Raw genomic sequence first — 57671 nt, 5'->3', positions numbered from 1 at the left:
ACTTACAAGGGTGGTAACGATTTTTGAAAAACGAAACAGCGCAAAACTCCCACAAAAATGGCAAAACTGAAACTATTTTAATATAAAACTAGGAGATATTGATATTATTAAAAATATGCAAATATGGTTTCCTTGTGCTGTTCTTGATACCTTTTCCTTTAGGTAACTTGTCCAGGTATTTCGAGAGGGTGAGGTTAATCTAGATTGATTTTTTTTATAAAAAAGCGAAAAACTTTTATGCACCTTATTCTACTCATTACAATTTAAAATTGTCAATTATCAATTAAATTTATGCCGGGTATAAAAGATTGGGCGGAGGACGACCGCCCGAGGGAAAAATTAATTGCAAAAGGGGCTGATGCACTAAGCAACTCTGAGTTATTGGCCATTTTGATAAACAATGGCACAATAGATAGCAGTGCAGTGGACTTGGCAAAAGAATTATTAGCAAAGTGCAACAACGACTTAAAGCACCTCTCGTTACTTAGCTATAAAGAAATGGTACAATTGAAAGTGAAAGGATTGGGCGAGGCAAAAGCAATTTCCATAGCTGCTGCATTGGAGCTGGGCTTGCGCAGGAACGTAGCAGAAAACCAAGTTGACACGATAAAAAAAAGCAAGGACATAGCCTTGTTCATGCAGGCACAACTGGCTTATAAAAGCCATGAAGTGTTTGTGGTAATATACCTAAACACTGCATGTAAAATATTACACCATTGCATTATTAGCGAAGGTGGGATAAAAGGGATACATGTTGACACGAAAATTATCCTAAAGAAAGCCTTGGCATACAATGCCACACAACTCATCCTGTGCCATAACCACCCTAGCGGCGCTGTGAAACCAAGCCAACAAGACAAGGAGCTAACACAAAAAATACAGCAAGCGGCTATGCTACTGGACATACAAGTCATAGACCACATTATTGTAAGCAGTGAAACCTATTTTAGCTTTGCAGACAAAGGAATGATGTAATGGATAATTGATAGTTAAAAAAAATCGCATAAATAATTATCAATTATTTACGCTTGTGCAGTCGGCCCACCAAAGTGCATGGGTATTTCTACTTGTTCAAGGTCTTGTATATGCCCATTAGCTGCCTCGTAGCGTTCTATGTTTTCTATCAGGGCTTTCATAAAACGCTTTGCGTGCATAGGTGTGAAAATAATCCTGCTTTTTACCCTGCTTTTGGGAGTGCCTGGCATCACGTTCACAAAATCTAGCACAAACTCGGCATGGCTATGGGTAATAATAGCCAAGTTGGCATAACTACCTTCTGCTATCTCTTCTGAAATTTCTATGTTTAACTGGTTTTGTGCTTGCTGTTCTGCCATAAAATAATACTTGAAAATATATTCCACAAAAATAAAGTACGAATCTAACAATAACTCGCTGTGTTCCTAAAAAAGAAAATAAATAGCAAAGGCTTGTTTTTGAAAAACAAGCCTTTGCTATTTAAGAATAAAAAACTTTTAAATTAGAGTTTTAATTTTTACGTTTAATGATTTCCTCAGTTACCCTATAACCTGTACCGCCTTTATAGCCATAACGAACATAAAAAGTTTGGGTAGCAGGATCATAAGTATTATTACATAATGAAGAACCACTCCATGCTGGGGTATAACCTGGCGCAGTGGTTGGCAATCCTGAAGTGAACATATAATATGGAGCTCCTGCAGCACCGGTTTCGGCTACAATTGTTAAAGAATTATCCGGGTTAACAGTTACAGCTGCTAAATAGCCTGACCCACCTAAATCTCCTAAAGGCATTTCTACGGTAGTTGCATCTATTGTACCTAAATGTTTTACTTGCTTAATAGCCCTTGGTGAACTCGGATGATATAAATACCCTTTAGCATTATAGTCTGCATCATACTTATTCTTAATAAGAATTTCAACTACCCCAGTACTTAAATTTCCGCTCTTTTGATAAGCAGGTTTATCAATAGCAGTAATTGCAAATGGTATTGACAAGAATGTATCAAGAAAATATTTAATTGGCGTAAATTTAATTGACAAATATCCAGTCCTCGAACCCTTGGGGATTGTTACAATTCCACCAGGGTTTATTATTGTATACATACTTTTTGGCGCTAAATTCGTAACTAAGGTAGTATCTACATACTTCTGATAATTATACAGTACAGAATCTACTACCGATACTGTAACATTAATATCCTCTGTAGCTACACCCGCATTATTTAAGGTAACAGGAACCAATTGTACAGTGGTATCATAGTTTATTAAAGGAAAAGCTGGGCTATAAAAATTAGAATTATTTTGAGTTGTCAATCCAAGCTCAATAATATTTTTATCTCCAGTAGTCCTATCCGATTGAATTTGATAGTCCTTATAATCACTAGTATTCTTAAGGCAGCCACCTAAGATATTTGCCAAAAAAATACTAAATATAATTTTTGAAATTGTTTTCATATTAAATTAATTTAAACATTAAATATAAAGGTTGAATTAAGGTTGCCAAAAAAGTTTCTTCGAAAATGCATCGGAAAGGACTTCAAGAGGAACGCTTTTCGCATTTGCTGTATACTCCGTCTGAGGATACAATAGCCTAACTGGAAGAGAATTCGAAACCTTTGCAGGATTTATAGAAATATATCCTTTATCTGGTATCATATTTAGTCTTCTTAAATCGCTCCAAGCTTCCATAGGATCAGTCCCGCATAAAGCCATATACTTTTGATAGGCGATAAATTGTGCCTTAGATGAAAAATAAGCAGGTGGTGCATCATACTGTGCTATTGCAGATGTAGCTAAGTAATTTGAAGCAGAAGCCTTAGCTTTAGAAATACTTCCACCTACATGTAGCCATTCGAAAGATTCTGTAACAGCTGCCTCATAAGCCTTTTTAGCATCTCCGGGCATCCAACCTCGAGCTATTGCCTCTGCTTCTAAAAACATACTTTCAAAAGAAGTAATCATCCATTGATCTTGTCCTGGATCATAAATTAAGCCATCACCAAATTTAGAACTATGTGTGCCATCGGGATTTGAATTTGGGTCATTAGGGCTAAAAACAGGGCCACCTAAAACACATCCTACTACACTTGTTCCAATGGGTGAATAAAAACTCGAAACCCTATCATCACCATTATTACTCAGCAAATCAACAAAATAACTATTGGCACGCGCAGAAGTATTGGCATCAGCCCCCTTTACATCATATCCATAAGAACCATAGAATGGAGATTGCTTATTTACAGAGTTTGTATATCCTGGATTTGAACTAATGGTTTCGCCTGCATGTAAAACACCACCGTGAGCTATAATTTTAGCTATTTCAGTAGTTGGATTAAACCCAGCTACTTCAGATTGGCGGATAAGCATTCTCAATTTTATTGTATTTGCATATTTTATCCATTTACCAAAATCACCTGGTAAAGTACTGTCACCTTTCTTCACTATATCAACACCAGTGAATAAATTGCTGGCTGGTATTCCCCTTGCACTTGCAGAAGACATATAATTGATGGCAGAATCTAACTGCTTTTGTAATGATATATAAATGTTCTGGGCTTTATCATAAGCAGGAGCAGGATACTTCACATTATCAAACGCTTGAGAATAAGGCACATCACCAAAAGCGTCTACCAAATTTTGGAAAATTTGAACAGACATAATCATAGCAGCACTAGCTATACCAGAATCACCAACAGCATACGCTTTCACTTTTGTTTGATGCAAATCGAATAACGCACCGTAGTCATTAGCCCACAAATTATTATTATATGAATAACTTGTATTGTATGTAGTAATAGTTTGATCTGGTACAAAGTTTCCAGATTGTGCTTCATAACCCATCCATTGTTGTAAGAAATCTAAATTGCCAAACTGCCTTGTACCAACTTGGTTCACTGCCGAAGGGAATATTAGATAAGGCGTTACAGTCTTATCTGTTACGTTGTTAGGATCTTCGTTCACATTCAAAAAAGTATCCTTTTTGCAACTCGAGAAAAGAATTACACCAAGTAAAATCGTTGCGCCTAAAGGCTTTTTAAATATATTTCTCATTTTAATATTTTTTTTAGTTTAGAATTGAACGGCTATAGTACCACCAAAAAACCTTGAAGAAGGAGATTGGAATGAACTACTAATGCCATAAGTGTTACCAGTACTAGTATAGTTAAACTCGGGATCACCCCACTGATTAGATTTAGGAACAAGTAATAATAAATTTCTGCCAACTGCACTTACCGTTAATTTCCTAATTACCTTTCCGTTTCCTAACCAGCGTGTTGGTAAAGAATAAGAAATGTTCAATTCCCTTAATCTCCAAGCAGCAGCACTTGAGAAATAATTGGTAGCAATACCTAAATTGTAGGTATTACTAGTCCAAAAACCATAATTACCATCTGCAACCTGTATGTTAGTATTGTTTACAAATTTCCCTTTGTCATCTTTATAAACGGAGTTAGGAAATACAAACCTTTGACGGCCATATTCTGCACTACGTGCAGAAATACCTGAATTATCTGCATTTCCACCTTCACCTGCATAAAAATCATGACCACCTTTAAAATCCCAAGTCATGCTGATGGTTAAATCACCCGTTGTAAAAGTAGGCGTGAAACCAAGAATCCATGTTGGTAAAGACCTTCCTTTTGTAACCAAGCCAGCGGCAACTGAAGGATAACCCGTTTTTGAATCTACAATAACTTTTCCAGTTGCTGAATCACGTTCGTAATCGGTTAATTGGAATGCAAATGCAGGAAGCCCTACTACAGCAACATTGTTGGCTGTTGCACTTCCCCTTAACTGAGAAATAAATCCAGAATTACCTCCAATAACAACAGGTGCATTATCAAATGTTTTTGTTACCTTATTATTATTATAGGTAGCATTTACCTTAAAGTCTAAATAAGTCTTTTTGCCAAGGTTTACTAAAGGCGTTAATCCTAAATCTAATTCAACACCATAATTATTAAAATCAGCAGCATTTTTTAGTGCATTGCTATACCCTGTAGCTGCAGATTGGGTTACATTTAATATTTGATTGGTATTGTTTTGATAGAAATAAGTTCCTTCCAAGTTAATCCTGTTTTTCAATAAGCCAATTTCAATACCAACTTCTTTAGTAACATTAAACTCTGGTTTTAAATCTGTAGCAGGAATAGTATTATTAGCAGAGAACCCTACTACATTGCCATAAGGAAAGCCCGCTGGTTGAGAATATGTTGCCTGCAATTGATATGCAGCCAAATTAACGTTACCTGATTTAGCTACCCCACCACGCAATTTCAAATAAGAAATAAGGGTACTAGATTTTAACCCTTCAATAGCATCGGAAAGAATCAATGAAGCACTTACCCCAGGATAAAAGAATGATTGATTTTCTTTCAACAATTTACTGTCCCAATCATTCCGGCCAGTAAACTCTATATTAGCCCATCCTTTGTAACCAACACCTACGCTACCATAAAAAGATAAAAGACGGCTAGTAATATCAAAGTTGCCAAAAGGATAAGAAGGAACAGTAGCATCGCCACTACGCACTGAAACATTAAACAAATTTGGCACCACTAAGTTGGCTCCACCTACGCTAACGTCTTTAGCTTTATCCTGACGAATAGTACCGCCTGCCAAGTATTTAACTTTAAAATCCTTTCCTACTTCTTTATCACCACTTAAATAGTAGTCAAAATTTATTCTTGACCCAGTTGATTGTGAAGAAGAAATAGCGCCCGGCCTATTTGTATAGGTTGTGTTGTCCCTATTGGCATGTGCCCAGTCTGTAACTTCAACTGGTCCAATAGTACTTGAATTGTTTTGGAAACCAACTGTTGTACTAACCTTAGCCGTAGCTTTTAACCATGAAGCCAATTGATAGTTAAGGTTTATATTACCTTGTATGTAATTTTGCTGACCTTTATTCCTCAAATTATCAATTTCCCAATATGGATTCACACCAAATTCGTTATAATAATTAGAGAATTGAGCAAATTTATCATTGCGCCAATCTTTGTAACTTAACAAAGGAATATTATTGGCAGTCTGCAATATCTGATCTAAAATACCACCATTAAAAGCTGTGCCTGCAAGCAAGTTGGATGATCCTACATCGTTAAACACATTGTAGTTTTGCAATACATAGTTAAGTCCATAATCAGCAGAAAAATTATTGTATTTTTTAGCTCCATTAAACCTAAGACTAGTCCTTCTGTTTTGGTCATTAGGTGTCATACCATGAATATTGGCATCTTGTATGCCTAGATAAAAATCCTCTCCAGAAAAACTCAAAGAATTCTGCAAAGTATACCCTGTATTAAAGAACTTAACCTTATCTTTATAATGTGCATTTGAATAAACACCTCTTTGAATAGACCCATCCTCCAAAGTAACACCTATATCTTTAATAGTACCATCGAAAGCAGGCCCAAATTGTTGGTTTTCATAAGGTACATAACCTAAGTTACCGTATTGGTCTAATACTTCACCAGCACCACCGCCAAATTGTTTTTGCAGCTTAGGAAAGTATGCAACCCTATCAAACTGATATGTAGTGCTAAATGTAACAGATGGCCTTTTATTACCTTTTTTCGTAGTTACCACAATTACACCATTCACGCCATCTGGTCCATAAAGGGATGCAGAAACGGCACTTTTCAAAATGGTAATATCTTGAATATCGTCTGGAGGAATAGAAGAAAGGAATGATAATGGGGTCGGTGCACCATCAATAACCAAAAGCGGCTGGTTATTACCTGTTAACGACCTAATACCCCTGATATTAATTTTAGCATCTTCAAAAACACCACTATTAGTGGTAGAAATATTTACACCAGAAACTTTACCATTCAAAGCCTGTGCTACTCCCACAGCCTTACCTTGTGTCAAGGTTTTGTTACTTAATACTGTTGCTGCACCACCAAACTCTTTTGGGTTTTTCCTAACACCTAGTGCAGTAGTTACAATTACTTCAGACAAATCGCCTGATGCTTTTGAAAGAACAATCATCGGCATTCCTTGGCCAATTGAATAATCTTTGGCCTCAAACCCAACAGAAGTAACTGTAATTTTACTGCCACTTTGCGCACTAATTGTAAAAAAGCCTTCAGCGTCTGTTACCTGCGTCCCCTTTGCTCCTTTTACTTTAACTGTTGCGAATGGTACAGGATCACCTTTTTCATCGGTAACCTTCCCCTTAATGGGCTTCGTTTGGGCAATAGCTGCGGTGCATAAACCTACAGCCACCACCAGAAATAGTAGGATTCTCTTCATGTTCAAATTGTTTTAGAGTAGCAAGATAGGTAATCATGTTATAACGTTAATAAAACACTAAGAAAATGTTACCATTTTAAAGCGAAATTTAACATTTATGGCAATTTTTTACCTATTTTTTACCAGTTTCGCTAATTTTAGTTAAATTATTGTTTCTTTTTATAATTTAAAAATAATGTCGTTTTTATCGTTTTACGAAGGTTAGAAGCAAAACTTTACCTTTGTCCCCATGATATTATTAGATGGCCGCATTGCGTCAGCTGCTGTAAAAGCAACCATACAAGAACAGACAGCCCTTTTAGTAAAAAACGGCAAACGCAGGCCGCACTTGGCCGCAATTTTGGTGGGCCACAACGGTGCTAGCGAAACATACGTGGCCAGCAAAGTGAAAAATTGCGAGGAGGTTGGGTTTTTATCTACCCTGATACGCTTTGAAAACGATATTGCCGAAAAAACATTGCTTGAAAAAATTGAAGAACTAAACAATGATGCTTTGATAGATGGCATATTGGTGCAGTTGCCCCTGCCCAAGCATATCAGAGAGGCAAAAGTGATAGAAACTATCAGCCCTGCCAAGGATGTAGACGGCTTCCATCCCATCAATGCGGGCAAGCTGGTACAGGGGCTTCCTTCCTTTATACCTGCCACGCCTTATGGCATCATGCTGATGCTGGAGCACTATAATATATATACTAAAGGCAAACATGCCGTGGTGATAGGCCGCAGCAATATTGTGGGCAGACCCATGAGCATTTTATTGAGCAGCAACCTGCCTTATGGCAACTGTACCGTAACTTTATGCCATTCTCATACACCTAACCTTGCAGAAATTTGCAGGCAGGCTGATATTATTGTAGCTGCGCTAGGCAGACCTGGCTTTGTAAAAGCCGATATGGTAAAACCCGAGGCAGTGGTAATAGACGTTGGCATTACCCGGGTAGATGACCCAACAGCCAAAAAAGGCTTTAGGATAAAAGGCGATGTTGCTTTTGACGAGGTTGCCTCAATTGCATCTGCTATCACGCCTGTGCCGGGTGGGGTTGGGTTGATGACGATAGCTGGGTTGCTGAAAAATACGATGCAGGCATACATAAGTAGTAAGTGGTAAGTCATAAGTCGCAAGGAAGTTTTACGTTTTACGTTATAAGTTTACCTTTTGCTTAATAAGTAGTTTTGTTTTTTTTGGTGGTTTTTATTTTTAGCCATAGCATTTAATACATTATTCTAATAATAAAATAATTAATACAATCATTAATAATATAAATAGCATACCAACACCGTCTCCCTCCCATACCCTTCCTGTGATGGAAAGTTTTTATACCATCCAAGGCGAGGGCTATTATCAAGGCCGTGCGGCTTATTTCATCAGGCTTGGCGGCTGCGACGTGGGCTGCGTTTGGTGCGACGTGAAGGATAGCTGGGACGCAAGCAAGCACCCACAACTTTCAATAGATGCAATAGTTGATTTGGCGGTTGACGGTTCACTGTCAACGGTCAACGGTGAACGGTCAACGGTTAACCGCGTTCTTGCCGTGGTAACAGGGGGCGAGCCTTTGCTACACAACCTTGATTTGCTTACTAAAGTACTTCATGCCAAAGGTTTTGCCACGAATATTGAAACTTCTGGATCTTCACCATTGAGTGGGGATTGGGACTGGGTTTGCCTGTCGCCAAAGAAGTTCAAAGCCCCATTGCCCGAAGTGGTGCCATTTGCGAATGAATTGAAAGTAGTTGTTTTTAACAAGCACGATTTTGAATGGGCAGAAACATACGCTGGACAGGTTTCGCCAACCTGCAAACTATACCTGCAACCCGAATGGGACAAAGCAGCGTTGGTTACGCCTTTGATTATGGACTATATTAAAACCAACCCCAAATGGGAACTGAGTTTGCAGTTGCATAAGTATATAAACGTACCTTAGTAATGAGTTATGAGTTATTATTGAAGCGGATTTTTATTATTGCAACATAAAGCAATTAATAACTTATAATCCATAACTACCGCCTCGCTTTAAAAAAATCTTTTATCAGCCTAGCGCATTCACCAGCCAAGATGCCTGTAACAATTTCAGTTTTGGGGTGCAAGGGAGGCGTGGTAGTAAAATGCCTGTATCCATTTTTTTCGTCGCTGGCACCATACACTATTCGGCCAATTTTGCCCCAGTACATGGCACCGCAGCACATAAGGCAAGGCTCTACTGTAACATACAGCGTGGCATCGGGCAGGTATTTGCTGCCAAGTGCCTGATAAGCGGTGGTAAGTGCTAGTATCTCCGCATGTGCCGTGCTGTCGTTCAGCAGTTCTACTTGGTTGTGACCACGGGCTATGATGCGGTTGTTCAGCACCACTAGTGCACCCACAGGCACTTCGTCCCTGTTAAATGCCTCTTGTGCTTCCCGCAATGCCTGCCGCATGAAATACTCGTGCGAAAACATAACTGTACTTTCATCGTATTGCATTGGTCAAAAGTAAGGATAACTACCATCCTAAACATGGGTTACCCCCCCGCTGATAGCAAATTTCATGGAATCGGCGGCACTAATTTTATTCAGCGGTTTTACTTTGTCGGTAGGCACTAAAAATACATTGCCACTAATGGCGTAAGAATTGGGTATATATACTGCTACATGGCCGTCCATGTCGAAATTTTCTAGCAATTCCTGTGTCAAAAAGCCAATGCGCCATACATCCCCACCGTCAATATTGGCAAGCACCGGCTTGTCAAATTTCTTTTTGTTGCCCGCAAAAGCCTCCATCATGTCTTTTACAGAGGAATAAATAAATTTTACCCCAGGCGTTTTTTGCAATACCCTGTTTAAGAAGCTCACGGTCTTGCCAAAGAAAAAGTAAGATGAAAAAGAACCTATCAGCACCACAAAAGTAACAACCATGCAAAACCCCAGGCCTGGTATTTTTTCCAAGTTGCCTTCTGCATCTTTTGGCACAATGCCAGGCACCATGGCATGTAAAATATTGGGCAATATATTGTCCACCGTATTGAACAAAAAGAAAACAGCCCAGATGGTGATGCCAATAGGGGCCAGCACAATAATGCCCTGAAAAAAATTCTGGAGCAGGCGAGCCAATATTTGCTCTACAGTTGCCCGGCGGCGTTCTTTGTCAAATTGCATATACAGGCTTTTGGTGTAAAGTAAGCAGATTTTGGCCAGTAAAGAAAAAGTGAGCTATTTTTTTGTTACTATTTGGGTCTTTTTTCGCAATATAGGCATATAGCCACATAGTTTTAAGCAAAGAAAACAGGGGAAATTGAAGAGTTAAGCGAAGATTTGAAATGGGTTATTTTTCTTCTTTTTCCGTTATTTATTTTTTTTGCTACTTCCATTTTTTTCAATAACTCATTGATATTCAGTTGTTTATATTTTTTTAGCCTCATTTTTTATGATAATTTAAGTGAATTTTATGATACTCTATTGATAATGGAATGATAGTTTCATTATAAGAAAATGATAGTTTATTGATAAGAACCTGATAAGATTTTGATGGTGGATTATCATTTTCCTAAGCCAGCTACCATCCGATGCGGGAGGCAAGTCCAAGATGCCCTTAGTTGCTCCTTTAATGCAAAGTTGGCATATATAGTTATATAGCCCAAAATAAAAATCCTATATGGGGGAAATATTCCCCCATGGGTAACCAAAATTTCCCCCATATAGGATTCTTTTTAAACCATAAACACCAAGATGGTTACTTATATAAATAAAGTTAAAATTTACCCTGTTTCTGACAAATAGAAAACAACAAAAAACGAAATTTTGAAATGCACCCTTCCTGTTTTTTTCCTTTTTAAATTAAGCTATGTGCCTATGTGGTTATTTTTTGGCAAATGTGGGAAACCTGCATAAGGTTAGTGATTCATTTGAATTCCTTATCCCTCCTCCTCTATCTCATGCAAGGCAATAGCCAAACTATTGTTCTTTACAAAATTGCACCAGTGGCAGTCTGGCTTGCCGCAGCCCGTGTAAAAATCCCGGTTTTGAATTTTTTCCCAAACCGTTGTTATCTGTTGTGTTACGGTGGTAATATCTTCCGGCGTAACCACAACCTTGCTTTTCTGGTAATTTTTCTTTTTGTCGGGTTCTATAAAGTCAAATTCAACGGCTGTTACCTTCCAGTCTTTCAAGTCATAATTATCTAGTAGCAGCTTGTAAAATACGGCTTGCCGCCAGTAGTCGCCGCCGTTGGGTTCTTTGTCAAGGGGGGGCAGCAGCTTTGCTTTTGCCTTGTCAACATCGCCAGACTTATAGTCCACCACGGTTACTTCTTTACCATTAAATTCCAGTTTGTCCAGCTTCCCTTTCAGGGGGATACCTTTTACCAGCACATTGCGTATCATCCGCTCCACGCTTACCACTTTGGGGAAACGGTTGATGTAGGTATCGTAATAGTTGCCCAGTACTTCATAGCCATATTCCATCCTTCGGTCGTATTGCTCCTTGGTAAAAAACTCCCTGTGGCGGTGCATGTACCAGCTAAAATCCCTTACAAAAACATCTTTTATGGGGAATGTATCGTTGTTGTTTTGCATTTTTTTGAACAACTGCTCCAGTGCAAAGTGTATGGCACTGCCAAACTCCGTGGCTTCGTTTTTGGAAGAAGGAATGCGGATAAGGTTGTTATAATAAAATTTCAGTGGGCAGTTTAGGTAATTGCTCAATGCCGTTACGTTCATGGCAAAGCCATCCAAAAGCCGGGTAATGAAATCTGCCTCTGGTTGGCCTATTTCCGGTGCTAATATTTTGTCGAACACAAGGGCGTTGAATTCAAATACAACAGCCTCGCCTAGTGCAACTGTTTCCGCCTGCAATGGGTGTTCCTCCTGTATTTCTGCAATAAACATAGATGGCTCCAAGGCTTTGCCATCCATTTTGTATTTGCTGTATGAAATGGCTAATTGTTTTTCAGCACGGGTAAGTGCTACATAAAACAACCGCCTTAGCTCCTCATTGTCCTTGTCTTTTGGCTGTGAGGAAAACATGGTGTCGGGCAGGCTGTAGCCGCCGCCGGGCTTACGTTTCTTTTCCCAGTTGCTGGCGTTTGCACCTGCAAAAAATACATATTCAAATTCCAGCCCCTTGCTGCCATGGGCAGTGAGCAGGTTAATGCCTTTGTCGCTGCCGCTTACCTGTACTATGGGGAGGGCAATTTGCTCCTTGTCCATCAATTCCAGCACTTTTATCATTTCCTTCAGGGAAATAAAGGGGTTGCGGCGGGTTTCTTCCTTTATAAAATCGAAGAAGGCGGTTACTATCTGCAGCAGCCATATTTTATCTTCATGTTCCATGATATAAGGCAATACCCCTGCATCTTTTACCAGTTTGCCTACCAATTGCTGCAACGTCATGTTGGGTACATCGCTTATCAGTTGTTCTATCAAGTTGCTGGCTGCAACCAAGCTAGGGTGTATGGAAAAGCTGAATAGATCTTTCATGGGCTGTGCCTTTTTCTCGGCAATAATGCCCCGAAGCGATGTTTTGTTGGCCCCCCAAAGCCTACCGCTTACTTCTACCGACAGCTTGGCAATATCTATGGCTGGTATATGCAGCCAATCGAAATGCAGTATCTCAAAAAGCATCTCGTCCCCGCCATAGGGCGCATCATGCTCTGCGGCCAAATAACGAAGCAGCAGTATTATTTTCTGTGCAAAAGGTATGGCAAGCAGGTTTTGGCTACGCTTGCTGTAAAAAGGGATATTTTTCAGCTTGAAATAAGTAGCCAATTCCTCCCCATACTTGTTTTCTTTGTATATAACGCCTATTTTCCCGGGCAACACACCTTCATGCAGTAGTTTTTCTACCTGCAAGGTTATGTCTATCATTTCATGCCGCTGGGTATCGTATTCTTTTAGCAAAGGCAAATGGGTAATGCCTGTATACTTGGCATTGGCCGCTTTTAAATCTTTGCTTAGGCCAGGCACTTGGTTCACTAGCCGCTCATAGTTGCGCTCTATCAGTGTTTTGCTAATGTTCAGGATAGGCTGTGTGCTGCGGTAGTTGCTGGTAAGCACTACTTTCAGCAGGTCTTTTTCATACTGCTGGGCAAAAGCAAGCATGTTCTCCACGTTTGCCCCTTGGAAACGGTAAATGCTCTGGTCGTCATCGCCCACCACAAACACATTTGGCACATCCCAATAACCCATTAGCAAGGCCACTATTTTGTTTTGCGTGCCGCTCGTGTCTTGGTATTCATCCACCAGCAGGTATTGGAACTGTTCTTGGTAATTCATCAGCAAGAAAGGGTTTTCCTCAAATGCCTTTATTACCCAGTTGATCATATCGTCAAAATCGTAGCGGTTGCGCTGCCGCATTAGCTCCTGGAAATTGGCAAATTCGTTCACGGCAGCCCTTAGCTTGCCCATTTTCTCGTTTTCCTCGTCTATCTTGTTTTGCTTTAGGTCGCCCGCTTTAAACTGCTTGTAGGCTTTCTTGTAAACAAATTCGTCCCGTGTTTTTATATCGGCCAAGTATTCGTCTATGCATGCATTGATATATCCTGCCGTCCAGCCCTCTTTTTTCATGGTGCTGAACAGGCTTTTCAGGTTGTTTATTTCAAAATACACATCGCCACGGTAGCGTTTCAGGGGGTTGTCTTTCTCAAAACCATTAATCAAATCGGTAAACAGCTCAATGCTTTCCAGTTCGGAAATGGCATCGAGGGCAGTTTTTTCAAACAAGGCAAGGTTGTCCTGTATCACATCGTTGCAAAAAGCATGGAACGTGTAGATGTTTACTTTGTAGGCATCGGCCCCTATAAATTGCAGCAGGCGCTTGCGCATGGCCACAACGCCCGCATCGGTGTAGGTAAGGCAAAGTATGTTCTCGGGCTGCGCATCTGTATCATTCAATATTTTGCCTATCCGTGCGCTTAAAATCTGGGTTTTGCCTGTGCCGGGCCCGGCAATTACCATCACAGGGCCCTCGGTAGTGTCCACGGCAAGGCGTTGTTCGGGGTTAAGGGTATTGTATGCTGCGGTAAATTTTTCTTGTTGTTGCTGCTTGGTCATGAATTATGATTGGAATGATGGGATGTGAAAGTAAGGAATTGGTTTTACACTAGTCGCTTCTTGAACAAATAACCATCACTTGCTGCCTTTAGCGGGATTACGAAAACCCTTTTATCTGTATAGGCGACACTCCCTATATAACATGTGGGTCAACAGGCTACCACTAACCGATTATTTGAGGCAAACATTTGCCAAAAGGAATTAAAAAGCTTAAAAAAGTGGAGTACTAGTCTTGTCAATAACAAATTTGTTATTATTTTTGAAGTGCTAAAAAATTAGAAGATGGATGCAAAAGAAATTATCACCAAAAAAGCAACTAGAAAAAGATTTGCTTTTTTACCTGAGGTACTAAAAAAAGTGCCACCGAAAATGCAAGCCGAGTTTAACTACCAAATTCAACAGATTATTGAAAAGCTAAAAGAATTGTAAACAAAAGCCCTCGAGAGTGCGGGATAAAAAACTTTTTATGGATAAAAAAATTATAGAACTAAAAGAGAAGTTTAGGTATGCCAACAAAAAGCAGTTGGCGGAAATAGACAAAGAAATAGATGAGCTGGCAGCAAAACAACCTACCGCATTTTCTAAAGCAATGATTAAAGCATCAAAGGAAACTGTAGAAGAAATTAATGCGTTGCTATTGAAAGAGAAATTGAAAAATGTATTGCCAGCATTGTCTGTGTCGTACTTTGCAAAAACCTATTTTAAAAAAACGCCACAATGGTTTTACCAACGCCTTAATGGCAATACCGTGAATGGCAAAAATGCTAAGTTCACCCAGGAAGAATTAAAAACACTGTCCCTTGCTTTATCCGATGTTGGCAAGCGCATAAACGAATCTGCATCTTTTATTTTTTGAGTCAATAGCAAAGTACATTTTAAAGTTGCACTATTTAGGTTAGCCAAGAACTGCTTTAATTTGGAATTGAAATATTCAGCATCTCTATTCCTCATTACTCTAACTATCTTCGCATTAAATTTTTAGTTTAGATGAACTTTAGAAGAAGGCAACATACAATGAACATTTGGTTGATTGTATTGATGGTGGCAAGCTGCAACGGCAATGTGAAACCCAATAAAAAAACTGGCACTACAGGGAATACCGCCAAGGAAAAAGAAGCGATAATGCCTGCCGAGCCTATCGACAAATTTGAATGGAAGCCAATAACGTACGACAGTACTAAGCAATACATCTACCTTACCTTTGACGATGGCCCACAAAACGGCACTGTTGCCTGTTTTGAACTGTGCAAAAAACTGCATGTAAAAGCTACATTTTTTATGGTGGGCGAGCATGTGAAAAGTTCCAACTTAAAGCAAATAGTACACAATATAAAAGAAGCCTACCCAGAAATTTTATTGGCCAACCATAGCACCACGCACGCAAGCGGCCACTATAAATATTTTTACCACCACCCTGAGATGGCGTTGGAAGATTTTTACAAGGCACAGGAAACCTTATCCGTGCCATTTAAAATAATCCGTTTGCCTGGCAACAGCGCATGGGTAGCCGATGGCAAAATAAAAGCTTCTGGCCTTGTAAGGCCTGTTTGTGGCAAACTGGACAGCAGTGGCTACAAAGTGGCTGGATGGGACGTGGAATGGAGCTTTAACCATAAAACAGAAAACCCTGTGGAAACACCCCAAAAAATAGCAAGCCAGGTGGACAGTGCATTGGCAAGGGGGCACGTACACAATCAAAACCATGTGGTTATATTATCACACGACCGCATGTTTAGGAAGCCCAACTATACCGACAGCCTAGAAAAATTCATTACGTTGTTGCAGCAAAACCCCCGTTTTGTATTTGAAACCATAGACCATTATCCTAATATACATCCGTAAAGAACTGGTAAAAAAGAAAATTTAACCACAAGGTTCACAAAGCATTTACACAAAGCACACAATGGAATTCACTATTTGTAAGTAGTACGTTACACTTACCCCCAACTCCGCCCCAACCCCTAAAGGGGCAAAAAATAGGGGGCACAGAAACACAAAGCAATTCGGGAAACTGATATATTTTGGTGATTACTCAAATTCTTTGTGCCAATATATGCAAATCACCTTGTGTACGTTGTGTTTCTTATCCTTGTGTACTTTGTGGTAAAAAAAATCCTACACAAAATTTAGAATAACCTTACTTTTATTGCACAAAAAATACTTATGAAACAGTCGTCCATTTTTTTAATGATAGCTACCCTGTTTTTTGCTTCTTGCAAATTGAACAGCGAAACAAAGGCAGAGGCTACTCAGCCAGCAGCCCCCGACAAAGACCTTGCTGCCTTGTTTGTAAAGTACCATGATGAGGAACTACAGTTTTTCCCAACAAATGCCACCACTGAAGGAGACAACCGGTTTAACGACAAGCTGCCAATTGACTTCACGGATGCTTACAGAGACTCTACAAAACGGTTTTACAACAGGTACAATACCTTACTTGCCGCTTTTGACAAAAGCAAGCTAAACGAGCAAGACCAACTGAGCTATGACCTATTCAAGTACAACCTGGATATTTATACCGAGGCATTGAAGTATCCCGACAATTACATGCCCTTTAACCAGTTCGTTGGCCTTACGCTAACCATGGGGCAGTTGGGCAGCGGGGAAGGCGCCCAACCTTTTAAAACGGTGGAAGACTACGACAACTGGATAAAAAGAGGCACGGCCTTTAATGCGTGGGCAGACAGTGCCATTGTATATTTTAAAAAAGGAATTGCGGCCAACTATGTATTGCCCAAGGCATTGGTGGTGAAAATGATACCCCAAATGAAAGACTTGGTAACCACCGATGCTACTAAGAACTTGTTTTATGGCCCAATTAAAAAACTGCCAGCAACGTTTAGCGATACCGATAAAAAAAGGTTTGCTACAGCTTACACAAAACTGATTAATGAACAAATAGTGCCTGCTTACAAAAAACTGGGCGACTTTTTGCAAAACGAATACCTGCCAAAAGCAAGGGCCACGTCTGGCTATTCCGATTTGCCCGATGGGAAAAACTATTATGCGTTTTTAGCAAAGCAACAAACCACTACCACGAAAACACCTGATGAAATTTACAACTTAGGCTTAAGCGAAGTAAAACGCATACGAAGCCAGATGGACAGCGTGAAAAACGCAGTGCATTTTACCGGCGACCTTCCTGCATTTTTTGAGTTTATGAAAACAGACAAGCAATTTATGCCTTACAAGAAACCTACGGAGGTGTTGGCGGCATTTGAGAAAATACACCAAACCATGCAGCCCCAATTGCAAAAAGAGTTTATCCATGTGCCAAAAACCAAATTTGAAATAAGGCAAACAGAAGCCTTCCGGGCAGCTAGTGCAAGTGCAGAATACAACCAAGGAAGTGCAGATGGCAGCAGGCCGGGCATTTTTTATGTACCCATTTTAGATGCTACTAAGTTTAACACCACCAGCGGTATGGAAAGCTTGTTTTTGCATGAAGCCATCCCCGGCCACCACTACCAGATTTCTTTGCAGCAGGAAGACACCACTCTGCCCAAGTTCCGCCGTTTTGGCGGCCAAAATGCTTATGTGGAAGGCTGGGCATTGTACTGCGAAAGCCTTGGCAAAGAGCTGGGCTTATATACGGATCCCTACCAATACATGGGTGCCCTAGGCGATGAGATACACCGTGCTATACGCCTAGTAGTAGATGTGGCCATCCATACAAAAGGCATGACAAGGGAACAAGCCATTAAATACATGATGGACAATGAAGCGATCAGTGAGCAGGGTGCCACTGCCGAGATAGAACGTTACATGGCCATTCCTGGGCAGGCACTAGGCTATAAAATTGGCGCATTGAAAATAAGGGAGCTACGCACCAAATACGAAAAAGCACTAGGAAGCAAGTTTAACCTTGGCGATTTCCACGACCAGATATTAAAAGATGGCAGTATGCCGCTGGCACTGCTGGAAACGAAGATGGATAAATGGGCAGAAGTAGTAAGTGGTAAGTAATAAGTCATAAGTAAGCATTGACAGCGCCTACAATGGTTTTGAGCAATAGCCCTATCATTTAAAATTCAAAATACAGCATTTAAAATAGCACATTATTCATCCCATTCCCCCGCCCCTATGCGGATAACTTCGTATTCGGGCTTGGTGCAGTCTATAATGGTGGAGGGCACCATGCCCCCTGCGCCGCCATCAATTACTATGTCAACCAAGTTTTTGAAATTTTCGTAAATCAATTCTGGGTCGGTAAATTCCTCCACCATTTCGCCGGGCAAGGAGGCTGATAGTATTGGGTGGCCCAGTTCCATTGTGATGGTGCGGGCAATCAGGTTGTTTGGCACCCGGAGGCCGATGGTGCTTTTTTTAGTCTGCAATATCTTGGGCACTTCTTTGCTGGCTGGCAGGATAAAGGTATAAGGCCCTGGCAAATAATTTTTTAGCAACCTGTAGAGCGGGGTGTCTATGCTTTTGGTGTATTTGCTTAGGTCGCTCAGGTCGTTGCAAACAAAACTAAGCTGTGCCTTGGCAGGATCTATGTTTTTGATGCGGGCAATCCTTTCTATGGCCTTGTGCTGGAATATGTCGCAACCCAAGCCATAGATGGTATCGGTTGGGTAAACGATAACCCCGCCAGACAATAAACAATCCACAACGGTTTTTATATGCCGTGTATTGGGGTTAAGCGGGTGTATGTTCAACAGTATTGCCATGCTGCAAGTTACAAAATATAAGAGGAAAGGGATAATTTAGATAGACATAGGTAAATAAAAGTTTTTTAGTATAGACCTCACCCCAACCCCTCTCCAAAGGCGAGGGGCAAACCGAAAAACTTGTATGCTCAATAGGGTTAGCCATTATTTTACTGAAAAATTGAAAAATATTGTGCAGAGTTTTAAAATTTCCAAATAACTCCTTATATTTGCAGCCCATTAAGGAATGGTGCGGTAGCTCAGTCGGTAGAGCAAAGGACTGAAAATCCTTGTGTCGCCGGTTCGATCCCGGCTCACACCACCATATATAAGCCTAGAATACGCGTCAGACGCGGGTTCTGGGCTTTTTTAATGCCCAGGAATTAATGCTGGTTGTCCCGGTGGTTGTCCCGGAAATCCGAAGAATATTCCTGAATATTGCCTGAAATGTTTTCTGTTTGACCTTGATTATTGAATGGTTGGCCTGCCACATGCTATCTTTATTGCAATAGGATATGATATTGACCTTGCAGACCTTGCAACCTTGCAGACCTTGCAACGTTGCAAGGTCTGTGCGTATATTATCCTCAAAAGCCATTGACAGTATGTTACACTTCCCCAACCTTTAATACATATTGCAATATAAATAGCCAGTGCTACAATATTGCGGTTCTGGAGTTTTATATATTGCAATATCTTATGCAGTGTTACAATTAAGGTCTATATATAGCATTATTAATTGTTTTCAAATATTAATATTTGAAAACAATTAATAAATATATCTACCCTCATCATTACTTATAATGATGTTTACCTTTATTTATATATTATACTATTTATTATTGCATTTTTTCTTTTATATATTTATTTCAATAACGATCATACTTTATCGTGAAAACATTATACACAAAAATCTTGCAACGTTGCAAGGTCTGCAAGGTTGCAAGATTTTGTGTGACTCGTAATGATAAACTCCAACCTATAAAACCCCAAAGTAGGAAAGACCTTGCAACGTTGCAAGGTCTGCAAGGTTGCAAGGTCTGCAAGATTAATTACTATGCCTGTGTGTTTTGTTTGGGATATATTTTTGAATAAAGCCCCAATTTTTCACGGTTCAAAGTCTTTCCCACAAGTTTAGGAAGGAAGTGTGCCACTGTACTTTCAGCCATTCCAAAACATTTCCCTACTTCTATAGCCTCTTTCAGTTTAAATTCATTTGGCAGGGCCTCAAAGAAATTACGTTTGTTGTCACCTTCCTTGAACATGTTTTCACCCTCATTTTTCGGGAGGTTGTTGTAAATGAGCATGCTATGTTTGAGGAACATGAATATCAATTTGAGCGCACTCCTAAAATCGATGTCCGTGCAATAGACTATTTCATCAAGGCTTCTACTTTCATATTTGCGCATGGCTGTAAAAACCATACAAATCCTGCACATGCTCAGTCCAAGCCTTTTTATAACACTCCCGGAACTTTCATCGGAAAACATCGTTGTTTCTGTGAGCCATTTGCTAAACCGCTCATTCATAATCCCCCATTGCTGTTCTGTGAGACGTACCTCAGTATTTGAGTTTGACAAATAAACCGCCATATCAGTTACATCCTTTGAAAGTGCAGACAATGTCTCAGTTTTACTTTGACCCTCTTTTGCAGGTGATACACTTTTCCAACGTTGTTCAACTTTATAGGCGTAGAACAAGAACCTTGAAAAGAGACCATTTTCTTTTGAGTTTATTAGCCGTGATATTTGATTGGGTGTTCCCGATAAGGCTAGTGAAAGCTTCGGTTTGTCTACCTCAATGTATTCACTATCGTTTTGCCTTCTTGCGCTGGCAATCTTTTCATGGTGAAATGCACACCTTAATGTAGCACTTGACATACCCCAATCCTGTTTGATAGAGTCAGACAACGTATCAATCTCCGTTTCGGCAATTATAGCCCTGCCATTGTTCTGTTGCATTTGCCAAAGCATCATTGAGTTGCTGGTGTCGGCCGGAATGAACAACATCTCAAAATTTGGTGGGTCTCCAATTGGTTCACTATCATCATCCTTAGATTTCTTTTTCTTTTTCTTGCGTAGATATTCGGCTTTTTTACGTTTGCTTTCATCCAAGAGGGCAATATGATATTGGTTTGCCAATTCTTTTGCATCTTTAAGGGCAGATTTTCCGCTTGCGGCAGGGGCAAGAACCATCAGGTAAAGGTTTGCGAAAACCGTATCACCAGCGTATTCGCAGCTAACGTTTGGAAAGCATCCACTAATGATGACGATGGCAGCCACGATGAAAGTGTCCCTTTCCCTACGTTCGGTGTACATGGCCGCCCCGGATGCTATAATGCCAGGCAATAAGGGTATAATGGAATCATCTATCATTGGCGTGTCCCTCAGGTAATCAGCACTTTCATCGGGGTCGATTGCCTTTTCGGGGTCATCCACAGGCAGTACCTCCTGTGCACTTGGAAGTACCCCCTTCGTGAAATTGCCAAATTCATGCGCATTATTTCTATAAGTGCTTTCTATCGTTGCTAAGACCTCCTCATTAGGGAGGTCGAACCGTGAGAGGGAATATTCCATCAAGACCTGCTTAAGTATAGCCCGTCGATTGGCCTCACAGGCAAAATAGTGCACAAATTTGTTCCGGTTGCCCTCCTTGTATTCCATTTTCCCGGAAACATATGCTTCAAGCCGTTGAAAAGTCTCGGCATGCCCAGTAATCGCCAAATTGTTTGGTATATCCACTATAGGAATGAGGGTCGATGTCATTTTTCGGGGTACAGTTTTCAATAGATTACCGTCATCTATATCTATATGCACTATTTCGCTGTCTTCATTGTAGTAAATGTTGGGGTCATAACTAATGAAACACAACCTTACTACATCCTTGCAGGCATCGTCCGCCTTAAAGCCTGTCTCGCCTTCATAGAAGTGCTGTACCTGCAGGTAGGCGGCGGTGTGGTTTTTCAAGGTTGAGTCAACCTTTACAAAGACTTTCAAGCCATTTCCGCTCGGGCTTACAAAGGACATGTATGTGAATGGGATGGCATTTACAACGGTAATTAACCTTGCAAGGTCTTCTGGTGCGAGTTTGTCAAAATCGAGATGGCATACCCCAGTGTATTCACGGATATTTTTAATGTCCTTCCGGCCAATGAAGGAAGCGGACGGCGTGAATGCAGGCAAGGACTGTTTTAATTTTGTAGCTTCTTCTTTGCCCACATTTTGCAAGGCCTCCCTATAGCTTGTAACCTCCTTAAGCCACCTACCAGATGAAATTTGGAAAGCCAGCATATAAAAGGATATTTCGCAAATACGTGTAACGAAATTTTTAAAAAGTGTAACTTGTTTCATAATTTTTAATTTATTGTAATTGGGTTTTCGCCATGTAAAAAAGTTAATTCATGTAATTTTTTATAGTAATAGGCTTTTAATTTGTCATAAGCCTCGCCTTTGAATTGAGTGTCTTTAATGCCGACAGAAACAGCTATATAGCCCAGGGAAGGGTGGGCCCCAATAGAAAGTGTGTAAGTGGTCCTGTAAATTATTTCAAGTGCCCTTTCGAAAAGAGGGACAGGAACATTTTTTACATGTAAAACATGTATGTCGTAATCTTTTGAAATGGGGCCATAGAACGCTTTTTGGGTAGGGTCCGAGGGGTCTGTGAACACGCCTAATTCATAAACTTTGCCTCCTAACCATTCTATCTTGGTAGGTTTTGCCATAGTTTTTATGCGGTCGTACGCACCAATCTTTAAGCCTTGTGGCTCATTTTTTCTTTTCATTTTTGTTTGTTTTTATTATTGATAAAAGTTTTTATCTGTTGTATTTGCGGATGTCTTTTAGTATCAGTAGAATGTCCCCCTTTTTTAGGTACACCCTCTTGCAGCCTTCGATTTTGGTACGGTTTATTAGGCCCCTGTTTATAAGCTTATAAAGGGTTGGTTTGCTAATATGTAAAAAAGCACATGCCTCGCTTGGTGTAAGGAGCTCTTTTTCGGATTGTTTCTCAAACAGTCCGTTCAGACATTCGTTTATAGAATTCTGGGAGGTTTTGACAGACTCTGTGAGGAGTTGCGTTATGGCCTTGCCTATGGTTTCTATTAACCCTTGTTTATCTGCTGTTGTCATAAGCAAATATTCAAGAATCGTTTCTACGGAAAATTATACGGCTACTCAAGTTTATACCGTATAAAAATTGCAGCACTTTATGTTTCACCTAGGTTTTATGTGTAGGGGATTATAAGAGTCGTTGTTTTGCTTTTATATAAAGCAAAACAACGGAATGGGCAAAGCCCCTTGATGGTGTAATCATTACATGGAAACAGAAGCGATGTTTTAACTTTAGAGATAGCTCAGATAGTTTTGATACAGTTTTAATGGTTGTCTAAAATTCAACTGTTTAATGTTGGGCAATAATTGAAATTTATATGTAATAGTTTTTAATCAATGGCTAGGATGGTTTCCCAATCAACTTTTGGCTTTCTATTTTCCGCTATTTGAAAAGTCTCCCTCGCTAAAGTGTCTTCTATACTTTTTATTGTTGAACTCGAAGTTTTCCCTTTATATGTGAATTTTTTTGCTAAAAAATTTGCGACAATCATTACTTTACTTTCAACTATATACAATCGTTTTTCCTTTGGCTTAATGCCTTTCGATTCCTTTTCTTTCCTGTCTGCTGTGGTATAGAGTAACTCATAAAAGATATAGTACAATGCATTGTTATTTCCAATCCAATTCAGTTTGACTGCTTTTTTAAGTAGATCTTTTGCTTCATATTCTTTTATATCTTCATCCCCTCCACAATTATTTTTCAATAAGTTGAAAATGGAAATAAGTTTTGGTTTGGGAGACAAAGTAAATTGGAAGTTTTGGCATATAAAAATTGCTACCTCTTCAAGGGTATTGCCAAATCTGTTTTTATCGTCGGAACCAATGAAATTGGAGAATAGCAAACAAATATTCTCATGCCTCCCATTGATTAGTAGTTTCCCTTTTTCTTTTAGTTTGTTTTTTTCCAAGTCTGTAAAACCCAACTGTTCAATAAGAATTTTTTTGATATCGAGACAGAATTTATACGTTTCTTTTCGAAGCCTTCCGCAGCTAAATTTAAAACATTCATTTAATGGAGGTTCTTCTACCAAAGCACGCTTATTTTCTGCCCTAACAATATAATTTTCAGCAAAATTTAATAAGTAAATATCGTCCCCATAGGGTAAATCTAAGACTGGTTCGCATGTTTTTAACCCTGCAATTTTTTCATTGTAAATTTCAGTTAAGGATATTATTTTAACCGAAATAGGAAGGTAAATGTCTTTAAGGTGTTGTATATTAGTACAAAGCGTTTTTGATTCACAAAGTTCTTGCCTGAATTTTTCAAAATCGAAAATTTTGACATCTGAATAAGCACATAACTGGCAATGCTTATTTTCTATGGCCATTTCCTCAAAATATTTTTCAATAAACAAAAGGGTTAGGTCAACAGCCAGCATTTGTTTTGTTTCTGGCTTATAATAATCTGCTCCCTGAATCGTGTTATTTTCCAAGATTAATGTATTTATATATAATATTTTTTTTATATAGCAACTTTCAATGCCAATTTACTTTTGTCCATGTTGTTCATCTTGCCGAACTGTATAGCGGCATGGAGGGGCGTCAGTTTAATGTATTTCATAAAAGATCTTTCGGTTCGATGCCCGGTCAGTTTCATAATAAAAGCAATAGAAATGTTTTTTAAATATGCGTTTGTCGCAAAGCTCCGCCTCCCCGTGTGTGCCGAAACACATTCGTAAAGTGGTAGCGAGGGGTCTGTTGTCAACCTTCCTTTGACATCCAGGCCAGCCGCCTTGCATACTACTTTTATTTGCTTATTGAAAACAGGATTAGAAGGCACTTTTGGGAAGCCCTTGGGCGTGTCCTTATACTTTCCGAGGATTTCAATGACCGTATCGGTAAGTGGGATTATTACTTGCTCGCCTGTTTTCAATGTGTTTTTCCTGATGAACCTTTCACCGTTGATTTCTTGTATATGTTCCATTTTCAAGGAGGAGAAGTCACCGAACCTCATTCCTGTCATGCAAGCGATGACAAAGGCATCCCTGACGTTTTCTAGGTTGGGGTTGTGGGAGACGTCTGCTTTGTAGACTTCAAGGATTTCTGCCTCAGTAAGATAAACGTTCTCCACATTAATTTGGCTCACACCGAATTTGCGACGGCGAAATTCCATGTTGGTCGAAAACCCAAGGTCGACAGCTTCCGACATGAATGCCTTTAGGCATGCAAGATACTTGTTCAGGCTGTTTTGTTCTTTAACCCCAACGCTGCGCAGGTAAGCTACCCACTTGTAGAAGAACTCAAGGGTTATGCTGGCATAACTGAGGCTGTAGTTTTCCGCAGCTTCAAAGTTTTTAAGGTGCATCAACGTGGTGCGGTAGGTCTTGATGGTCCCCTCGCTTTTTCTATTCCCTTTGTACAATATATCGTTGGCAATGAACCTGTCAATCAGTTGGTAAAATGTGGGGACAGCATTTTCCTCCTGTTCTTTCATTTCGTTCCGTTTGAAAAACTCGTCCAGGTGTTTCCTGATTTGTTGGACAGTCGGTATGCCATTTGCAGATTCCTTCCTAAAGCTAGTGGTAACCACGTTTTCAATATTGCTAAGCAAGTCGTTTAAATAATAATGCCCGTTTTGGACGGTCATTTGGTTGTTCTTTACCCTTTGCCTTTTCTTGTCCCAGAAGTTCGGCGGGATGCTTTGTTTAGTGCTGTAAATCAACCTATAACCGTTCCATTTTACCTGCAAGGAAATCAAGGATTTCCCTATGTTGGAAGGCTTTTTCAATATGAATGTCGGGTTTATTTCCCTGATAAGCTTGTTGTCCATAATCAAACAGTTCTGCAATGGGTTAGCAAAATAATAAAAAATTTCAAGCAACGTGCCAAGCTTTTTAAAAATTGCTTGTTTTAAGTCTTTACAGTCGGCACGCTCTTTGTTTTTTTTGGTAAATACTGTGGGATGGAAATACCAAAAATTGAAATAAGCTATATTGGGAACACTAAGTTATTATGCAGGCCAAAAATCCAATGTTCCGAAGACTCGTTTGCTTTGTTGCTTCAAAATTGGGATAAAGGGAAAATTGGCTTGATTGAAGAATTCAAAATCTTGTTGTTGAACCGTTCAAATAGGGTGTTGGGCATAGTGGACATATCTTCCGGGGGGATAACAAGCACTGTCGTGGATTTGAGGATAATATTTGCTGTTGCGCTTCAAGCTGCTGCTGTTGGTATCATCCTGGCACACAACCACCCCTCCTTTAATCTTCACCCAAGCCAGTCTGATATAGCCATGACTGAAAAGATAAGACAGGCGGGGTGCATAATGGAAATAAAATTGCAAGACCACCTAATAATAACACCGGAACTATACTATTCTTTTGCGGATGAAGGAAGGATTTAATTGAATAAAACATATAATAGGCAAAACGTACTAATGGAGTCTATAGAAAAGTGAGCAGTTATATTTGATAATAAGAAACACACATTAATTTAAACGGTTGGAGGGTTTAAATCCTCCTGGCATTAGACTAAAGTATTTCGAGCAAATTAATTAAGTTATAAATTTATAACCAAACTGATATGTCCAAATAATGATGGCTTGATCTAATGTCTTCTGTTCCAAAGCCATTTTGGAATTTTTAATTAAAGTATCTAGTTGAGTTTTAAAAAATACTTTTTGTTGACTATTTAATTTATCTGTGAAATCATCAAAGGGGGTGACCGGGTTTTTACAACTTACAGTTAGCCAAATTGATTCCTGGATTGCTTTGGCCGTTTCATAAAATGCAATATCATCCCTTGCATTTGCTTTATAGTATTTAGCTACCCAAATTGAAAATGCAATACCACTAGGCATTTTTCTACTTCTCGTATTTGCCCAATATTTAAAATATTTTACTAGGCGCACTAACTGCCCATTTCTATCTTTCCTACTTTTAAACCATTCGCATAATTCTTTTGGGTCGCTTTTCACCCATTGCATTTTTGTTGCTAAATATGGATGTGCATCTTGGGGTAATTTATAATAAACAGGTAAGTCAATATCAAAATCCCCTTTATAAATAACTCGTACGCATTTTTCTCTATGCTGAGTTCCAATAGTTGTATGATTTGTAACAGCCTTTAACAATGTCCTTTGCAATGTTATAGGTAAAACGTATGGATTAGTAAGAAAATAAACACCTAGATCTACATCATAAGTACCTTCCTTGTCTACAACCATTGTACCCATTTTAAATGAGCCTTGTATATAGAACTTTGGAATAGGCAAGGTTGTATTAAACCTAAAATAGTCTGTGATTTTTTTTTCTAATGCTTTTCGTGAAGCAATAAGTTTTTGTTTTTTTGATGTTGGCAATGAAATTCGTTGCTCAAAATTCAAAAAAAAATTGTGTGCGTTAGCCATATTTTTAGTTTTTGATAATTCTTTTATTAAAGTGATTAAACTACTAACTGCAATACCTCCTAATAATAAGGGAACCACTTTTTTGAAATTCTCTGGTAGCTTTTTCTGCAAGTTTTTCCAATTTAGATTTATTTGTTTCATCTAATTCTATTTTACAAGTTTCATCCAATTCAGTATCTATCCTATCATAAGAAAAATGTTCATCTTCCTGTTTTCCTATACCATGTTGCATAAGGCTAATCATGTTCTCTACTTGTTGTGTTTGACCTTGTAAGAACAATTCTATCAATTTTTTTCTTTTAATATTAATCCAATATAAAATACCCCAATTGTTGCGTTGATCATTTTTGTTTTTTATTGAAAGCATCTTTAAGATTTTATTAGGAAATCCTGTATTATTAATAATTCCAGTATCACAAAACTTTTGATGACCAGTTCCTATTGATAATATGCTCAAATCTTTTAGTTCTTTACTAAACGCTTTTTGTGCTTCCAGTATGGCAGTCAAAGTAGGGTTATTGCAAAAAACTCCCCCATCAACCTTATTATGAAATGGAATGGCTAGCCCATTTAAATCTGTATAGGAACTACTATATGGATTAAAATAAGTAGGGGCTGCCGAAGTAGCCAAAGCTGCTTGATAAGCAGGTATATGATAATCATTTATAAACTTGGGATGATATTTTGATTTTAAGATTCTAGGACAACCTTCTTGTAAATCGTATACGGTTACACATGTAGGTTTTTTACAGTCCTTTAAACGTGGGTCTATACCATTATTAAATTCAGCAAATTTTTTTCGAATCAAACTTTCAATATTATCTGTCTTATAAGCAGATCTTATTAATTGCATAACTCGTCTTTTCTTGCCAAATATTATTTTAGCATTATCATAATATAGCTCATAAATAACTTTAGCAGGAATACCCAATGACAGTGCAATTGCAATAATCCCTCCAGTTGATGTTCCACATATTAAATCAAAATTTTGATATACTTGCCAGTTAGGATTACCGCTTTCTTTTAAATTGGCTTCTAATTGTGCCAGAAACATTGCAGGAAATATTCCACGTATCCCACCCCCGTCTATAGATAGTATTTTGAATTTATTTTGTTCCATATTTATAAAGGCAGGTGGTTAATAATTCATAATTAATTGATTGTTTCTTGTTTTTCACTTTCTATTTCATGTGGAATGCCTCCACCATGCCAGGTACCAGTACTTACCCAAAGTTCGTAATGAATCAACCATTCTGAAGCCCAAGGTATTAGGGTATGCACATAATACATCCCCAAATCCCACTCCTTATCTTTAGGGTAATATAAACAGAGTTGTTGCTTAACTGTGCTGTAAACATGGGGTAATTCAGTTTTCCCTTCTGCTAAAGCTAGTTTAGTAGGCGAAATGACAAATATTCTAATCTGCTTTTTATATTCATAATGTAGCTTTAATGTATAGAGGCTACTTAATGCCGAAGGCCTAATTTCAGAACTCCAAATAATTTCATTATTTCCGTTACGAATTATTTTAGAATTTGGGAAATAAGATTTTAAAGCTCCTTCTTGATGTAACAAGTCAATTTTATTCATTTTTTCCAAATGGTTTATGTTGTTGAATAGTTGTCCTCCCAATTTCACTAATCATACCTGTTCCAGCAGCCATTTTCAATTGTCCATTTTCCCTTCTTTTCAATAAATTGTCTCCATAATTACTGAATACTTTTGTAACGATTTCTTTTCCAAAAGGCCTTTGAAAAGATTCGCTGATATATTGAAGACCTTTTTCTTTTTGATTTACGATATTTTGGACATCAATTTTTACTGTTGCTAACCATTTATAAAAGTTGATTTGTTTTTGTGGATTTTCAGCCCATTTATCTGCAAAATTTTCTTCATCATTTACAGGGTTTCCTATCCACTTTACCATCCTTCCTTTTTCTGCATCATAACGTTCTTCTATCAATTTGGGGGAATCCATTAAATTAATTACGTCACGTAATGTATCGATAATATTTGTTTGTTTATTATATGCTTTGGCTGCCAGGGTGGTAATTATTATAGAAATTGGTTTATCATCAGCACCGTTGAACATCATGTCTCTATGACGTTTTAGAATTTGAACGACACGTTGAAGTGGAAGTTTGTTTGTTTCATAACTGGGCACAGGATTTACAGAATTTTTTGCTGAAAACAAACGGATAGAAGGTATTTCAGCCCTATTAAAAAACCATTTAGCATACCCAAATGGATTACTTTTAAGCCAGTTGTCGGGATTAGATTCATTTAAATAATTATATCTTTTATTGTCAGTAATCCTAATAGCAATACTATTCATATCTGAAGCTGAAGCAGATAAAGAAGAAAAAACTTTTTCTAATTGTAATCTATATCCAACACACACAATTGAAGGCAGGATATCCATATGATAATTTGATGCTTCTGCATACTCTAAAGTCCAACAACGACGACCTTCTTTGTCTAACATTGCTTCATAGCCCTTATGCGCCTTTAATCTGTCTCCAACTACTTTTTTTAAATCGGCTTGCGTCCACGATTCTTTTTTACCTTGTAATTCACATACTAAATCAATATCTAAATCGTCATTTTCATTTATTGGTTTTATCATTGTTCCTAAACGAAAAGACCCTTGTGGGCTTATAACAGGTTCATATGGTGCTAATTCCGAATCTACCCTTGAAAGCCAACTCCCGACCGCTACATAACTTCTTTCAACGGCTTCATGTTCTGTAGCTGAAATATCTAATGTTTTCCCTAATTCTTCCAGAATCTCTGTAAATTGGTCACGCTGTTCTTTTGTTAACATATAATAGTTTAAGACATTATAAAGAAAATTTGCAAATCATTAACAATTATTTTGCCAAAGAAGTTAGCAAACCTAAAATGTCAGAAAGAAGATATTTTATTTTACAGCATTTTTAATTATTAGATTAAGTATGTCAAATATTCATATTTAGTACCTTGTTTCATAAAATGATTAACGACACGAAGGCATAAGTTTTTAATTTTTTCGATTTTTTAAATTAAATTTTGTCAAAATGTCATTTTTGTCAAAAGGCTTATGGCAATGTTTTAGTGATAAGGATAGGCAGCTTTAGCCCATACATTTTTTCTTTTCAACGGAAGGCTATTTCCTTGCAGTCCATTGCTTCTATTAGGCTAAAGTAGGGATTCTATATTCCAAATGCGCTCCTTTGCCCCCGGGAAGCCCAAGAAAGCATATGTAAAATATATTAAGTTAAAATGTGAACATAGCAGGGTAACAACAAATAGCACGAAAAGAAAGAAAAATAGAGGGTATAAAGTTCATACTCAATAACCCTAAACCTTAGTTTAAATAATCCTTGGGTTCATAAACAGTATTTGCGGCATATACAGCAGTTGTTTCCATACAATAGGATAATCCTTGGAATAAAATGGAATGGCTTTTATCCCCAATGACTTCATCTTTCCCAAGGTTTCCTGTGTCCCTTTGTAAGCTTCCTCAAAGCCATCACATTCAATTGCATTCACAATTGGCAAATCCTGCCATGGGCAACCATCCAAATCCTCCTGGTTGAACAAGGCCAAGGTTTTAGGGATGTCAAAGCCTGTGTAATGGGAAAGGAACAACAGCCCTTTAAATGACTGGAACCTGATTTCAGTGGCTATTTCCACGAGCCTTTTTATTTGATTTTTATCTTCCATAATATTTTTCTTTTGACGGAAAGGGCATTTCCTTGTTATTGAATGTCCGGGTGAGGCAAACGTAGGCATTGTATTACAAAAGTGTCTCCCTTTGCCTCGGAAGGGCAAAGAAGCCTAGCTTTTAAATAAAGGGCATTGGCAAAGGAGTTGTGAAAAGGTGATGGGAATACCATTTTTTATGTGCCACCATATACCGGCTGTTTAAAACAGTTTAATCAAGCCTATCATTTTCCCCATCACTATCCCCTTTTCTTCTTCGTCTAGTATTGGGATAAGGAAAGGCTCGCTACCTACCAACGTCCTTGCATTGTCTATGGTTACCGCTTCTAGTATAGACCTTAATTCAGCCACTTTTTCCAATTGCAGCTTCTTTATGTCCAGCCTTATCTGCTTGCGTTCCAGCAAGTCGTTGATGCCCATTTTTTCCTTTTTCAACTCGGCTTTCTTCTTGCGTATGTCAATGCCCTTTTCCAACAGCTCAAGCTTTTCTTTCTTGGTGTTGCCCTTGGTTTTGCCGCCTTTTCCCTTCATCGTATTTGCCTTATGCTTTTTCATGCTGTAGTGAATAGATAACCAATAAGTAGGTGCAAAGGGCCAACCCGCAGCCCACCACATAAAACGTTGGTGAAAACAAAGCCAATGCAAAACAGGCATTGGCCAATAGTGCAAACAGGAAAAACACGGTGCTTACGGCACGGGTCACAAGGGCTACCCTGGGGGCTGCAGCCCTTGTGCCTAAAGCTAGCCCTAATACAAGGCTAAACACCACCATGCTGCATGTTGCCAGTAAAGTTTTGTTGCCTTCCTGCGCGGAACTATAGAAGCCAAAGGATATAAGTGCCGAGGCTACTATGGCCAAGGATAATTTAATAAAATTGATTTTCATTTGTCGTTGTTTTATGGTGCTGGTATAGGTGGTGGCGGTGGCTGCATGGCAAAAAGGTGTGTGAGCTCTGGGATGTTGGCAGCAAGCTCCCAAGCTGGCATCCCTTCCTTCCACGCATGGTGGCCCTTGGTGAACCCTCCACTTTTTGAAAGCTGCCCCAGTTCAACTAGGCTGAATGGCCCAGACTGCTGCCCCGCCAATGCGACATGGTAAAATACCCCTGGCACGGGCGGCGGGGCGGCTTGCCCAACTTTCCCCATCATGCCGGCCACTTGCCCCCCCAGCGTACCACCCACTGCCATGCCCATGGCCAGCCCTGCTGGGTTGAACCCCCCGCCGCCGCCCAAGCCCACGTTGCCCATGCTGCTCAGGTTCTCGGCTGCGGCTTTCAGTATGGCTGTTTGCTGGTTGAGCTGGTGCACGGCAAAATTGTTGCCCTGCACCTGTAGTTCCGTGCCTTCCCTTTGGATGCGCATGGTTTCAGATAAGTTTGTTATGCCAATGGTTGTCTTTGCTTCCACTTCCCTTGACACCTGCGTTGCCGTCACCTGCCTTAGTTCCCTGTAGCCTTGGCTTTCCTTGTCAAAATCTATCGCGCCTAAGTCAAGCCGCTTGAGCACGATGCCAAAGTCATTTTCAAGTTCCATCGCCAGTGCAGCTTGTATGGAAGCGGAGATTTCCCCTATATGCCTTTCAAGCTGCAGCACGGGGCTTTGCTTTTCCGACGGGGCATTGGCAATGATGCTTTTCACCCGCTTGTTCACGCAGTCCCTCACTTGCTTTTGGAAGCTGGCCAAGTCAAATGCAGCCATCCTGTTCAGCTTGATGAAGTTGCGGCAGTCCTGTATGTTGAAGGTGATTGTCCCCCTTGCTGAAACAGGCACGGAAAAGTCTAGGAAGCGGGGGTCTGGCACGTCGAACCAAGGCGCGCCGAACTTTACTTGGTTGTTCCCCTGCAGGTTGATGAAATAAACCTCTGCCTGGAAAGGGGACTTGCCCCCGAAAGCCATGCCCACCAAGCTTGCAAGGATGGGAAAATTGGCAGTCTTGATGGTGCTGTCGTGCGGCCCCATGATAAAGTCCTGCATGGGGCCATCTTCTTGGCTGTACACGAAAACCGCCGCTTCGCCATCCTTTACCCTTAGGCTGGAGCCGTAGCGGATAGCGTTTTGCCTGTCGCCATTCATACCCTTGGGCGACCATTTCCAAATGAGGTAACTTGGCTCGTCGCAACGGATAACGTCCATTGCAGCGTTGTTGTTGTTGAAAAGTGACATATCAATTTTTTGTTTTAGTTTCATTAATCAGCTTTTCAAGCTCTGTCTTTTTATTCTCCCAATAGTCCCTTTTTGCCTGGTATTTGTCTTCTACCTTTAAGTAATTGTCCATGAATGTTTTTTGCGTGTCATCGGTGACCGACCATTCAAGTTGGTTCAATAAAACTGTTGCATCATCGAGGTTCTTTTCTTTAATATCTTCGATTACTGCCTTTTCTATGCCGTTCAACCTTTTTTCCTCCTTGGAAATTTCACTGTTGCCAAATAGTTGGAGGCAGCCGAACACAATACACATTACTATCAACGCTACAATAAACAGCAGGATTTTTTTGGCAATTGAATTTAGGCTAATGTATAATAGTGTGGCCTTGTCCAATTTAGAGGTTTCTTGGATACTGCCGTATTTTTCCAACTCGGCAAGCATCTTGCTGTCATTGGCAAAAACCACTTTGGCTCGGCTTAGTATTTCCTGGAATTTATTTCTCCATGCAGCCACGTTCTTGTCGGAAGTGATGGAAATCCGGGTCTTAGGGGACATGAAATGAAGCAATTCAAGGATGTCATCAACCGTGTTTGGTATTGGGAAGTTTTTAATCACGTCCCTTTGCTTAGTTAGGACATCGTCCCTCCTGGCACTTTCCTCATTGTCATGCAATCTCCCAACCATATGTTTATAGGATTTGCCCTCGCAAGCATCGACGATTGCCTGGAGCTTAGCCGAAAGCGCCTCCACTGATTTGTTTGCGCCTAGGTTTTTGAACTCATAGCCACAATCGTTGCATTTAGCGGAAAATGAAGCCACGGCAGCCCCGCAGGACGGGCATTTGTCAAGGTCGCCAAATTTGTTTGATTTTGTTGTTGTGGTAGCTTTGTTGTTTTTGTTCATCTCAAAAAGCCTCCCATCCAAAATCATTTCCAGCTCTTCTTTGTCCACGCCATATTCCCCGGCTTTTTTCATCAGGACAGATTTTTCTTTTTCAGTAAGCACGCCGTCGGCAAGTGCATAGCCTATCAATTTTTCCAATTCTTCGTTCAGCATTTTATGTGGTTTATTTTGTTTGATGTAATAATGTTTAGTCTTTTGTGGGGCAGGCAATGCCATCATAATTGACGCATTTGCCGGATTTGTCTATATACATGAAATTTTCCTCGTCGAAGTAAGCTTTTGCCAATTCGTTGCCCCTAAATACAAGGCCTGTGATGTTGTAAAGCGTGGGTTTCAATATTTCGATGCCTTTCAAGTTGGTTATGCCAATGCCATTTGTACCTGAGCTTTTTACTATTACCCAGTCTTTTGTAATGGCAATGACCCACAAGCCTTTGTTGTAAGGGATAAGGGCTTTTCCTTCGTTGTCTATGAGTTGCTCCTGGAGCAGTGTCCTTCCATTGCTCCTGACCTCCTTGCTGATTACAGCCAGGCCATTACTGCAAATTGATACATCATCGTCATTTTCATCACCGATATAAATTTTTACGCCTTTCTTGTTTATGATGGTAAGGCGGGTATAACTATACCCAAGGTTAACGCCCACGGTCTTGTTGCGGCCCACGATTGCCTCTTCCTTGGAGATTTGTTTCCATTGTTCCTTGCCCGAAACGGCAAACCCATAAAAAAAATCTGTCAAGCCCGTGTATTGCGGTTGAATTAAATATTGCCCATTCCTGTCTATGAAGCCCGCCTTGCCATTTATGACCACCTGGCACACGCCATCGGAGAATTCAGAGGCCATGTCGAACAGGAAGCCTGTCAATAACTTGCCTGAAAAACTTATCAAAGCCAGTTTCCCATTCCTTTTTACATAACCTGTCTTGAAATCAAAGGACTTTACATTGTCGAATTCGATTGGGACGGCAAGTTTTCCCGTTGTGTCCACTATGCCCGTCTTGTCAGTGGTTGAAACGACAACGCCACATTCGTAAGCCCCACTGATAATTTCAAATTTTGCTTTGGTGATGGTGTCTTTGGGTAGTTTTATTATCCCGTATTTCTTGCCGCTCGTGGTATATTTCTCATAATAGTCAAACCCAAAATCACCTAGGTTGGTAGTGAACCGATGTTTATTGAGGATTAGGTAATTTGTCCATTGGGCAATCTTCCAAAGCGACAGCGCTCCGCTTTCTTTTTCCTTGGTTAACTGGTCGTCGATGTCCTTCTGGCTCGTACTGAAATCATAATCGTATTGGGCTTTAGCTATTTGGCTAAATAGTAGGATGCAAGCCATGGATGCAACTACAGCAATTCTTCTTTTCATTGATTTTTATTTGGTAATAATTGGTAATGTGGTTTATGCCGGATTCATGCAGGCACATTCTGGTGGTGGGAGGCTTGTCCTTAAGGTGGTAATAGTCGTCATGCAGCTTGTAAAAGCCACTGGTCCTGATGGCAGAAATGGTTAAAAATAAACAGGGGCGTGAACCTAAAGCTTACATCTAAATCAGAAGGGACGACCAAGACCCGAACAACTAGAATGCAAGTAAGGACACACCCCATGGGGTGCGACGCTTACTGATTCCGTTGTTCTTAAAAATTGGTCGTTTTTCTGACTGGAATAGTAACCTACGCTATGTTTTTATATTAAAATCTTTGCTTTTTTGTTTACATACGCTCCTGTTTTAGGCGAAAATAAAGTTTCTTGGGTTTCCTTGCAATTGTTCTTTTTGCAGCCCAATGCGCGTCCCCAAACGCCGTGCCAAAACAAGCCATTATTTGAAGGGAATTCATGAACATATTAAAAAAAGGCTTGGCACGTTGCTTGTAAAAATCCTGTTACCGCCAAGGCCCGTCAGCTAGGGTGCAAGTAAGCTACAAGGCAACCTGTAAATGACAAAGAGGTTATCCTGATTTAGGGTAACCTCTCTTTTTTTTAGGACTATTAGAGACAAATTCTTTTTAGGGTCAATAGTGCAGCAAGTATAGCCCGTGCAGTTATTTCGTAAACTTTTTCAAATAATACGCCTAAGCGAATTTAGATTGAAAGTATTCATAAGTGGAAGGTGTAGCGAGTGTAGCTTGTGCAATGTTTTCCTGAACTTGTTTATACGAATAGGGCCATTTTAGCATAGGGTTCCCATAGCAAACGAGGTTTTGGTGTAGGGAGTGTAGCTAGTGTAGGGTTTATGAAAACTTTTTTACAGAAATGCAGCTAAAATTCTAGGGACAGCAAGGTTGGAAAATTTAGTTGAGATATTATACAACAAAGAAAAGTTTGTGAAAATACTACACGGGCTACACTAGCTGCACCAATAAGATCTTTTTAGGCTTACAAAGCGGTATTATAAAAGAAAGTTTACAAAAATGCTTCACGAGCTACACGCTCTACACCTTTAAAGCCATTTTTAGCAAACTGGCAATAAAAGGTTATAAAAACACTATACAATCTACACTTCCTACACCATTTGCTAAACTGTTCTATTAAATCTTACTAATCAAATTCCATTTTCTTCTGAAAAGAAACAATAGGGACCTTGCATTGACAATCTTATCAAAGGCATAGCGTTCCATAACCACCAAGGCATATAAAAGGATTAGAGGACTATTCAAGATAAAAGCTGTAATAATAATCAAGGCTGCGATGTTGGGCGTATTAAGGTGCTTAAACAGTTTTGGGGAGACCCTCGAGTTGATTGCAAATAGTTCCTGGCTGACAAACATCAATGAATAAACCCACCATTGTACTTCTAAACCGAGGAAACAAATAAAGGCAAGGGTGATAAGTAAAAGGAAAGGATAATAAAATTTATTTAGGTATTCCATGAGAAAAGATTTCTTTTATATATCACTATTCATTTTGCCAGAAGGTATTTTTTCCTATTTTTATATTGTTAGTTTTGGTTGCGGCCCCGGTTTCTACTGGGACCAATTTTTACATTTAGCAAATTAAAATTCGTTATTCATTGTATTTATAATTTCTAAACAGTATAATCTGACTTAACAATTATTGTTGTTATTTAATGGGACTTTCGATATTAAGTTAGTAAACAAATATATCTTCGATTGACTGTTAAACACATAATATGGATAAGATTAACTGGGCTAATTATAATCATGAAGATTTTACCATCTTTTGTAATGCCTTATTGACTTTTGAATTTGGCAAAAAATATCAACCATTTTCTGCATCTGGAAAAGATGGGGGAATTGATGGGTTGTTTTCTGGCTCTTATCTTGATTTACAAGGAAATTGGAGATTTCAATATAAGTTTAGACAAGGATCAAGAATAGAAAATTATAGGGGACTTAAAAGTAAAGTGAAATCTGAGCTTTCAGATTTAAACGATGAAAACTATTATGTATTACTTACAAATATCGAACTTTTACCACAAGAATTTTCTGATTTAAAACAAACTTTTGATGAAGAACTTAACCATTTGAAAAAAAAATGTACTTGTTTGATTTGGGATGGGGCTAAGTTATATAATCTTTATTTACAGCACCCACTACTACGATTGTGGTTACAGGACGGCTTCAATACAGCGCAACTACAAGATTACAGGAATGTATTTAAACTTAACCTAGAAAAAAACGACTTTTCACCTGGCAGTCTAAATAATCTTTTTGTAGCACGAGATGTTGACTTACAAAGTCTTAGCCAATTCTTAAATGGTGATCAACCAATGTTAATAATCACTGGAGAGGCTGGTATTGGCAAAACAAGGCTAGTTTTAGAGTTTTTTAAGACAAAAATTGATAGTTTGGATGATTGGTCTGCTTTGGTGCTTCTGAATCGAAATATAGATTTTGATAAACTAAATAGATCTCTCTTGGGGGGAAGGAACTATATTGTTTTTATTGATGATGCTCATAATTATCAGCCGGAAGTGATTTCTGATATTCGTTCGTTATGTATTGGGGCGAAAAATAAAATTAAATTGGTTTTGACGGCACGTAACCTTGATGCGTTTAAGTCATTAACCTTATTAAAAGAATATGATAAAGCATCATTGCCAGCTATTAAATTAGGTCCATTAACAAGGGCCGATACGGAAAGATTATTTTTAAGTTATATCAACAGTGGTTATTACTTTAATCTTATTTCGAACTTGATAGAAATTTCATATGGAAAACCTATACTTATTGTTGCAATCCTTAATGCCATTCAAAAAGGATTGTCTATTCCTATGATCAGAAAAAATGATTTTGTAAAGGAATATGTTGGCAACTACTTTGAACGTTATTATAATTTAGTAACAGAAAAAACAGGTTGGTCATTAATTAAAATCAAACATTTTCTACAACAGATAGTATTAATCGAACCATTCAATTATAATGACAACGAAGTTGTAAAAAAACTTGCTGACTTACATAAGGTTGATACCAATGAGGCATCATTAGCGTTAAAGTTACTTGTAGAAAACAATTTTGTGGATGGTAGGTATGAGCAATGCATTAAACCAGATTATTATAGTGATATCTTATTGTCCCAGATCAATCGAGAAGAAGTAGCCAATTATATTGGAGATTTTGTTCAATTTCTTGATAACATAATCATAAATCTAAGTAGTGTTGACGAGGTCGGCGATCCTAATGGAAAATTTTTGGAAGAAATATTAAATGTTTACTCTTTACTTATTAAAGATACTTCTCAAATAGAAATAGTTAACCGAGTATTAACAACGGTTAATAATATTGTTGGTTTTAAGCCCGATGTTGCTAAAAATACAATTTTAATATATTTGGAAGCACTATCGAATGAACAACATATAATTTATAAGGATTATAAAGAAAATTATGTAAATCATAATCTTTTCAATTATTCAACGTTAACTAAAATAGTGCAAATGCTTTCATTCTTGGCGACACTGCCAGAATATTATGACTTTAGTTTTCGCAAAGTTTTACGTTTATATAACCTTACTTATGAAAATAAAATTGCAAATGTGTATGCATTCAGCAGAAAAGATGTAATTGAAGAATTCAATTTTTTACGGCAACAATTTTTTTTGAAAGAATTTAATAATAGGCTGAACACATTTACTTCGAAAGAATTGTCTTTTGGGCTAGTAGTTTTAAAATCATGGTTAAACTTAGAATTTACAATAACTGATATTAGTGCTACCGACCAAATGTCCTTGAATATTACAACATATTACTTGCCATCAAGTCGGGCAGTAAAAAAATTACGCAGGAATATTACCGACACATTAACTATATTATATACTTTGGAAAATGAAGATACTTTTAAAATTGAAGTTTTAAAATGTCTGTTAGATATTCCAAGAAGTATTCTTTCAACACAACGAAACAGTAATCCCTATCATAACAATGATGAGATTAAAATTGTATTAAATTTTCTTGAAAAAAATGCTCATGAGTTTAACTTGTTGGAAAAAAACGAGATTAAAGAAAAACTGTTTTGGTTTCAGCAATGGGGAATCGCAATAGAATTTCTTCCATTCATCAAGGCTGTTGATGCAAAACTCAAGCCTAGAAATCTTACCGAAAAACTTTCGCAGCTTTTTTCCAGGTCAGAAATTGGTATTATGCAGAGGCATGATAAAGAAGAAACTATTAGAAAGAATTGTGATGATTTGATTATTGAATATGATATTGAAGAAATTGTAGAAAGTATCATTCAATATCTAATGCCCCAACAATATTCGTCTTATTATTTCAATCTCTTTTTGGATAGACTTATTGAAAAATACCCAACATATGCTAAGAAACTATATTATAAAATGTACGAAACCTCTCCAAGCATTTTTAATTTATACGCAGGTTCTATTCTTTCTGGAGCATATTACATTTTCAAGGACCATGATTTTTATTGGTCTGAGATAAAGGCACTTCAGAAATTAAATTCAAGTGATGTCGACAATATATTGCTCTCCATTTATGGACGCCGCGTTCCTGGATTTACAGATATATGTGAAAATGATATTGACGTTATTTTGAATGTTTTTAATAAAAAAAACAATGATAATAATTATAACTTAGCTAGTGGTTTACAAAGCTTAATTGCTGCAGGTTATACCCAATCTTATGAGGTTTGCATTGATTTTTTAAAACGAGCTAGACAAAAGGAAGCAGAAATGTTCTTTATTTGGCTATCTGATAATAAAACAGCCAATCCTTCATTGATTACAAATCTTGTTTTAAATCATACCCATCGTTTTAATTTGACTTATGAACTTGAAAAATGTGTCAACCTTGCTTTGTGTTTTATAGGGATAAGGCCAGTATTTGACTATTTTACCCAACGATATGAGTATAAAAAAAACATAGTGGTTAGTCAAAAAACGTTAATAGGATATGATTTTGTTCCACATGGCGAACATTCACATCTCTTTGATAACTGTAAAGACTATAAAATTGAAATGTTCAAAATGGCACTAGAGTGGTATTTGACACTTGATGGTAAAGGAGGGCATTTGTTTTATGCAAAAAATATGCTTGAATATCTAAGGCCGAGCAATGCAATTACTTTGGAAATTATGCCTTGGTATTTATACCATATCCGCTCAAATAAGGAAATGGGCATCGGAGTAGATAGAATTATTGACACCTTAACAATATTCCATATAAAGGATGACCATCTATTGGATATAGTTATTGAAGCTTATACGATTGCAAATGATATTAGTGAGTCTAATACTGATCTATACCAGTCAATCAGGCAGGAATGTTACTTCGCTATTACTATATCAGGGGTTAAATCTGGAATTGCGGGCCAACCATTCCAAGTTGATATTGACTTGCAAAATCTATTACGCCTTAAAATAAGTAATTTGCCTGAATATATGCCTGCTACAAAATTTTTAAAGGATGTTTTAAAAACAGTTGATGCAGATATTGATCGTTCATCAGATAGAACTAATTTAACATGGTAGAAAAAAATGTAAACCTTACTTCATTTGTTTCAATACGGACATCATTATTAACAACTGTGCAGCGGAAAATTATCGCTTCAAAAGTGCTTGATATAAATGAGTTGATTAATGCTAAGTTAAAAGTAGAATTAAGTACAATTTCAGAGATACTTCTTAGTATAGAAACTAAGTTTAGGAAATGCGAAATGATTTATTTTGCTTACATTGAAAATGTAGGGCATGATATACTTAGTGGAAACCCTTCATCTCTTCCTTACAAAATGGATTGTACTTTCACTGACATTACAACAACTTTTAAATATATTTATAAATGCGATGACAAAATATTTTATAAGGAGATTACAGATATGAATTTTCAAAATTTCATATTGACGATTGCTTCAATTTATGAAAACATTGTTGCGCTTTCAGAGGTTATTTTAAAAAAAATTATTATTCATACTAAAGAAAAACCACCGATAAGTACCCCACTGAATGACTATCTTAATTACCTTAAACTTTTGATAAGTTTAGGTTATCGAGGCAACGATAAACTTTATCAATGCTTGAATAAATACGAATCTTATTTTAAATCTCATTTATTAATAATAAATCAACTTCGTAATCGTTTTATTCATGGGTATTCTATGAATTTATCGTCAGATGGTTTTACATATAAAGTAAAGATTCCCGGCTCGACTTTTTTTCCTCCTTCGGCACCCCAGCTAGACATCGACTTTTTTACACTAACAGTTTTGGATAATACACGGAACTTCATACAAGATTTATATCCGATGCTTCAAAATTCCATTAAGCATCACAAAAAATTTATTCCTGGTTAGATATAGGTGATTACATAAGGTTAATGAATTATTGTAACTTCCTCACTTATATTGACTTCAGGAGTTTTATTAGCATTTAAATCAATTCTTGGAAACCACTTTTCGTTTATGAATAGCTTTCTTTTCTGGCGGAAAACGTATTGCCATATTCATAATCAACCAACCTGCATCAGAAACTGTACAGGGACTATCAAAGTTATTGGCCACAAAAATTTTGTTTATGTTGTCTGTATGCTTGAAACCATTTGCAGTGTCGCCTGCCTTTGAAAATGCGTAGCCAATGGATGGCCAAGTGTAATCATCCATTTTTGGGTAATAACTGAAGGATGTCCAATAGGGGAATTTTTTATTAAGGGCTTTCCTTTGGTAAACGGAAATAGGACTGACAGTGGTTTCTATTTCAAATAACTGTGGCCAAATTATAGCGACAATCCCACTGCTATCATACCATTTGGTGGGGTCAACATAGGTAGCCCTACCATTGATATCCAAACTGTGATAATATAATTTTGAGCCAGGGTATAATTTTGTCTGAATTGATTGTTTTACCCGCTGCGCAAGGGTATCAAGGGAATCTGCCTCTGCCCCATGGTTATATATTTCCCCTTCTATCAAGGACAGGCTCAGCAGCCCTTTGTAAATCTCGCTGTTATCCATTAGAAATTTGATTGCATAACTGGGTTTTGCAATTGACAAGTTATCAGGTTGCATTAAACTATCCTTTAAATATTTTGCCCCCGATTGCAAAACTGTGTCCAAAGACCCCGTAAAAATTGACTTGTCTTGTGATACACGGTAATATTGATATAATAAATCCCAAAACAAGGCAAGGTAGCTGTCCTCTGCATCAATCAATTTACAGGAATCCGGTTTTAAGCAAAGGGAATCTTGGGTAGGATCAATAGGGTCATTGTAATAATAATTGTATGCAAGCCCCCTTTCGTCAAAGTGGTTGATATACCAAGCCAACCATTTCTTAATGACCTGGCACTTCGCTGTGTTACTGGATTCCAACAAGCCAAGGCATGCAATATGGTTGAAATAAGGGTTCACCAGGAATTTGCCACCCACTTCGGGTGATTTGGAAAACTTTATGGCCCCATTGGGGAGTTGTTGGCTTTCAATAAAATTTGCCAAAGCTTCAATATCTGCCTTTGTGAAAGTTGTGCCTTGGCCAAATGAAAAGGATATGCATAAATGGGAGGAGAGGATAACGAGCAGGATAATTTTCATGTTTGGTCGGGTTGTTTGGAGTAAAAATACCAAAACACTAATAGAAAGGGAATACAAATAGCTATGCTTCTTGAATAAAATCAAGCAAATTTGTAGTTGTAAAAATATTCAAACCTCATTTTGGTGGGTTATTTAAAATAGCCCATAGGGACACAGTAGCCTACACGTTGCGTAAAAACTGCAAAAAAATTTGCGTAAAAACTGCAAAAAAATACCGTATAAAAAATGTCTTTTTATAAGTATATCATATAACTATGTTTTATATTGCTAGGACGAATTATTCGTATTTTTATTCAATAAATGCCAAAAAGGATAGACTGGTGAATCTAAAGAACTAAATTTAAACAGGCTCTAAGCATTAATTAATAAAAAAAATTTTTCAGTTTCAATAAATTATTGTTTATTTGTATCGTAAAGGGAAGTCCAACACAGAAATTATCGTAGAGATCAAACAATATAGGAAATATAACCTATCTTCCCTTTATTTTTTTAATTTACCTTACCTAATTAGTATGATTTCCAGAACAAAATTTATCCAAAGTAGCCTGTTAAGTGCATGTTCCTTATTTGTTCCGTCCTTTGTTTTTTCTAATGTTGTCAAAGCGATTGAAGGTATGGAAACTGACGAGAGTTTACCTGCCCTTTTAAAAAAGGCCGCAGATTTTAGAAAGAAGGAAAAGTTTTCTAAAGCTATAGCAGTTTATGAGCAATTAATTAAATTGTACCCACAGGAAATAAGGGTTTACAATGGGTATAGAAAAACAATTCTATCGCAAAAAAGTAATTTAAACAAAAGTGTTGATGTTGTAAATATGCTTCAAATTGCGGCAAGCGCTAACCCAGATAATAAAGATATTAAGCAGGCATTAAACAAAGAATATTTGAAAGCTAGTTTGGGCAATAAAGTAGTTCTGCGTAAAATTAATTTCGATGTAGCACTTTTACCTCAAGTTGGTAAAGAGTACAAAAAATATTCTGACATTAAAAACCCTACCCAAAATGGTAATAGAAGTAGAGTAATCAGATTATTAGAGGCAAAGGCTGACAATATAAACCCAAGGAATAACAAGGAAATTATATCCTTTAATAGCAATGAAAAACAAAAACATAAACATAGGTTTGAAAAGGTTGGTGCGCCTGCATTAGAGAAAAAGTTAAACGCTTTATTAATAAAAAGTCCTGATGTAAATAGAAGCCTGCCCATTAGGGAGCATTATAAATTAATTTGCAGTAAACACATAAAAGACAAAAATCACGCAAAGGCTTTAGACAAATCATTGGAATATATCAGTAATGTAGATAGCCAGGATTGCTTTTTTCTAGGGCAAGTAAGAAGATTATCCAAGTATAAAAAAAGGTATGATTTATTATTGAATGTAGAAGTAAATAATCATGATAAAAAGCAAACTTTTTGGTCTGCAATATCTTTATTTGATGCGCAAATGCTGGCTTTGAATAATAATATGGGAAAGAAATCTAATCACACATTTGAAAACCTTTTGACTTTTCTGGATGCCAAAGCTTCAAATTTCGGTGAGCAATTGGAAAGCAATATTCGGAGGGTAAAACTTAACCTAAACAATAATCAACTTGTACTGGCTAGACAAAACATCCTAAAGTTGTGTGATAAACTTGGTTCTGTAACTAACTCCCACATGATAGATAAGGTAAATATCCTGGCTGCGCAATATTACCAACAATCTCGGCAAGCAAATAATGCAAAAAAAATTGTGGCTATTGCTAAAATGCCTTATGAATATGTAAATGACCCTGAAGAGATGACAAGGTCTTTGGCCGCATTGAATAGTGGGCGACTTGATGAGAAACCTATTCATTTACAAAACTTAATAAAGAGAATAAATAACATATAAGCTATCTGCAAAATAATTAACTATGGAAAAAATCCAAGACGAATTAGTTTTTCAACCATTGATATTAAAAAACACTTTTATACTATTTGTTTTAATGTTTTGGTTTTATAACCCTGCAATATCACAAATAAGTATAACAGAAGTTTATTATAATACACCCTTTAACGAAATGCTACAAGTAAATCGTTATGAAACTAAAAGACATCATTTGGGGGAGTTTATTGAATTATATAATTACAGCGATAAGGATATAAATTTATCTGATTGGTTTATTAGTGGCAAGTCGTTTAAATTTTACTTGCCCGACAAGATAATTAAGTCGGGGCAGCTAATGGTAGTAACTTACCAAAGCCATACGGCTTACACAGATTTCTTAGATTTTTTTCAGTTGACAGATCATCTTAAATATTCGCCTGACCAGGTAATTTACCAGTCAGATTTTATGCTAAGAAATAGATATGGTCGTGTTTCTCTAGGACAGAGATTGCATAATACCAGTTGTGAACGTGTTGTTTCTAATTTAAACGGTAATGTATTTGGATGGGGTTTTTCAGATGAACCAGCTTCAAATTTTATTAATGACATTGCTCAACATCCTGCCGATTTTTATAAAGTAAAGTCATTACAATATAATAATAGCAATTCCCTTATATATGATAGGCCTAATCCCTTATCCTTACCTGCATCCGTTACTATTCCTACACAAATCTATGATGACTTAGTAAGCTTTTTTTATCAAACAAATTATGCTTATCTTAACTATTACGAGAATATAGCCAATATTTTAAATAACAGCTGTTCTAATAGCATACTAAAATCGAGTCAACAGCCCTCTACCTATAGTTATGGACAAACCCCTATTAGTATTTGTTTTAACTATGATAATGCTGGAGATGGAACAGGCATTACAACTAATTGCAGCATAGTTACACCTCCTGGCCCATCAACTAACTTTACACCAGATATATTACAAGCCATTAGCAACGATATAATTGTTTATCCAAACCCTACAAAAAATTCGAAGGTTAGTGTTGCTTGGAAAGGAAGCGCAATAGGTAAAATAAGTAGTATACTTATTAGCGACTATTTAGGAAATTGTATCTTGTATTATCCTGATGCCACAAACATTAGCAATCCATTTTCGTGTACGTTTACTAGTATTACTACTTCGAGTTATAAAGCTTTGTTCACACTAACCACCGGACAAGCCATTACTAAATACATTTTAAAATTTTAAATGAAAATGCCTAGAAAAATATCAATTCTACTTTGGTTGTCAGTAATATATGCTACCATTTCGTGTTCATGGGCCCAAACCACCATCAACATCCCATTAGGATATAGCACAAATGGATATGCTAAAAAAACTCCACAAAGCCCTACAAACATAACCACATTTGGAACAACAAGCAATTCAGATGATTATTTACCTTCAATAAAAGGGGAACTAAGCGTGTCGGATGTGGGTGCGCTTAATTATGTATTACCCATTGAGGTGGAAAAAGGGGTTAATAGTTTTCAACCCAATATCTCATTGACTTATAACAGCCAAAGTGGTAATGGCATGGCTGGCTGGGGCTGGAATATAACAGGGCTTTCTATGATTACCATCGGGGGTAAAAGTAAAGCAATTGATGGAATGACCATTGGGGCGCAAAACGATGGAAGTGATCCCTTTTACCTTGATGGGCAAAGGCTGGTACCAGGAGCGGAATCTAATACCTTTGTAACGCAGAAATTTTCTACTATTAAAGTAACAAAAGATTTTTCGACAGACTATCCTTTTATTGTACAATTCCCCGATGGGAAGATTTCTAAATACAAGAATTTACAATCAAATGGCAACTATTATATATCTACCATTTCAGACGCGCTTGGCAATGAAATTCATTATACCTACACATTAATAGCCGATTTAACTAACAATGGAATCGTTACTCGTTATGTACCCTATTTAGAAAAAATATCTTATGGGGGTAAAGACATAACTACCGACAAATACTATATAAAATTCAACTACGCTAATAGGAATACACCTTTAACTGCTTACTCAAGGGGCATTAATTATGTTACCGATAAAGTATTAAGTAAAATAACTGTCGGTTATATGGATGCGAGTAGTGCAGAGCGTACTTATTCTTTAATATACGACCACATCCAGAACAATACCACCGAAAGGCTTGTTGGTATTCAACTTTACAATAAAGCGGGGAACCCACTACCTAATGGATTAACATTTGATTATAATGGGGTACAATCTCAGGGTAACGCCACCTTAAATATTGATGGGGCTATAAAAATACCCTATTATACCACTGGATTAGGTGCTGTTACTTCTGGCTATTATAGCAACTTCTCTTCCCAAGAAAATACACCAATTTATCAAATAAAGGCAGGGGCTAGCTACGAGTTGAACAATCATATTAATTTGGGAGCTATAAAAAATGATGCGGATACCAAGCTTTTCTCTGGCAAAATACTTAGTGCCAGCAACACCGTTACGCAAGATGACCAATTGATTATTGTAAATGAACAATATACAGGAACGGTTGCAACATATGGTTCGCAAGATTTACAAAGTTTGCACGATTACCTAATTTTTAATATCAAAGATTTACAAACTGGAGGTGTAACTGAAATAAAAACAGAAGTTAAAAGTGGCTATAACCAAAAAAATATGGGTGCTAAAAACTCGCCTCAATCTTTTAGGGATGAATCTAAGCGGAAATTTTTGCAAGGAGATTTTAATAATGATGGGTTAACTGATTTTTTAGTCATTGAAAACGAAAACCTTGCCCGGAAAAATCGCATTTATTTCTTGGATATTGGAAACCAAAATAAGTCTGCTACTGTAGATGCTACTGTACTATACGAAGGAACTGAAAAGTTTTATGATAAAGAAATTTATCCTGTAGAATTGGATGGTGATGGTTTACCTGAATTGATGGTGGTAGATAGGGTTAAATTTTCTTATTCGGTTTATAAAATAGATTTATTAAAAAGTAAAATAACGCTTTTTAATAGTTTACAAAATATTACTTTAAGTAACTTTACTAAAAATACGCCGTTATTTTTTGGTGATTTCAATGGGGATGGACTTACTGATTTTATTACCCCAAATAAAGTATATGAAATACCGTCTAATGATAATGGGGATGGCTCGGATATGGCCCAAAAGTACCAACAAATGGAGAGTGAAAAACTCCTTTGGAAAATGTACACCGCCACAGGCACCCAGTATCTTGTTTCTGACAAAGATTTTACCGCCCAAAAAATTGCTTATTTAAAATCGGCGCAGAACAACAATATAAGTGAATCATCCTGGTGGGATAAGTTTTGGAATGGAAAACCAGATAATTATAATTATACTAGGTATGCAACGCACAATATTATTGTTACTGATTTTAATAATGACGGCAAATCTGATATTATTATTTTCAATAAAATTGGTAAGGCTGTTTATAATAACAATGGCACCATTGCTTACCTTCTTGTTGATGATTTGCCGAATATAGCTAACTCAAGTATTGTAAATAGTATTTCCTTTTTCGAGAATACAACAAACAACAATGTACAAACTTTTAGTGCTTTAACATCTGCCAAAACGTCTATTGAGAAAATTCCATTTTCCCCTTTCTCCCTTATTTTGCCTAAAATTGATTTTGATAAACTAAATGTTTCTAATGTAGGCCTATTTATACACGACCCTATTCTAGCTAGAAACATTAAACTTACCATTGACAACAGCAATTTTTTGGAAAAAGAGATTCAACAGGTTGATAATGGCTCTGGGATAGTGCAAAAAATAGAGTATAGGAATATGATTGACCGGTTGGGGTCTTATAGGGGAGATGGCCCCAATGCTGGCGAAGTTACTTACATATACCAGCCTCAATTAAATTTAGAATACCCCTTTTATGTGCACAGAAAAAATCCGAGTGTATATCTAGTGGGTAAAATACATACCCTTTTTAATAATAACACTCAAATTTTAACCAAGGAGTATAGATACCAAAATGCAATTCAAAATTTTGATGGCAAGGGCTATATTGGTTTTCAAAAATGCTTTAGTTCAGATGCTTACGAATCGGAGAAGATTGGTACAGGGGCAGCCGCAGCTATTAGAATTAAACACCCTACAACAACAGTATTATGGACCATATTAACCAAAGACCCATTCTACGATAATGCGGTTGTAAGCAGCACTTATGGGGGGCTTGCCAATTTTCTTACCACCACCACTACTAATTATCAAAAATTTGCGAAATTGGGTGTGGGGCAAAAGCAAGAACTTACCCTAGCAACTGATGTGTTTTCGGTTGATGACTTAAAAAAAATAAACAGCAGTAAGAAATATATTTACGACGACAACAATGGATATAAACTTAAAACAGTTTATACCAATTTTAACGATATTGGCTCATCAGTTAGCAGTTATGAATACGAAAATGCGAACAACCCCAACGCAAGCGCACCTTTTTTTGATGGTAAAATAACAAAAAACAGCACTACTATTTATAAGGACGGGCTTAGCTTTTCTACCCTTGATGTTACAAGCTATGATGCTGCTAATGGGTTACCTAAATCTGTTACTAAATACAATGATGATAATTCACAATCTATAAAAACAAGTTATGTTTATGATAAATATGGGAATGTAACTAAAAAAACAGTCACAGATAATGCAAATACTATTTCTTTAACCACTGCCTATAACTATGATAATTCTAATAGGTTTGTAACGTCGACCACCACGCCTGACGGTCTTACTACCAAAGCGGATTATGATGCAACAGGTAAAGTAACTAAAGAAGTATCTCCTTTGGGCTATACAAAGTTATATTCCTATGATAATTGGGGCAATGTTATCAATACCAGCAGCTCTTTGGCCGACCCGGACTTGGCATCTACTCCCGCCCCACTTACTGTGACTATTGAAACGAAGAAAATTGGCACAATTGATCAGTCTATTCCCACAGGGGCTGTTTATTATATTCACAAAACACCGCTAGGAAGTTCGGAATCCTATACCTATTATGATGTATTCGACCGTGTGGTGATGACCAAAACACAAACTTTAAAAGATTTTGTGTGCAGCCAAATTCAATACGATATACTTGGTAATAAGATTGCCTATTCTGAACCGTATTTTTATGATGATGGTAAGGGAAAGCCTACTTTATGGACCAAAACTGTCTATGACGATCTAAACAGGCCCATACTTACTACTACTTTTACTGGCAAGAAAATTAGCTCTTGCTACGAAGGCACTACCGTAACAGTAGACGATGGTTATCAACAAAGCAGTAAAACCATCGATGCCATGGGGCATACCATTAGGGCGCAAGACAATGGGGGCGTTATCAATTATAGATATTTTCCTAATGGAACACTTAGGGAAACCGATTACGAAGGCATAAAGAACACTTTTACAATAGATGGTTGGGGTAATAAAACCAGCCAGATAGACCCTAGTATCGGCACTTACACGTATGAATATGACATTTTAGGTCGTTTAACCAAAGAAACAAACCCTAAAAGCACGCAAACCATTAATACCTATAACGATAAGGGCTTAATAGAAAAAGTTACCATAACCATAAAAAATGATCCAGATAAAGTCATTAGCTATACCGATTATAGCTATAACGCCCTAAACCTGCCAATAAAAATTTCTGGTGTCAATAAAAGTAGCCTTAGTTTTTCTTATGAAACCCAATATGGTGACTACTCTAGACCCATTAAGCAAGTTGAAACTACGCCTGATTTTATTATTACCACCACCACCACTTATGATGACAATAAATATGGTCGAGTAGATAAAGTAGATAAAACAACCACCAACAATTCTACTGTCAATTTGCCCACTTTTAACAGTACTACTACCATAATAAATGGGTACGATGCTACTACTGGCATCCTAATAAAACAATTCGATGGCACAAATACTAAACTTATATGGGAGCTAAATGAAATAAATGCTTGGGGTAAAACCACCAAGATGACTTATGCTAATGGGTATACCATTAATAATACCTATGACCCTAATAATGCCACCTTAACAGAAATAAAACACGAAAAAACAGCAACCTCCAAGACTTTTTTTGATTTTAAATATACCTACGATATAGATAAAGGGGTGCTTACAAAAAGGGAAAGCCAATATTATGATAATAACAATAGTAAACAAATAGATAGAACCGAGGATTTTGTTTATGACGAATTGAATAGATTAACCAAAGAAACCACCAAGGAAAATGTAATAAGTAGCGCAAATATAAGCCTGAACTATACCTATGATAACCGTGGCCGCATGACTAGTAACGACCAATTGGGGCTTTATAACTTTAACAGCGCAGATTATCTACTTCAAAATATAAAACTAAATATCAGCGGCATAGTTGTTAATAAAAATAGGGGGTTTGTAGCAGCCACCTACAACGAACTGAGGTACACAGAAAAACTTACCCTGCCATCAACGGAAGAGCTCAATTTTGAATACAATATTTTGGAAGGCAGGTACAGCATTGCCGATGACAAGAATGGTACTATAACCACTAAATATTATAGTGCAGATTATTCGGTAGAAATTATTAAAAACAGCAGTACCAACACCGCCAAGCTGATTACCTATATAACCGGCAGCCCTTATGGTGCCAACTATATAAAAATTGAACCCTTAACGAGTAGTGGTATTGGCACGGCTAAAAATTATTACCTGCACCGCGACCAGATAGGTAGCATAGTGGGCATTACCGATGCCACAGGCGCAATGGTAGAACAACGCTTTTTTGATGCTTGGGGCAACCTGAAAGTATGGGTTGATGCCAGCGGAACGGCTACCACCGATGCAGATGTAAACAATAACTGGTCAAGCACCAATCTGTTGATAGATAGAGGCTATACAGGGCATGAGCACCTTTGGCAGGCTGGCCTTATTAATATGAATGCCCGCATGTACGACCCCGTATTGCGCCGTTTTTTAAGTGCCGACGATGTGTTGCCAGACCTGTTTAGCACACAAGACTATAACCGATTTGGCTATGGCAGAAACAATCCGCTATTGTATATAGACCCAGATGGTCATTGTCCTTTTTTAATTGTAGTAGCCATAGCTGCGGCGGTTTCAGTTACTGCTAATGGTATAAACAATATAATTAATGGCGTACCCTTTTGGTATGGTATGGGCAAATCTGCTGTGGTAGGTGCTGTATCCGGTGCCATCAGCTTTGGCATAGGGGCGGTTGCTTCTAGTGCGTTTGGTGAAGCGCTAAGCTTTGGCAAGGCTGCCTTCGAGGCAGGTATGCACGGCATTACTGGCGGGCTTATAAGCCAGGCAGATGGCGGCAACTTTGGCAGTGGCTTTTTTAGTGGAATGGTATCATCTGCTATAGCAAGTGGAGTAAATGCTTTAGGTATAGATTTTAGCCATAGCACAGAAAAAAGTACCGCATATAATAGCTTTGGGAAAGACTATATGCAAGCAGCCATGATAGCGGCAGGAGGGTTGAGTGGCGGTATTAGTGCCACGATAGCTGGCGGTAACTTTTGGGATGGTTTGCGGCAGGGGATTATAACCAGCGCACTGAACCATGTGGCGCATTTGGCTGAGGGAGATAAGGATCAGCCGAATCCGAAACCGAAACAAAAATGGCATAAAATGAATGTTGATAAAAAGCTATATCCTGGAATTGATTTTTATAAAAATGATAATCTTAAAGATTATGATGCTGTAACACTACCAGGTATAGGGATTTTTATTGGTGGTGGTGTTAATGGTGATCGAGAAACTCGCCTTATGCAGCATGAGTATGGACATTATTTAGATTATAAACATAGTCCAGATTTGAATTTTGATGGGAAAGGATTATTCAACTTTTATTTATCCATTGGAGTGTCTAGTATTTTTAATATGGCTACTGGTATCGGAGGTAACCACAGTTTTTACTGGACTGAATTAAGGGCAAATAACTATGCTTATATGTGGTTCGGAAATAATTTGGCCCCTGATTTCACAATACGTTACCCTTTGGAACCTAAAAAATAGAATATGAATATTATAAAAAAAGGATTTTTCATTCTTTTTCTTTTCTTGTGTGGCTGTATATATGACTACGGAGATGGCAAATTAACCCTAATAAACAATTCGAAAGATACAGTTTATTATAAATTAATTTGGGATGGTGATAAAATTCTTTCCAATAAAAGAAATTTATTTGATACAATAAACTATATCGGTTCACATGATATTATTAAGCCATTTGATTCGGTGCCATCTGTTGTGGATAACACATCTTGGGAAGAGTTTATAGAATCTAGGTTTAGTGACAGCACATTGAAAATTATTTTCATGCCCAAAAACCTGTTAAATAATCGTGTAAAAGATTCATTAACACTATTTCATTCCAATTATAAAATATACAGACTTACAGTAAAACAGCTAAATAAAATGAATTGGAGGGTTAGTTACCCATAACATTTTCTTCAAGCAATTGCATTTAAAGGGAAAAACGAAACCCACCTAGTCGAGATATTTCTTGTCATTCGAAGTCCGGCTGTAGTAGGTGCTGTATCTGGTGCCATCAGCTTTGGCATAGGGGCGGTTGCTTCTAGTGCGTTTGGCAGCGAATTATCCTTTGGCAAGGCAGCTTTTGAGGCAGGTATGCATGGTATTACTGGTGGGCTGATAAGCCAAGCTAGTGGTGGCAACTTTGGCAGTGGCTTTTTTAGTGGGATGGTATCATCCTCTATAGCAAGTGGTGTAAATGCTTTAGGTATTAATTTTGCTGCGAGCAGCGGTAATAGCACTGTATATAATGGCTTTGGTAAAGATTATATGCAAGCCGCCATGATAGCGGCAGGTGGTTTGAGTGGCGGTATTAGTGCCACAATTGCTGGCGGTAACTTTTGGGATGGGCTGCGGCAGGGGATTATTACGAGTGCGTTGAACCATATGGCGCATTTAATGACGCAACCCAAACCCCATACAACAGTTGCTGGGATTTACGGTGCAGGAGGCCTTGATGCAAGCGGAAATCCTGCATTAAGACAATTAGTTGAAGGCAAAGGTGGTAGAATGTTTACTAGTTCAACTGGTTGCTGTGACGATGATTTTATAGCATATTTGAAAGAAGGATATAAAAGAGGGGATTAATTGGAAATTTACGGTCATAGCCGTGGTGCTACTGCGGCAGTAAGAATTGCAAACAAACTTGGAGAAATGAGCATACATATTTCTCAAATTACTCTTTTCAATCCAGTGGCAATGTATTTTGGAGGTAGTTTGAATTTCGATTATGCTAACGTGTGGAAAGTAACTAATTACTACCAACGAAATCCATTGGACGGTGTTTTATTTTTTGGTAAAAACCCCTTATAGGCAGTCCGGTAAGCGGTTCTTTTAATTGTCCTGAAATCAAAAATATTGATTTAACATCACCCAAATAGCGGCCAATCTCTTGAAAAATCAAAACTCAAAGAAAAGCAGCCTCAACAATAAAAGGTTGTTTGTGGATGGGATAATGATTTCTTAGCCAACCTCGTATTTCTCAAAATTTGATGCGTTTACCCTGCCTCTAAATATTGTATTGAATTTGTTTGCAGGATTACGTGCATATATTTTTTTGGAATGCTTGCCTTCAATTTTTATTTAAAAAATACCCAAAACTCACGTTAATAGGTAACTGAAAGCAAACTGTAGAAATTATTAAAATTGTAAAATTTGTGTTGTTTCTATCAATGGAGGGTCTGATTATATAATTTATTTTCGGGGACTACCAGTAGGCCGTTTTGCTTTATAGTGTTTAACTCAAATAGTTAAGTACGGTAAAGCTCTTACCCTTCAAATCCATTTCTTTTAACCGTGTTTAACCCAAACAGTTAAATACAGTAAAGCAATTTTGTTTCGGCTCACACCACCATATATAAGCCTAGAATACGCGTCAGACGCGGGTTCTGGGCTTTTTTAATACCCAGGAATTAATGCTGGTAGGCCGCTGGGTAGGCCCGGAAGTTTTTAAACAACCTGCCAAAGGCTAACATTTTGCCTTGCTGAATAATTCAATACCGCCCTATAAACCCTTTTGGGCAGGTGAAATTAAAGAACTAATCGAAAAATTGAAATGGTTGTTTTTTGGTACTTTATTTTTTTTGCTTTCTTCTATTTTTACTTTTAACTCATTGATATTCAGTTGTTTATATTTTTAAAGCCTCTTTTTTTATTATAATTTAAGTGAATTTTATGATACCTTATTGATAATAGAATGATAGTTTTATGATAGTAAAATGATAGTTTATTGATAAGAAACTGATAAGATTTTGATGGTGGATTATCATTTTCCTAAGCCAACTTCCATCCGATTAAGAGCTAAAGCTAAGCTGGCTCGTTCCTGTTTCAAGGTAAAGTTGGCATAGATAGGTATATAGCCCAACAAGAAATTCCTATATGGGGGAAATATGCCCCCATGAGTATCCCCAAATTCCCCCATATAGGATTTTGGCACTTTGTGGGATTAGGAAATCCCTTTTATCTGTTTAGGCTAGATGCGCTACGCTAACATTTTGCCCAGTGGGGTTTTATTTTTTGTATTGTTTTAACTAGGATTAAGTTGGCGAGGACTGGCGGGGAGTAGAACAACTTGATTAATGAGATTTTTTAAATCTATATAGGCATTTTCAAATGAAGTAAATTTCCATCCATACCAAAAATCCTCTACTCCATCCCATTCAATGTCATTAAGTATTTTTTGCAATGCTTTTGATGGTTTAAATTTTTTTTCACTTGCAAAATGTATTCCTACGCCAAAATAAATATAATCTTCTGAATCTTCATATTCAACGATTGTTGCAAATTTTTTATTTTCATCATAAAAATTCACACCTATATTTATTATATTTTTTTCAAGTATAAACTTATCTCCGACAATCTCTAAACTAGGGAAGTCTATATTCAATAAACTTTCCCATTCCGCAAAATGTTTTTTCACTTTTTGCAATTTGTATGCACTTTTCAGTAATTGAATTTGAGTTATTGCATTAGTCAATTCGTCTTCTTTCTCAGACAGAATTTCGATGGCTTCTTGAGGATTTGCATCTTCTAAACCTAATTCTTTTTTTATAAATTCTTGAAGTCTCATATTCATTGATTTATTTATAATTCTTAAACTAAACATACCTTCTAGATGGTCAAGATACTGTTCAATTGCACTTTGTAAATAAACATTTGCTCTATCAACCTTTGGCAATATTTCATTTTTAAGCCATGGGTAGATGTTGTCTCTATACGATAGTGAACGAAATCTATTTTTAAAAGCATTTTTATAAGAAAAACCATCTTTATTTTCCCAAGACTCTTCAGATGGCTCCCTAGTATATTTTGGAGTATAAATAATATAAATATCCTCTAATTTTTTCTTGTATTTGTCCTTGATTGTTTCTATATATCTTGCAATTTGCCCACCGTTCGTTGTGTTTTGATCTGGGGCTTTATCAGTTACTTTATTTTCTATTAAAACAACATATTTATTGTCAAAAATAGGAATGTCAATACGCCCACAGGAGTCAACGTTTTTTATTATTGGCTTTTCTATGCAAAGGTCAAAGCTGCAAACTTCTTTCAAAAAGCTTTCAAGGAATGGGAATTTATTACTCGATTTATAGCTTAACAATTTGGCAAAAATTCGACTATGCGCATTTTCATTTACATGTAATTCGTCTATGAGGTTAATATGATATGGCAACTTATTTACCTCTTTCTGATAAATACTTCCAAATTCTGATAGCAACTTTAACAACGCTCGAAAGTTTTCTTTGCTTCTGTTTTCGAGTGAGGTGCTAAAATTTATTGCGTTTTCAATTTGTTTTAATTCCAAGTGTATTGTTTTTCGTTACTACTTTAATAACTCTACAAATATTGTCTTTCTCTAGATTAATTCCCAATGGGGTTCCCTTAATGTAAGTATGACGCCTTCTTTAGATTTTCCACCCTTACTATATAAGCCAATTCTTCATCTACGATAGGGTTGTGAATATGCTGGGAAAGATGTTAGCGTAGCGCATCTCGCCCATCATGTTAGTAGACGTGAACTAGCTGTTATCAGGCATACTCCAGCAAACTAATATTTTATATTATTGGCTTCAAGATTTTGCTTTATTTGAGCGAGTATAACATCGTGATCAGGATTATGCAACTCTAGCTTAGTAGTTATTTCAAATAATGCAATGGCTTGTTTTGCATATTTAATCCAATCAGAACTATCCGGATTTCTATGTTGAAGTATTACGAACATACAGAAATGTCCATAAGGAAAATTAGGATACTTAGTAATTACAGAATCGCAATAGTTTAACGCATTATCAGTAGTAAAAATCTCAACGCCTGCTCCTTTCACAATATTGCTCATATAAAGTGGTAGCCCAGTTTTAACAGCAGGTATCATGACTGCATTGCTATTAACTTCAAGGCCTAGTATTCCATATTTCGCATACATAGGTATATCATTAACAACAGTGTAATTATAGTTGTTGGTAATAACAAAGGCAGTTTGTCCACCTTTCTGATTGTTTGAATTAACTTTTAATTCAAACCCAGCATTGCTAATTCCATATTTTTTTAGTAATGCAGATATTTCCTTACGAAGACTAGCAGTATCTTGAGAATAAGAAACAACTGGAGTTATAAGTAAA

At 37.6% G+C, this 57671-nt stretch carries 42 protein-coding genes and 1 tRNA gene; 17 read left to right on the top strand and 26 right to left on the bottom strand.

Annotated elements, in window-relative coordinates:
* Positions 1 to 291 precede the first annotated feature (291 nt).
* Positions 292 to 975, top strand: a complete 684-nt coding sequence (radC, locus tag ACHFIY_RS04975) for a RadC family protein (RefSeq protein WP_410844964.1) — start codon at positions 292 to 294, stop codon at positions 973 to 975.
* 47 nt (positions 976 to 1022) lie between these two features.
* On the opposite strand, the gene ACHFIY_RS04970 is transcribed toward radC, so the two are convergent.
* From ACHFIY_RS04970 to ACHFIY_RS04955, 4 genes are all read right to left on the bottom strand, one after another.
* Complete coding sequence (locus tag ACHFIY_RS04970) at positions 1023 to 1334, bottom strand: DUF3467 domain-containing protein (RefSeq protein ID WP_410844963.1); 312 nt, start codon at positions 1332 to 1334, stop codon at positions 1023 to 1025.
* 151 nt (positions 1335 to 1485) lie between these two features.
* Positions 1486 to 2433: a BT_3987 domain-containing protein gene (locus tag ACHFIY_RS04965; RefSeq protein WP_410844962.1), complete on the bottom strand. Its 948-nt coding sequence runs from the start codon at positions 2431 to 2433 to the stop codon at positions 1486 to 1488.
* A 36-nt stretch (positions 2434 to 2469) separates the two neighbouring features.
* A complete protein-coding gene (locus tag ACHFIY_RS04960) occupies positions 2470 to 4029 on the bottom strand; it encodes a SusD/RagB family nutrient-binding outer membrane lipoprotein (RefSeq protein ID WP_410844961.1) in 1560 nt (519 codons plus the stop codon).
* 18 nt (positions 4030 to 4047) lie between these two features.
* Positions 4048 to 7236 (bottom strand): SusC/RagA family TonB-linked outer membrane protein, encoded by a 3189-nt coding sequence (locus ACHFIY_RS04955; RefSeq protein ID WP_410844960.1) that lies wholly within the window; start codon positions 7234 to 7236, stop codon positions 4048 to 4050.
* A 229-nt stretch (positions 7237 to 7465) separates the two neighbouring features.
* Between ACHFIY_RS04955 and ACHFIY_RS04950 the strand changes: the two genes are divergently transcribed.
* The gene (locus tag ACHFIY_RS04950) at positions 7466 to 8344 is read left to right on the top strand and encodes a bifunctional 5,10-methylenetetrahydrofolate dehydrogenase/5,10-methenyltetrahydrofolate cyclohydrolase (protein WP_410844959.1); all 879 of its coding nucleotides are present in this window, start codon (positions 7466 to 7468) and stop codon (positions 8342 to 8344) included.
* Positions 8345 to 8540: 196 nt separating this feature from the next.
* Positions 8541 to 9158, top strand: a complete 618-nt coding sequence (locus ACHFIY_RS04945) for a 7-carboxy-7-deazaguanine synthase QueE (protein WP_410844958.1) — start codon at positions 8541 to 8543, stop codon at positions 9156 to 9158.
* 76 nt (positions 9159 to 9234) lie between these two features.
* Here ACHFIY_RS04945 and tadA read toward each other — a convergent pair whose 3' ends face one another.
* From tadA to ACHFIY_RS04930, 3 genes are all read right to left on the bottom strand, one after another.
* The gene (gene tadA / locus ACHFIY_RS04940; protein WP_410844957.1) at positions 9235 to 9696 is read right to left on the bottom strand and encodes a tRNA adenosine(34) deaminase TadA; all 462 of its coding nucleotides are present in this window, start codon (positions 9694 to 9696) and stop codon (positions 9235 to 9237) included.
* Between the two features lie 27 nt (positions 9697 to 9723).
* Positions 9724 to 10368 carry a DUF502 domain-containing protein gene (locus ACHFIY_RS04935; protein ID WP_410844956.1) on the bottom strand — a complete coding sequence of 215 codons (645 nt, stop codon included), beginning with the start codon at positions 10366 to 10368 and terminating at the stop codon, positions 9724 to 9726.
* A 755-nt stretch (positions 10369 to 11123) separates the two neighbouring features.
* Positions 11124 to 14258 (bottom strand): ATP-dependent helicase, encoded by a 3135-nt coding sequence (locus ACHFIY_RS04930; RefSeq protein WP_410844955.1) that lies wholly within the window; start codon positions 14256 to 14258, stop codon positions 11124 to 11126.
* A gap of 282 nt (positions 14259 to 14540) precedes the next feature.
* Between ACHFIY_RS04930 and ACHFIY_RS04925 the strand changes: the two genes are divergently transcribed.
* From ACHFIY_RS04925 to ACHFIY_RS04910, 4 genes are all read left to right on the top strand, one after another.
* A complete protein-coding gene (locus ACHFIY_RS04925; protein ID WP_410844954.1) occupies positions 14541 to 14687 on the top strand; it encodes a hypothetical protein in 147 nt (48 codons plus the stop codon).
* A 37-nt stretch (positions 14688 to 14724) separates the two neighbouring features.
* Entirely contained in the window at positions 14725 to 15114 is a 390-nt protein-coding gene (locus ACHFIY_RS04920) for a DUF5053 domain-containing protein (RefSeq protein WP_410844953.1), read from the top strand.
* Between the two features lie 131 nt (positions 15115 to 15245).
* Positions 15246 to 16100: a polysaccharide deacetylase family protein gene (locus ACHFIY_RS04915; protein ID WP_410844952.1), complete on the top strand. Its 855-nt coding sequence runs from the start codon at positions 15246 to 15248 to the stop codon at positions 16098 to 16100.
* Positions 16101 to 16421: 321 nt separating this feature from the next.
* Positions 16422 to 18224, top strand: coding sequence for a DUF885 domain-containing protein (locus ACHFIY_RS04910; RefSeq protein WP_410844951.1), 1803 nt, complete (start codon positions 16422 to 16424; stop codon positions 18222 to 18224).
* A 92-nt stretch (positions 18225 to 18316) separates the two neighbouring features.
* Here ACHFIY_RS04910 and ACHFIY_RS04905 read toward each other — a convergent pair whose 3' ends face one another.
* A complete protein-coding gene (locus tag ACHFIY_RS04905) occupies positions 18317 to 18931 on the bottom strand; it encodes an L-threonylcarbamoyladenylate synthase (protein ID WP_410844950.1) in 615 nt (204 codons plus the stop codon).
* Between the two features lie 228 nt (positions 18932 to 19159).
* Here ACHFIY_RS04905 and ACHFIY_RS04900 point away from each other — a divergent pair.
* Positions 19160 to 19235: transfer RNA gene (locus tag ACHFIY_RS04900), tRNA-Phe, on the top strand.
* 730 nt (positions 19236 to 19965) lie between these two features.
* On the opposite strand, the gene ACHFIY_RS04895 is transcribed toward ACHFIY_RS04900, so the two are convergent.
* From ACHFIY_RS04895 to ACHFIY_RS04875, 5 genes are all read right to left on the bottom strand, one after another.
* Entirely contained in the window at positions 19966 to 22260 is a 2295-nt protein-coding gene (locus ACHFIY_RS04895) for a DUF3987 domain-containing protein (protein ID WP_410844949.1), read from the bottom strand.
* 5 nt (positions 22261 to 22265) lie between these two features.
* Complete coding sequence (locus tag ACHFIY_RS04890; RefSeq protein ID WP_410844948.1) at positions 22266 to 22691, bottom strand: hypothetical protein; 426 nt, start codon at positions 22689 to 22691, stop codon at positions 22266 to 22268.
* A 31-nt stretch (positions 22692 to 22722) separates the two neighbouring features.
* Positions 22723 to 23037 (bottom strand): helix-turn-helix domain-containing protein, encoded by a 315-nt coding sequence (locus tag ACHFIY_RS04885; RefSeq protein ID WP_410844947.1) that lies wholly within the window; start codon positions 23035 to 23037, stop codon positions 22723 to 22725.
* 311 nt (positions 23038 to 23348) lie between these two features.
* Entirely contained in the window at positions 23349 to 24452 is a 1104-nt protein-coding gene (locus ACHFIY_RS04880; protein WP_410844946.1) for a hypothetical protein, read from the bottom strand.
* A gap of 29 nt (positions 24453 to 24481) precedes the next feature.
* On the bottom strand, positions 24482 to 25789 hold the full coding sequence (locus tag ACHFIY_RS04875; protein WP_410844945.1) for a site-specific integrase: 1308 nt from the start codon (positions 25787 to 25789) through the stop codon (positions 24482 to 24484).
* 132 nt (positions 25790 to 25921) lie between these two features.
* On the opposite strand from ACHFIY_RS04875, the gene ACHFIY_RS04870 reads away from it, so the two are divergent.
* Positions 25922 to 26362: a JAB domain-containing protein gene (locus ACHFIY_RS04870; RefSeq protein ID WP_410844944.1), complete on the top strand. Its 441-nt coding sequence runs from the start codon at positions 25922 to 25924 to the stop codon at positions 26360 to 26362.
* Positions 26363 to 26512: 150 nt separating this feature from the next.
* On the opposite strand, the gene ACHFIY_RS04865 is transcribed toward ACHFIY_RS04870, so the two are convergent.
* From ACHFIY_RS04865 to ACHFIY_RS04820, 10 genes are all read right to left on the bottom strand, one after another.
* Positions 26513 to 27508, bottom strand: coding sequence for a cyclic GMP-AMP synthase DncV-like nucleotidyltransferase (locus tag ACHFIY_RS04865; RefSeq protein WP_410844943.1), 996 nt, complete (start codon positions 27506 to 27508; stop codon positions 26513 to 26515).
* Entirely contained in the window at positions 27411 to 28487 is a 1077-nt protein-coding gene (locus ACHFIY_RS04860; RefSeq protein ID WP_410844942.1) for a CBASS cGAMP-activated phospholipase, read from the bottom strand. The genes ACHFIY_RS04865 and ACHFIY_RS04860 overlap by 98 nt, the downstream gene beginning before the upstream one ends.
* 32 nt (positions 28488 to 28519) lie before the next feature.
* Complete coding sequence (locus ACHFIY_RS04855) at positions 28520 to 28957, bottom strand: type II CBASS E2 protein (protein ID WP_410844941.1); 438 nt, start codon at positions 28955 to 28957, stop codon at positions 28520 to 28522.
* A complete protein-coding gene (locus tag ACHFIY_RS04850; protein ID WP_410844940.1) occupies positions 28950 to 30191 on the bottom strand; it encodes a cyclic GMP-AMP synthase DncV-like nucleotidyltransferase in 1242 nt (413 codons plus the stop codon). Before ACHFIY_RS04850 ends, ACHFIY_RS04855 begins: the two co-directional genes overlap by 8 nt.
* Positions 30192 to 30718: 527 nt before the next feature.
* A complete protein-coding gene (locus ACHFIY_RS04845; protein WP_410844939.1) occupies positions 30719 to 31072 on the bottom strand; it encodes a hypothetical protein in 354 nt (117 codons plus the stop codon).
* A gap of 201 nt (positions 31073 to 31273) precedes the next feature.
* A complete protein-coding gene (locus ACHFIY_RS04840; RefSeq protein WP_410844938.1) occupies positions 31274 to 31627 on the bottom strand; it encodes a hypothetical protein in 354 nt (117 codons plus the stop codon).
* Positions 31614 to 31958: a hypothetical protein gene (locus ACHFIY_RS04835; protein WP_410844937.1), complete on the bottom strand. Its 345-nt coding sequence runs from the start codon at positions 31956 to 31958 to the stop codon at positions 31614 to 31616. The genes ACHFIY_RS04840 and ACHFIY_RS04835 overlap by 14 nt, the downstream gene beginning before the upstream one ends.
* An 11-nt stretch (positions 31959 to 31969) precedes the next feature.
* On the bottom strand, positions 31970 to 33259 hold the full coding sequence (locus ACHFIY_RS04830; protein ID WP_410844936.1) for an SPFH domain-containing protein: 1290 nt from the start codon (positions 33257 to 33259) through the stop codon (positions 31970 to 31972).
* A complete protein-coding gene (locus ACHFIY_RS04825) occupies positions 33237 to 34274 on the bottom strand; it encodes a hypothetical protein (RefSeq protein ID WP_410844935.1) in 1038 nt (345 codons plus the stop codon). The genes ACHFIY_RS04830 and ACHFIY_RS04825 overlap by 23 nt, the downstream gene beginning before the upstream one ends.
* 34 nt (positions 34275 to 34308) lie before the next feature.
* Positions 34309 to 35487, bottom strand: a complete 1179-nt coding sequence (locus ACHFIY_RS04820; RefSeq protein WP_410844934.1) for a WG repeat-containing protein — start codon at positions 35485 to 35487, stop codon at positions 34309 to 34311.
* Positions 35488 to 37249: 1762 nt separating this feature from the next.
* Here ACHFIY_RS04820 and ACHFIY_RS04815 point away from each other — a divergent pair.
* Both ACHFIY_RS04815 and ACHFIY_RS04810 read left to right on the top strand, forming a co-directional pair.
* Positions 37250 to 41062, top strand: a complete 3813-nt coding sequence (locus tag ACHFIY_RS04815; protein ID WP_410844933.1) for a hypothetical protein — start codon at positions 37250 to 37252, stop codon at positions 41060 to 41062.
* Positions 41056 to 41883: a hypothetical protein gene (locus ACHFIY_RS04810; protein WP_410844932.1), complete on the top strand. Its 828-nt coding sequence runs from the start codon at positions 41056 to 41058 to the stop codon at positions 41881 to 41883. The genes ACHFIY_RS04815 and ACHFIY_RS04810 overlap by 7 nt, the downstream gene beginning before the upstream one ends.
* 81 nt (positions 41884 to 41964) lie before the next feature.
* Here ACHFIY_RS04810 and ACHFIY_RS04805 read toward each other — a convergent pair whose 3' ends face one another.
* Entirely contained in the window at positions 41965 to 43116 is a 1152-nt protein-coding gene (locus ACHFIY_RS04805) for a hypothetical protein (RefSeq protein WP_410844931.1), read from the bottom strand.
* 512 nt (positions 43117 to 43628) lie between these two features.
* On the opposite strand from ACHFIY_RS04805, the gene ACHFIY_RS04800 reads away from it, so the two are divergent.
* From ACHFIY_RS04800 to ACHFIY_RS04775, 6 genes are all read left to right on the top strand, one after another.
* Positions 43629 to 44987 carry a tetratricopeptide repeat protein gene (locus ACHFIY_RS04800; RefSeq protein WP_410844930.1) on the top strand — a complete coding sequence of 453 codons (1359 nt, stop codon included), beginning with the start codon at positions 43629 to 43631 and terminating at the stop codon, positions 44985 to 44987.
* A 22-nt stretch (positions 44988 to 45009) separates the two neighbouring features.
* A complete protein-coding gene (locus ACHFIY_RS04795) occupies positions 45010 to 46224 on the top strand; it encodes a lamin tail domain-containing protein (protein WP_410844929.1) in 1215 nt (404 codons plus the stop codon).
* A gap of 6 nt (positions 46225 to 46230) precedes the next feature.
* Positions 46231 to 53034, top strand: coding sequence for an RHS repeat-associated core domain-containing protein (locus ACHFIY_RS04790; protein WP_410844928.1), 6804 nt, complete (start codon positions 46231 to 46233; stop codon positions 53032 to 53034).
* 3 nt (positions 53035 to 53037) lie between these two features.
* On the top strand, positions 53038 to 53463 hold the full coding sequence (locus ACHFIY_RS04785; protein WP_410844927.1) for a hypothetical protein: 426 nt from the start codon (positions 53038 to 53040) through the stop codon (positions 53461 to 53463).
* A gap of 186 nt (positions 53464 to 53649) precedes the next feature.
* Positions 53650 to 54141 (top strand): hypothetical protein, encoded by a 492-nt coding sequence (locus ACHFIY_RS04780; RefSeq protein ID WP_410844926.1) that lies wholly within the window; start codon positions 53650 to 53652, stop codon positions 54139 to 54141.
* Entirely contained in the window at positions 54142 to 54366 is a 225-nt protein-coding gene (locus ACHFIY_RS04775; protein ID WP_410844925.1) for a hypothetical protein, read from the top strand. It abuts the gene before it with no gap.
* Between the two features lie 1213 nt (positions 54367 to 55579).
* Here the strand turns inward: ACHFIY_RS04775 and ACHFIY_RS04770 are convergent.
* Both ACHFIY_RS04770 and ACHFIY_RS04765 read right to left on the bottom strand, forming a co-directional pair.
* Complete coding sequence (locus ACHFIY_RS04770) at positions 55580 to 56857, bottom strand: PD-(D/E)XK nuclease family protein (RefSeq protein ID WP_410844924.1); 1278 nt, start codon at positions 56855 to 56857, stop codon at positions 55580 to 55582.
* A gap of 243 nt (positions 56858 to 57100) precedes the next feature.
* Positions 57101 to 57671, bottom strand: a 571-nt coding sequence (locus ACHFIY_RS04765; protein ID WP_410844923.1) for a hypothetical protein, incomplete at its 5' end; no start/stop codon positions are given.

The organism is Parasediminibacterium schistidii (assembly GCF_046546515.1).
Classification (GTDB): domain Bacteria; phylum Bacteroidota; class Bacteroidia; order Chitinophagales; family Chitinophagaceae; genus Parasediminibacterium.
The sequence above is the reverse complement of the archived record's forward strand: the minus strand, read 5'-3'. Positions and strand labels throughout refer to the sequence as shown.

Coding starts and splice junctions, on each gene's coding strand:
- ACHFIY_RS04845 (WP_410844939.1), bottom strand. CDS start 31,072: ATGGAAGATAAAAATCAAATAAAAAGGCTCGTGGAAATAGCCACTGAA.
- ACHFIY_RS04935 (WP_410844956.1), bottom strand. CDS start 10,368: ATGCAATTTGACAAAGAACGCCGCCGGGCAACTGTAGAGCAAATATTG.
- ACHFIY_RS04810 (WP_410844932.1), top strand. CDS start 41,056: ATGGTAGAAAAAAATGTAAACCTTACTTCATTTGTTTCAATACGGACA.
- ACHFIY_RS04785 (WP_410844927.1), top strand. CDS start 53,038: ATGAATATTATAAAAAAAGGATTTTTCATTCTTTTTCTTTTCTTGTGT.
- ACHFIY_RS04860 (WP_410844942.1), bottom strand. CDS start 28,487: ATGGAACAAAATAAATTCAAAATACTATCTATAGACGGGGGTGGGATA.
- ACHFIY_RS04885 (WP_410844947.1), bottom strand. CDS start 23,037: ATGACAACAGCAGATAAACAAGGGTTAATAGAAACCATAGGCAAGGCC.
- ACHFIY_RS04945 (WP_410844958.1), top strand. CDS start 8,541: ATGGAAAGTTTTTATACCATCCAAGGCGAGGGCTATTATCAAGGCCGT.
- ACHFIY_RS04835 (WP_410844937.1), bottom strand. CDS start 31,958: ATGAAAATCAATTTTATTAAATTATCCTTGGCCATAGTAGCCTCGGCA.
- ACHFIY_RS04820 (WP_410844934.1), bottom strand. CDS start 35,487: ATGAAAAGAAGAATTGCTGTAGTTGCATCCATGGCTTGCATCCTACTA.
- ACHFIY_RS04905 (WP_410844950.1), bottom strand. CDS start 18,931: ATGGCAATACTGTTGAACATACACCCGCTTAACCCCAATACACGGCAT.
- ACHFIY_RS04825 (WP_410844935.1), bottom strand. CDS start 34,274: ATGCTGAACGAAGAATTGGAAAAATTGATAGGCTATGCACTTGCCGAC.
- ACHFIY_RS04920 (WP_410844953.1), top strand. CDS start 14,725: ATGGATAAAAAAATTATAGAACTAAAAGAGAAGTTTAGGTATGCCAAC.
- ACHFIY_RS04965 (WP_410844962.1), bottom strand. CDS start 2,433: ATGAAAACAATTTCAAAAATTATATTTAGTATTTTTTTGGCAAATATC.
- ACHFIY_RS04955 (WP_410844960.1), bottom strand. CDS start 7,236: ATGAAGAGAATCCTACTATTTCTGGTGGTGGCTGTAGGTTTATGCACC.
- ACHFIY_RS04855 (WP_410844941.1), bottom strand. CDS start 28,957: ATGAATAAAATTGACTTGTTACATCAAGAAGGAGCTTTAAAATCTTAT.
- ACHFIY_RS04970 (WP_410844963.1), bottom strand. CDS start 1,334: ATGGCAGAACAGCAAGCACAAAACCAGTTAAACATAGAAATTTCAGAA.
- ACHFIY_RS04840 (WP_410844938.1), bottom strand. CDS start 31,627: ATGAAAAAGCATAAGGCAAATACGATGAAGGGAAAAGGCGGCAAAACC.
- ACHFIY_RS04780 (WP_410844926.1), top strand. CDS start 53,650: ATGCATGGTATTACTGGTGGGCTGATAAGCCAAGCTAGTGGTGGCAAC.
- ACHFIY_RS04960 (WP_410844961.1), bottom strand. CDS start 4,029: ATGAGAAATATATTTAAAAAGCCTTTAGGCGCAACGATTTTACTTGGT.
- tadA (WP_410844957.1), bottom strand. CDS start 9,696: ATGCAATACGATGAAAGTACAGTTATGTTTTCGCACGAGTATTTCATG.
- ACHFIY_RS04850 (WP_410844940.1), bottom strand. CDS start 30,191: ATGTTAACAAAAGAACAGCGTGACCAATTTACAGAGATTCTGGAAGAA.
- ACHFIY_RS04915 (WP_410844952.1), top strand. CDS start 15,246: ATGAACTTTAGAAGAAGGCAACATACAATGAACATTTGGTTGATTGTA.
- ACHFIY_RS04865 (WP_410844943.1), bottom strand. CDS start 27,508: ATGAAACAAATAAATCTAAATTGGAAAAACTTGCAGAAAAAGCTACCA.
- ACHFIY_RS04910 (WP_410844951.1), top strand. CDS start 16,422: ATGAAACAGTCGTCCATTTTTTTAATGATAGCTACCCTGTTTTTTGCT.
- ACHFIY_RS04790 (WP_410844928.1), top strand. CDS start 46,231: ATGCCTAGAAAAATATCAATTCTACTTTGGTTGTCAGTAATATATGCT.
- ACHFIY_RS04815 (WP_410844933.1), top strand. CDS start 37,250: ATGGATAAGATTAACTGGGCTAATTATAATCATGAAGATTTTACCATC.
- ACHFIY_RS04875 (WP_410844945.1), bottom strand. CDS start 25,789: ATGGACAACAAGCTTATCAGGGAAATAAACCCGACATTCATATTGAAA.
- ACHFIY_RS04870 (WP_410844944.1), top strand. CDS start 25,922: ATGGAAATACCAAAAATTGAAATAAGCTATATTGGGAACACTAAGTTA.
- ACHFIY_RS04925 (WP_410844954.1), top strand. CDS start 14,541: ATGGATGCAAAAGAAATTATCACCAAAAAAGCAACTAGAAAAAGATTT.
- ACHFIY_RS04930 (WP_410844955.1), bottom strand. CDS start 14,258: ATGACCAAGCAGCAACAACAAGAAAAATTTACCGCAGCATACAATACC.
- ACHFIY_RS04800 (WP_410844930.1), top strand. CDS start 43,629: ATGATTTCCAGAACAAAATTTATCCAAAGTAGCCTGTTAAGTGCATGT.
- ACHFIY_RS04895 (WP_410844949.1), bottom strand. CDS start 22,260: ATGAAACAAGTTACACTTTTTAAAAATTTCGTTACACGTATTTGCGAA.
- ACHFIY_RS04830 (WP_410844936.1), bottom strand. CDS start 33,259: ATGAAACTAAAACAAAAAATTGATATGTCACTTTTCAACAACAACAAC.
- ACHFIY_RS04890 (WP_410844948.1), bottom strand. CDS start 22,691: ATGAAAAGAAAAAATGAGCCACAAGGCTTAAAGATTGGTGCGTACGAC.
- ACHFIY_RS04805 (WP_410844931.1), bottom strand. CDS start 43,116: ATGAAAATTATCCTGCTCGTTATCCTCTCCTCCCATTTATGCATATCC.
- radC (WP_410844964.1), top strand. CDS start 292: ATGCCGGGTATAAAAGATTGGGCGGAGGACGACCGCCCGAGGGAAAAA.
- ACHFIY_RS04950 (WP_410844959.1), top strand. CDS start 7,466: ATGATATTATTAGATGGCCGCATTGCGTCAGCTGCTGTAAAAGCAACC.
- ACHFIY_RS04795 (WP_410844929.1), top strand. CDS start 45,010: ATGGAAAAAATCCAAGACGAATTAGTTTTTCAACCATTGATATTAAAA.